General features: G+C 36.3%; 64 protein-coding genes, 2 pseudogenes, 1 riboswitch and 1 other annotated feature (1 of these 68 only partly in view). Of the genes and pseudogenes, 32 read left to right on the top strand and 34 right to left on the bottom strand.

Features of this window, described 5'->3' with window-relative positions:
* Positions 1-252, top strand: partial view of an S-ribosylhomocysteine lyase LuxS gene (gene luxS / locus AC0NJG_RS24355; RefSeq protein WP_074602366.1) — the 3' portion only. It extends 222 nt beyond the left edge of the window; the window shows 252 of its 474 coding nt (coding positions 223-474); the start codon falls outside the window, past its left edge; it ends in the stop codon at positions 250-252.
* A gap of 63 nt (positions 253-315) precedes the next feature.
* On the opposite strand, the gene AC0NJG_RS24350 is transcribed toward luxS, so the two are convergent.
* From AC0NJG_RS24350 to ytzI, 5 genes are all read right to left on the bottom strand, one after another.
* Entirely contained in the window at positions 316-546 is a 231-nt protein-coding gene (locus tag AC0NJG_RS24350; RefSeq protein ID WP_087954004.1) for a DUF3953 domain-containing protein, read from the bottom strand.
* Between the two features lie 9 nt (positions 547-555).
* Positions 556-795 carry a hypothetical protein gene (locus tag AC0NJG_RS24345; protein ID WP_071722154.1) on the bottom strand — a complete coding sequence of 80 codons (240 nt, stop codon included), beginning with the start codon at positions 793-795 and terminating at the stop codon, positions 556-558.
* 24 nt (positions 796-819) lie between these two features.
* On the bottom strand, positions 820-1,053 hold the full coding sequence (locus tag AC0NJG_RS24340; protein WP_071722156.1) for a DUF3953 domain-containing protein: 234 nt from the start codon (positions 1,051-1,053) through the stop codon (positions 820-822).
* A 348-nt stretch (positions 1,054-1,401) separates the two neighbouring features.
* Positions 1,402-1,632: a YczI family protein gene (locus AC0NJG_RS24335; protein ID WP_071722159.1), complete on the bottom strand. Its 231-nt coding sequence runs from the start codon at positions 1,630-1,632 to the stop codon at positions 1,402-1,404.
* A gap of 213 nt (positions 1,633-1,845) precedes the next feature.
* Positions 1,846-1,995: a YtzI protein gene (ytzI, locus tag AC0NJG_RS24330; protein WP_000472802.1), complete on the bottom strand. Its 150-nt coding sequence runs from the start codon at positions 1,993-1,995 to the stop codon at positions 1,846-1,848.
* Positions 1,996-2,078: 83 nt separating this feature from the next.
* Here ytzI and AC0NJG_RS24325 point away from each other — a divergent pair, with 83 nt between their 5' ends.
* The 4 genes from AC0NJG_RS24325 to AC0NJG_RS24310 all read left to right on the top strand — a co-directional run bounded on the left by AC0NJG_RS24325 (position 2,079) and on the right by AC0NJG_RS24310 (position 4,688).
* Entirely contained in the window at positions 2,079-2,396 is a 318-nt protein-coding gene (locus tag AC0NJG_RS24325; protein ID WP_000435820.1) for a hypothetical protein, read from the top strand.
* A gap of 84 nt (positions 2,397-2,480) precedes the next feature.
* Positions 2,481-2,960 carry an antimutator 8-oxo-(dGTP/GTP)ase gene (gene mutTA, locus AC0NJG_RS24320; protein ID WP_474063547.1) on the top strand — a complete coding sequence of 160 codons (480 nt, stop codon included), beginning with the start codon at positions 2,481-2,483 and terminating at the stop codon, positions 2,958-2,960.
* Positions 2,961-3,129: 169 nt separating this feature from the next.
* Positions 3,130-4,245 (top strand): hypothetical protein, encoded by a 1,116-nt coding sequence (locus tag AC0NJG_RS24315; protein ID WP_087954005.1) that lies wholly within the window; start codon positions 3,130-3,132, stop codon positions 4,243-4,245.
* Positions 4,246-4,460: 215 nt separating this feature from the next.
* Positions 4,461-4,688, top strand: a complete 228-nt coding sequence (locus AC0NJG_RS24310) for a hypothetical protein (RefSeq protein ID WP_000849109.1) — start codon at positions 4,461-4,463, stop codon at positions 4,686-4,688.
* A 21-nt stretch (positions 4,689-4,709) separates the two neighbouring features.
* On the opposite strand, the gene AC0NJG_RS24305 is transcribed toward AC0NJG_RS24310, so the two are convergent.
* Genes AC0NJG_RS24305 through AC0NJG_RS24295 form a run of 3 tightly spaced genes read right to left on the bottom strand, consistent with a single transcriptional unit; the run spans position 4,710 to position 7,304 of the window.
* Positions 4,710-5,528 (bottom strand): ABC transporter permease, encoded by an 819-nt coding sequence (locus AC0NJG_RS24305; RefSeq protein ID WP_087954006.1) that lies wholly within the window; start codon positions 5,526-5,528, stop codon positions 4,710-4,712.
* A complete protein-coding gene (locus AC0NJG_RS24300; protein ID WP_087954007.1) occupies positions 5,521-6,285 on the bottom strand; it encodes an ABC transporter ATP-binding protein in 765 nt (254 codons plus the stop codon). The genes AC0NJG_RS24305 and AC0NJG_RS24300 overlap by 8 nt, the downstream gene beginning before the upstream one ends.
* Before the next feature lie 11 nt (positions 6,286-6,296).
* The gene (locus AC0NJG_RS24295) at positions 6,297-7,304 is read right to left on the bottom strand and encodes an ABC transporter substrate-binding protein (RefSeq protein ID WP_142940722.1); all 1,008 of its coding nucleotides are present in this window, start codon (positions 7,302-7,304) and stop codon (positions 6,297-6,299) included.
* Between the two features lie 120 nt (positions 7,305-7,424).
* Between AC0NJG_RS24295 and AC0NJG_RS24290 the strand changes: the two genes are divergently transcribed.
* From AC0NJG_RS24290 to AC0NJG_RS24280, 3 genes and pseudogenes are all read left to right on the top strand, one after another.
* Positions 7,425-7,721, top strand: a complete 297-nt coding sequence (locus AC0NJG_RS24290) for a DUF3986 family protein (RefSeq protein WP_087954008.1) — start codon at positions 7,425-7,427, stop codon at positions 7,719-7,721.
* Positions 7,722-7,732: 11 nt separating this feature from the next.
* On the top strand, positions 7,733-7,963 hold the full coding sequence (locus AC0NJG_RS24285; RefSeq protein WP_087954009.1) for a hypothetical protein: 231 nt from the start codon (positions 7,733-7,735) through the stop codon (positions 7,961-7,963).
* A gap of 293 nt (positions 7,964-8,256) precedes the next feature.
* A pseudogene (locus AC0NJG_RS24280) lies at positions 8,257-8,331 on the top strand (DUF2196 domain-containing protein); the annotation flags it as partial.
* Positions 8,332-8,413: 82 nt separating this feature from the next.
* Here AC0NJG_RS24280 and AC0NJG_RS24275 read toward each other — a convergent pair.
* Positions 8,414-9,667, bottom strand: a complete 1,254-nt coding sequence (locus AC0NJG_RS24275; RefSeq protein WP_000956217.1) for a glycosyltransferase family 39 protein — start codon at positions 9,665-9,667, stop codon at positions 8,414-8,416.
* A 290-nt stretch (positions 9,668-9,957) separates the two neighbouring features.
* Here AC0NJG_RS24275 and AC0NJG_RS24270 point away from each other — a divergent pair, with 290 nt between their 5' ends.
* Positions 9,958-12,027, top strand: a complete 2,070-nt coding sequence (locus AC0NJG_RS24270) for an LTA synthase family protein (protein ID WP_087954010.1) — start codon at positions 9,958-9,960, stop codon at positions 12,025-12,027.
* A 206-nt stretch (positions 12,028-12,233) separates the two neighbouring features.
* Here AC0NJG_RS24270 and AC0NJG_RS24265 read toward each other — a convergent pair whose 3' ends face one another.
* Positions 12,234-13,043, bottom strand: a complete 810-nt coding sequence (locus AC0NJG_RS24265) for an alpha/beta fold hydrolase (protein WP_087954011.1) — start codon at positions 13,041-13,043, stop codon at positions 12,234-12,236.
* Positions 13,044-13,311: 268 nt separating this feature from the next.
* Here AC0NJG_RS24265 and AC0NJG_RS24260 point away from each other — a divergent pair, with 268 nt between their 5' ends.
* On the top strand, positions 13,312-14,565 hold the full coding sequence (locus tag AC0NJG_RS24260) for an ATP-binding protein (RefSeq protein WP_087954012.1): 1,254 nt from the start codon (positions 13,312-13,314) through the stop codon (positions 14,563-14,565).
* Complete coding sequence (locus AC0NJG_RS24255; RefSeq protein ID WP_143881612.1) at positions 14,562-15,782, top strand: ATP-binding protein; 1,221 nt, start codon at positions 14,562-14,564, stop codon at positions 15,780-15,782. The genes AC0NJG_RS24260 and AC0NJG_RS24255 overlap by 4 nt, the downstream gene beginning before the upstream one ends.
* A 243-nt stretch (positions 15,783-16,025) precedes the next feature.
* On the opposite strand, the gene AC0NJG_RS24250 is transcribed toward AC0NJG_RS24255, so the two are convergent.
* Positions 16,026-17,420 (bottom strand): collagen-like domain-containing protein, encoded by a 1,395-nt coding sequence (locus AC0NJG_RS24250; protein WP_474063546.1) that lies wholly within the window; start codon positions 17,418-17,420, stop codon positions 16,026-16,028.
* A 191-nt stretch (positions 17,421-17,611) separates the two neighbouring features.
* Here AC0NJG_RS24250 and AC0NJG_RS24245 point away from each other — a divergent pair.
* Positions 17,612-17,884: pseudogene (locus AC0NJG_RS24245) on the top strand (HAD family hydrolase); the annotation flags it as partial.
* A gap of 21 nt (positions 17,885-17,905) precedes the next feature.
* Here the strand turns inward: AC0NJG_RS24245 and AC0NJG_RS24240 are convergent.
* Both AC0NJG_RS24240 and AC0NJG_RS24235 read right to left on the bottom strand, forming a co-directional pair.
* The gene (locus tag AC0NJG_RS24240; protein WP_474063545.1) at positions 17,906-18,826 is read right to left on the bottom strand and encodes a Nif3-like dinuclear metal center hexameric protein; all 921 of its coding nucleotides are present in this window, start codon (positions 18,824-18,826) and stop codon (positions 17,906-17,908) included.
* A gap of 35 nt (positions 18,827-18,861) precedes the next feature.
* Entirely contained in the window at positions 18,862-19,029 is a 168-nt protein-coding gene (locus AC0NJG_RS24235; protein WP_199190968.1) for a hypothetical protein, read from the bottom strand.
* 123 nt (positions 19,030-19,152) lie between these two features.
* On the opposite strand from AC0NJG_RS24235, the gene AC0NJG_RS24230 reads away from it, so the two are divergent.
* Both AC0NJG_RS24230 and AC0NJG_RS24225 read left to right on the top strand, forming a co-directional pair.
* Positions 19,153-19,476: an iron-sulfur cluster biosynthesis family protein gene (locus AC0NJG_RS24230; protein WP_000289565.1), complete on the top strand. Its 324-nt coding sequence runs from the start codon at positions 19,153-19,155 to the stop codon at positions 19,474-19,476.
* Positions 19,477-19,703: 227 nt separating this feature from the next.
* Entirely contained in the window at positions 19,704-20,609 is a 906-nt protein-coding gene (locus tag AC0NJG_RS24225) for a DMT family transporter (protein WP_173601188.1), read from the top strand.
* A 28-nt stretch (positions 20,610-20,637) separates the two neighbouring features.
* Here the strand turns inward: AC0NJG_RS24225 and AC0NJG_RS24220 are convergent, their stop codons facing one another.
* Complete coding sequence (locus AC0NJG_RS24220; RefSeq protein WP_000639042.1) at positions 20,638-20,859, bottom strand: hypothetical protein; 222 nt, start codon at positions 20,857-20,859, stop codon at positions 20,638-20,640.
* Between the two features lie 279 nt (positions 20,860-21,138).
* Here AC0NJG_RS24220 and AC0NJG_RS24215 point away from each other — a divergent pair, with 279 nt between their 5' ends.
* Positions 21,139-21,522: an ATP synthase subunit I gene (locus AC0NJG_RS24215; protein WP_048551200.1), complete on the top strand. Its 384-nt coding sequence runs from the start codon at positions 21,139-21,141 to the stop codon at positions 21,520-21,522.
* A 257-nt stretch (positions 21,523-21,779) separates the two neighbouring features.
* On the opposite strand, the gene AC0NJG_RS24210 is transcribed toward AC0NJG_RS24215, so the two are convergent.
* Both AC0NJG_RS24210 and pckA read right to left on the bottom strand, forming a co-directional pair.
* Positions 21,780-21,977 (bottom strand): hypothetical protein, encoded by a 198-nt coding sequence (locus AC0NJG_RS24210; RefSeq protein ID WP_087954021.1) that lies wholly within the window; start codon positions 21,975-21,977, stop codon positions 21,780-21,782.
* 288 nt (positions 21,978-22,265) lie between these two features.
* Complete coding sequence (pckA, locus tag AC0NJG_RS24205; protein WP_000108805.1) at positions 22,266-23,852, bottom strand: phosphoenolpyruvate carboxykinase (ATP); 1,587 nt, start codon at positions 23,850-23,852, stop codon at positions 22,266-22,268.
* A gap of 228 nt (positions 23,853-24,080) precedes the next feature.
* Positions 24,081-24,202: riboswitch (SAM riboswitch) on the top strand.
* Positions 24,203-24,371: 169 nt separating this feature from the next.
* Between pckA and metK the strand changes: the two genes are divergently transcribed.
* Positions 24,372-25,571, top strand: coding sequence for a methionine adenosyltransferase (gene metK, locus AC0NJG_RS24200; protein WP_000163123.1), 1,200 nt, complete (start codon positions 24,372-24,374; stop codon positions 25,569-25,571).
* Positions 25,572-25,612: 41 nt separating this feature from the next.
* Here the strand turns inward: metK and AC0NJG_RS24195 are convergent, their stop codons facing one another.
* From AC0NJG_RS24195 to AC0NJG_RS24185, 3 genes are read right to left on the bottom strand one after another with little or no spacing between them, the layout of a single operon-like run.
* Entirely contained in the window at positions 25,613-26,137 is a 525-nt protein-coding gene (locus tag AC0NJG_RS24195; RefSeq protein ID WP_087954022.1) for a GNAT family N-acetyltransferase, read from the bottom strand.
* Between the two features lie 23 nt (positions 26,138-26,160).
* On the bottom strand, positions 26,161-26,337 hold the full coding sequence (locus AC0NJG_RS24190; protein ID WP_087954023.1) for a hypothetical protein: 177 nt from the start codon (positions 26,335-26,337) through the stop codon (positions 26,161-26,163).
* 6 nt (positions 26,338-26,343) lie between these two features.
* Positions 26,344-26,523, bottom strand: coding sequence for a hypothetical protein (locus AC0NJG_RS24185; RefSeq protein WP_087954024.1), 180 nt, complete (start codon positions 26,521-26,523; stop codon positions 26,344-26,346).
* 252 nt (positions 26,524-26,775) lie between these two features.
* Here AC0NJG_RS24185 and AC0NJG_RS24180 point away from each other — a divergent pair, with 252 nt between their 5' ends.
* Positions 26,776-27,285: a MogA/MoaB family molybdenum cofactor biosynthesis protein gene (locus AC0NJG_RS24180; protein WP_087954025.1), complete on the top strand. Its 510-nt coding sequence runs from the start codon at positions 26,776-26,778 to the stop codon at positions 27,283-27,285.
* Positions 27,282-27,884, top strand: coding sequence for a molybdenum cofactor guanylyltransferase (locus AC0NJG_RS24175; RefSeq protein WP_087995844.1), 603 nt, complete (start codon positions 27,282-27,284; stop codon positions 27,882-27,884). Before AC0NJG_RS24180 ends, AC0NJG_RS24175 begins: the two co-directional genes overlap by 4 nt.
* A gap of 373 nt (positions 27,885-28,257) precedes the next feature.
* Here the strand turns inward: AC0NJG_RS24175 and AC0NJG_RS24170 are convergent, their stop codons facing one another.
* From AC0NJG_RS24170 to AC0NJG_RS24160, 3 genes are all read right to left on the bottom strand, one after another.
* Positions 28,258-29,400 (bottom strand): glycosyltransferase family 4 protein, encoded by a 1,143-nt coding sequence (locus AC0NJG_RS24170; RefSeq protein ID WP_474063544.1) that lies wholly within the window; start codon positions 29,398-29,400, stop codon positions 28,258-28,260.
* 12 nt (positions 29,401-29,412) lie between these two features.
* On the bottom strand, positions 29,413-29,946 hold the full coding sequence (locus tag AC0NJG_RS24165) for a phosphatase PAP2 family protein (protein WP_088326668.1): 534 nt from the start codon (positions 29,944-29,946) through the stop codon (positions 29,413-29,415).
* Positions 29,947-30,090: 144 nt separating this feature from the next.
* Positions 30,091-30,603, bottom strand: a complete 513-nt coding sequence (locus tag AC0NJG_RS24160) for a gamma carbonic anhydrase (protein ID WP_000640209.1) — start codon at positions 30,601-30,603, stop codon at positions 30,091-30,093.
* 74 nt (positions 30,604-30,677) lie between these two features.
* On the opposite strand from AC0NJG_RS24160, the gene AC0NJG_RS24155 reads away from it, so the two are divergent.
* From AC0NJG_RS24155 to AC0NJG_RS24145, 3 genes are read left to right on the top strand one after another with little or no spacing between them, the layout of a single operon-like run.
* Positions 30,678-31,481: a lysophospholipase gene (locus AC0NJG_RS24155; protein WP_474063543.1), complete on the top strand. Its 804-nt coding sequence runs from the start codon at positions 30,678-30,680 to the stop codon at positions 31,479-31,481.
* Between the two features lie 37 nt (positions 31,482-31,518).
* Positions 31,519-32,583, top strand: a complete 1,065-nt coding sequence (locus AC0NJG_RS24150; RefSeq protein WP_001102455.1) for a tetraprenyl-beta-curcumene synthase family protein — start codon at positions 31,519-31,521, stop codon at positions 32,581-32,583.
* A gap of 40 nt (positions 32,584-32,623) precedes the next feature.
* A complete protein-coding gene (locus AC0NJG_RS24145; protein WP_140421175.1) occupies positions 32,624-32,857 on the top strand; it encodes a hypothetical protein in 234 nt (77 codons plus the stop codon).
* Positions 32,858-32,893: 36 nt separating this feature from the next.
* On the opposite strand, the gene AC0NJG_RS24140 is transcribed toward AC0NJG_RS24145, so the two are convergent.
* From AC0NJG_RS24140 to mnmL, 7 genes are all read right to left on the bottom strand, one after another.
* Complete coding sequence (locus AC0NJG_RS24140) at positions 32,894-34,195, bottom strand: PepSY-associated TM helix domain-containing protein (protein ID WP_308901975.1); 1,302 nt, start codon at positions 34,193-34,195, stop codon at positions 32,894-32,896.
* 112 nt (positions 34,196-34,307) lie between these two features.
* Positions 34,308-34,832, bottom strand: coding sequence for a tetratricopeptide repeat protein (locus AC0NJG_RS24135; protein WP_087954033.1), 525 nt, complete (start codon positions 34,830-34,832; stop codon positions 34,308-34,310).
* The gene (locus AC0NJG_RS24130) at positions 34,829-35,503 is read right to left on the bottom strand and encodes an aspartate/glutamate racemase family protein (protein ID WP_087954034.1); all 675 of its coding nucleotides are present in this window, start codon (positions 35,501-35,503) and stop codon (positions 34,829-34,831) included. The genes AC0NJG_RS24135 and AC0NJG_RS24130 overlap by 4 nt, the downstream gene beginning before the upstream one ends.
* Positions 35,504-35,527: 24 nt before the next feature.
* The gene (locus tag AC0NJG_RS24125; RefSeq protein WP_088326674.1) at positions 35,528-36,208 is read right to left on the bottom strand and encodes an ABC transporter permease; all 681 of its coding nucleotides are present in this window, start codon (positions 36,206-36,208) and stop codon (positions 35,528-35,530) included.
* Between the two features lie 18 nt (positions 36,209-36,226).
* On the bottom strand, positions 36,227-37,060 hold the full coding sequence (locus tag AC0NJG_RS24120) for an ABC transporter ATP-binding protein (protein WP_474063542.1): 834 nt from the start codon (positions 37,058-37,060) through the stop codon (positions 36,227-36,229).
* Positions 37,061-37,341: 281 nt separating this feature from the next.
* Entirely contained in the window at positions 37,342-37,914 is a 573-nt protein-coding gene (mnmM, locus tag AC0NJG_RS24115) for a tRNA 5-(aminomethyl)-2-thiouridylate-methyltransferase MnmM (RefSeq protein WP_474063541.1), read from the bottom strand.
* The gene (mnmL, locus tag AC0NJG_RS24110) at positions 37,911-38,870 is read right to left on the bottom strand and encodes a tRNA modification radical SAM protein MnmL/YtqA (protein WP_087954038.1); all 960 of its coding nucleotides are present in this window, start codon (positions 38,868-38,870) and stop codon (positions 37,911-37,913) included. The genes mnmM and mnmL overlap by 4 nt, the downstream gene beginning before the upstream one ends.
* A gap of 111 nt (positions 38,871-38,981) precedes the next feature.
* Between mnmL and AC0NJG_RS24105 the strand changes: the two genes are divergently transcribed.
* From AC0NJG_RS24105 to AC0NJG_RS24055, 11 genes are all read left to right on the top strand, one after another.
* Positions 38,982-39,245 (top strand): YtzC family protein, encoded by a 264-nt coding sequence (locus tag AC0NJG_RS24105; protein WP_000840869.1) that lies wholly within the window; start codon positions 38,982-38,984, stop codon positions 39,243-39,245.
* A gap of 15 nt (positions 39,246-39,260) precedes the next feature.
* A complete protein-coding gene (locus AC0NJG_RS24100) occupies positions 39,261-39,410 on the top strand; it encodes a hypothetical protein (RefSeq protein ID WP_001129344.1) in 150 nt (49 codons plus the stop codon).
* A gap of 136 nt (positions 39,411-39,546) precedes the next feature.
* Positions 39,547-40,569: a DUF418 domain-containing protein gene (locus tag AC0NJG_RS24095; protein WP_087954039.1), complete on the top strand. Its 1,023-nt coding sequence runs from the start codon at positions 39,547-39,549 to the stop codon at positions 40,567-40,569.
* Between the two features lie 346 nt (positions 40,570-40,915).
* Complete coding sequence (locus AC0NJG_RS24090) at positions 40,916-41,677, top strand: ABC transporter ATP-binding protein (RefSeq protein ID WP_029440190.1); 762 nt, start codon at positions 40,916-40,918, stop codon at positions 41,675-41,677.
* Between the two features lie 16 nt (positions 41,678-41,693).
* Complete coding sequence (locus AC0NJG_RS24085) at positions 41,694-43,553, top strand: FtsX-like permease family protein (RefSeq protein ID WP_087995859.1); 1,860 nt, start codon at positions 41,694-41,696, stop codon at positions 43,551-43,553.
* 331 nt (positions 43,554-43,884) lie between these two features.
* Positions 43,885-44,451 (top strand): tyrosine-type recombinase/integrase, encoded by a 567-nt coding sequence (locus tag AC0NJG_RS24080; RefSeq protein ID WP_000454216.1) that lies wholly within the window; start codon positions 43,885-43,887, stop codon positions 44,449-44,451.
* A gap of 35 nt (positions 44,452-44,486) precedes the next feature.
* Positions 44,487-44,984, top strand: a complete 498-nt coding sequence (locus tag AC0NJG_RS24075; RefSeq protein ID WP_074620071.1) for a cation:proton antiporter regulatory subunit — start codon at positions 44,487-44,489, stop codon at positions 44,982-44,984.
* Between the two features lie 3 nt (positions 44,985-44,987).
* Positions 44,988-46,211: a cation:proton antiporter gene (locus tag AC0NJG_RS24070; RefSeq protein ID WP_143881606.1), complete on the top strand. Its 1,224-nt coding sequence runs from the start codon at positions 44,988-44,990 to the stop codon at positions 46,209-46,211.
* Between the two features lie 277 nt (positions 46,212-46,488).
* Complete coding sequence (locus tag AC0NJG_RS24065) at positions 46,489-47,682, top strand: MDR family MFS transporter (protein WP_087954041.1); 1,194 nt, start codon at positions 46,489-46,491, stop codon at positions 47,680-47,682.
* 187 nt (positions 47,683-47,869) lie between these two features.
* Positions 47,870-48,089 (top strand) — a binding site (T-box leader).
* A 65-nt stretch (positions 48,090-48,154) separates the two neighbouring features.
* Entirely contained in the window at positions 48,155-50,563 is a 2,409-nt protein-coding gene (leuS, locus tag AC0NJG_RS24060; RefSeq protein WP_087995861.1) for a leucine--tRNA ligase, read from the top strand.
* Between the two features lie 203 nt (positions 50,564-50,766).
* Complete coding sequence (locus tag AC0NJG_RS24055; RefSeq protein WP_143881605.1) at positions 50,767-51,696, top strand: hypothetical protein; 930 nt, start codon at positions 50,767-50,769, stop codon at positions 51,694-51,696.
* A 44-nt stretch (positions 51,697-51,740) separates the two neighbouring features.
* Here AC0NJG_RS24055 and AC0NJG_RS24050 read toward each other — a convergent pair whose 3' ends face one another.
* From AC0NJG_RS24050 to AC0NJG_RS24030, 5 genes are all read right to left on the bottom strand, one after another.
* Positions 51,741-52,163: a pyrophosphohydrolase domain-containing protein gene (locus AC0NJG_RS24050; RefSeq protein WP_000180552.1), complete on the bottom strand. Its 423-nt coding sequence runs from the start codon at positions 52,161-52,163 to the stop codon at positions 51,741-51,743.
* A gap of 98 nt (positions 52,164-52,261) precedes the next feature.
* Positions 52,262-52,447 (bottom strand): hypothetical protein, encoded by a 186-nt coding sequence (locus AC0NJG_RS24045; RefSeq protein WP_000038779.1) that lies wholly within the window; start codon positions 52,445-52,447, stop codon positions 52,262-52,264.
* A gap of 90 nt (positions 52,448-52,537) precedes the next feature.
* Positions 52,538-53,623, bottom strand: coding sequence for a spore germination protein GerHC (gene gerHC, locus AC0NJG_RS24040; RefSeq protein ID WP_087995863.1), 1,086 nt, complete (start codon positions 53,621-53,623; stop codon positions 52,538-52,540).
* The gene (locus tag AC0NJG_RS24035) at positions 53,593-54,693 is read right to left on the bottom strand and encodes a spore germination protein (protein ID WP_087954045.1); all 1,101 of its coding nucleotides are present in this window, start codon (positions 54,691-54,693) and stop codon (positions 53,593-53,595) included. The genes gerHC and AC0NJG_RS24035 overlap by 31 nt, the downstream gene beginning before the upstream one ends.
* A 17-nt stretch (positions 54,694-54,710) precedes the next feature.
* Positions 54,711-56,385: spore germination protein (locus AC0NJG_RS24030; protein ID WP_474063540.1), on the bottom strand; the 1,675-nt coding region annotated here is incomplete at its 5' end.

Below are 56,385 nucleotides of genomic sequence, written 5' to 3'. Positions count from 1 at the left end.
GATATTATCGATATTTCACCAATGGGCTGCCAAACAGGATACTACCTTGTAGTAAGCGGAACACCGACAGTTCGAGAAATTATTGATTTATTAGAACTAACATTAAAAGATGCGGTTCAAATTACAGAAATTCCAGCTGCAAATGAAACGCAATGTGGTCAAGCGAAGCTTCACGATTTAGAAGGAGCAAAACGCTTAATGAACTTCTGGTTAAGCCAAGATAAAGAGGAACTTGAGAAAGTATTTGGATAAAGAAAAACTGCCTGTGAAAGGGCAGTTTTTTTATTTTGTTAAGAGTCACCATATTCTTCTTTTTTATAAAAATAAACTAGACACTCCAACATATAAAACAAAAGCAGAACCGAGAAAATAAACAAATGTTTTTGCTTTTTGCTGCTCTTTTATTTCATCGATTCCAAAAAGGAGAAACATAATACTTAAAAGGATAAATACGAATGACAAAAGTATAGAGATATTTGCAAAGAGGCTAAATATAGCGAGGATGAGGGCAATTGTTGCGAGTATAATTCGAGTGTTTTTAAACATAATCCTCCTTTAGTAGAACAGTATAAATGGAATAACAAAAATAATTGTAAACATGCTTAAACCGATGCTAATGACTCCAATTTGCTTTTGTTGTTTTTGAATTGTCTCAATGCCTACTAAAATGCCATATAAACTAAAAAGGAACAAAATGATAGGTGAAAGGATTTGAAAGTTCATTGTAAATGTGCTGTATAAACATAAGATCAAAGTAGTAAAAACGATGGTTAGCTGTAATTTTCTTATATGCATTTGAACCTCCTAGTAGAAAGATAGTTATTGAGAGACAAAAATTATAATAGCAACGATTAAAATGAATACGCTAGAAAAGAAGGCGAGTGTACTATATACTTTCTTTTGTTTCTGTTTTTCTTCTGCGCTCATGATGAAGGTCATAATGGATAAAGCGATGAGGGTATAGGGCATTATAATAAGTGCGTTAGTAAACATTTCAAATAGAGCGAGAGCGATGACGATAAGGGTGGATATAATTCGTAATGTTTTTAGCATATAAATCTCCCCTTTTTAAAAAATCATCCTCTATTTTATTACGTGTTTGTAAATGCTAAATTGCTCAAGATTTTATTCTATACGTAGCGAAGTTAGTTTGATATGAGAACGAAGAGCGTAAGAATAGAGACGAAAAAAAACGGAATGCTCATGGATTTTCGTCCGGATATAATTTCGTTAATTCCGACAAGAATAAAGAAACAACTGAGAATAAATTGTACGTATGGGAGAAGTGAGAAACGATCGGTAATCTGGATATAAGTGCAAAGAGAGAGTATGAGAAGCGTGAAAAGTCCTAAAACAATCCGTAAACCAGTTAGCATGTAATTCCCCCCTTAAATAGATTATTTACCGGAATATTTCTGAGAAGCTAAGAAATAAAGCGCCAGATCCAGCGAGAAAAGCAAGTATACCACTAGATTTTCTGTCTTGTTTTATTTCTCCTAGTCCTATAGTGAAAGCCATTAATCCTAAGAAAATGAACATATAAGGCATCATTTCTCTATTACCAGTAAAATATCCGTAGATTACTATACATAATGCAATGAGTGCAAAAGTAATCTGTAATCCTTTTAGCATATATATCCCCCCTGTTATTTTATATAGCTAATGATAAGGAAAATCTAAATAAATTCGGTTCCTGAATCTTTTTTCTTTATTTGTTCAAAGGTAATGAGGAGTATGAAAGTTCCTAATAGAAATTGTGAAAGTGATAGAAAGTTATGTTGACCTGCTAGTAAACGAATACTGAATATGATGTGGGCTAAAATAAGTAGTAGTATACGAAGCGTATTATGAATTCTTCTTGCTATTTTTTGTATACGGGTTATCTTCTGGTTTATCGACGGAATGTTTATAAGCGTAGCCTTTATTAATCGTCATGACGGAGAGTACTAATATGACTAGGACGATGATAATACCGATAATTAATATTTTAAACATGGAATCCCTCCTTTTCTTTATTTTACATAATTTTGTAATTGATGAAAACAATAGAAATAAAAAGGATGAAAGAAGGGTGTTACATGGAGCAGAAAAAAACATATTATATATCAATAGGAAACGGTCAAATTTCACAAGTGAAGACAGCGGATACGTATAATTTTGAGATTTCCGCAAATGATGAGGAAATTACGGAGTTAAGAGAGTACTTCGATCAAGCATATGTAGAGGATTTAGGGTCATTTGTACGCTCCCACGTTCCATTTGTTGAGTATCATCACGATTCTAATAATGACCGATATGATGAACAACTACAAAAAGCATATAAAATGATTTACGATTTAGGAAATCATGAGACGAAAGAATTAGTCGCGCAAATGGGAATAATCAATGGATTATAATTGGATAATATTATGCAGAAAAGCGAGAATATGCTACAATTTGTGGTAGGAAAAACTTGTAACCATCAATAGGGGAGTAATGGCATGTACAAATTTAAAGATTATTACCACAACACTGTACAATTATCGTTTGAACGTTACCCATTTTCTCCTGAGCCAAAGCATGTTTGGGTTGTATGCCGGTACGGGAATCAATGGTTATTAACGCATCATTTACGTCGCGGTCTTGAATTTCCAGGTGGAAAAGTAGAACTAGGGGAAACACCGGAAGAAGCGGCAGTTCGAGAGGTTCATGAAGAAACCGGCGGCATAGTTTCTGATTTAACTTACTTAGGACAATATAAAGTATCTGGAAAAGACAAAATAATCATTAAAAACATTTATTTTGCAACAATTAGTGCGGTAGAAGAACATACGCATTACGAAGAAACGAAAGGATCTGTTTTATTAACAGACATTCCTGAAAACATTAAAACGGATAGAAAATTTAGCTTTATAATGCGCGACGATGTATTGGCGCGTACGATGAAACATATAGAAGAAATCGGCTGTTTTACGAAGTAAAGTAGCCGGTTTCTTTTTTTGTTTGTCAATTTTTGTCGGTAAGTCGATATATTTCAAAAATCGCTGATAAACTTTCTGGAAACCTCCTTACAGTTTTTATAATTCATTATCGCATATTTGTTAAAAAATGATTATTATATGTTTGTAGAATGTATTGATGGAGGAATGTATGAAGAGACTGTATGGCAAGTTAGTAGGGGTTATCGTTGCAATCGGCTTACTAGCAGGATGCGAAAGTTCTATGAAGAGTGTGAAAGAAAAAGAAGTGTGTAAAACAGACGAAGAATGTGTGGAAATAGGAGATAAGAAACTTCAAAAAGCATATGAAAAAATAGATGGATTATCTGAGCTTGAAGCAGTAGAAGATTATGAAATAGAAGAGCATGAAAGTGCAGATATGAAAAAGGCAGAGCAGAAAAAAGAAGATGATGATGAAAATTACTTCTTTTTAGCTTCTTATTATATTGATGGTGATGAAATTGTAGATCCTTATTTTGAAAAAATAGAACGGAAACGTTTAAATAAAGTATTTGCTGATGATAAAGAAGCGAAAGAAGAGGTGCTACAACAACGTCAAGATAGAGGGTATCATGAAGATTTATGGGATATGTATCGCACGCTCATTCCAGCAAAATATCGCGGGAATATAACAGAATTTGATCTAATAACGGATGGTTATGACGGTGTTGTTGCTCACGTTATGCCTAGTATAGAGAATCCGAAAGAATGGACTCTTAGCTTAGATACACTTGATTCTGCGGTGAATATCGATGAAGTGATGAAAACATTAATTCATGAGACGGCTCACGTATTGACGCTCGGGCATAAGCAAATACCAGTAGATGAAAACTATGTAAAGGATTTTGAAGAGGATAAAGATATTTCAATGTACCGAAATAAATGTGGAAATCTTTTCTTACAAGAGGGATGTGCAAAGAAAACCTCTTATATTAATCAATTTTATAATTCTTTCTGGAAGCCTATTGAGCAGGAGTGGGCAGAAAAGAAAGTAGAAGAAAATGAAGAAACGCAAATTGCATTTTTTAAAGAAAAACATGATGAGTTTGTATCACAGTATGGAACGACAAATGTAGCGGAAGATATTGCAGATACGTTTACAGCATTTATTTTACAAGATTCAAAAAAGGTGAAAGAAGGATCGGAGTTAAAGTATAAAAAAATCGCCTTTTTCTATCAATTCCCTGAGCTTGTAAAAATGAGAGCGGAAGTGTTGTCGGGATTATATGATGTTTCGAAAACGATAGAACAATACAGTGGAAACTAATGAGAGTTATATATGTTAGCTAACAAAACGTAAAGAATTTTAGTTCTTTACGTTTTTTATGTTTATAAAATTGAAAATTCTGTATTTTTACCAAAAAAGAAGAAGGAACTATCATTATAAAATAGAATTAGTATAAAAATGTCACAATTTAGACACAATTATAATGCGCGTGTTATAGGGACTATAAGTTTACTCTCGAGGAGGTAATGAAACGTATGAAAACGATTCTTGCTGTCGCTGGTCTCATTTGGGTAATGTCTCACGGTTTTCCGATTTTTGAAGGGGAGCAAATTCGTAGTGCATTGGATAAAAAGTTTAATGATTATCATGTGATAGATCGAAAAGATAATGTCGTTACAGTACGTGTGAAAGATTGTTTCCATACAGTTACGGTTGCGGATGGAAACGTTAAAAATGAAACAAAGATGTGTGATAAAAAGTAAAAGAAAGAAGCTGACTATAGTCTATTGCCCTAAGTCAGCTTTTTTTCGTTTTCCAATTAGAAGTTTTTCAAATGCCTCAACAAACACATACATAAGTGTTGCGAGGACGCACGTGAGTAGTACGCTCAGTAAGACAAGTGTGAAATTAAATACTTGGAATCCATAGCTAATTAAGTAGCCAAGGCCTTGTTTAGAGACGAGAAGTTCGCCGAATATAACACCGACCCACGATAATCCAACGTTCACTTTTAACGTTGAAATAATAGCTGGGAAAGATGCAGGGAGAACGACTTGTTTATAACATTGCCATTTATTTGCACCAAATGTGTCCATCACTTTTATATAGTTAGAATCGACTTCTTGAAATGCGCTGTAAATAACGAGAATGGTAATGATGATGGAAATGATTACTCCCATTGCAATCGACGAAGAAATATTTGGACCGAAGATTACAATGATAATCGGACCAAGTGCTACTTTTGGCATGGCGTTTAGGACGACGAGATATGGATCGAGTACGCGGGCGAGAAGTGGTAGCCACCAAAGGAAAGTAGCGATAATAGCTCCGAGCACTGTTCCAAGAATGAAGCCTACTCCCGTTTCAAGTAATGTCGTCCATATGTGAACCCAAAGCGAACCATCCATCCATTTACTAAGGAAGAGCTCCCAAATGCTTGAAGGAGAGCTAAAGAGTAAAGGATCAATCCATTCTTTTTTGCTAGCGATTTCCCATAGTGCAAAGAAAAGAATGAGTAGTAAAAGCTGCAAAGAGCGTGCTAACCATGCGCGCCTGCGTTCTTTCTTCCGAAACCGTTCATGTAGTTGTTTTATATTATCCAAGACGCTCCAGCTCCTTCCATATATTTTGGAAGAGGGATGGGAAGTCATGGTGGTGGCGTGATTCTAACGGTGATAGGGAACGTATGCTTTCTGGGACGATAAATGTTTTTGCAATTTTTCCAGGATTCGCTTGCAGTAAATAAATACGATCACTCATCGCAATGGCTTCTTCAATATCATGTGTCACGAGTAGTGAAGTTTTCTTATATTTGTGTAGTAAGCTGAAAACGAGATCTTCTAGTTTCAATTTCGTTTGATAATCGAGCGCCGAAAAAGGTTCATCTAGCAATAAAATTTTTGGGTCGGTCGCTAACGTTCGAACGAGGGCGGCACGTTGACGCATACCACCGGATAGTTCACGAGGATATTGCTGCTCTACATCATGTAGACCGACTTGCTTTAAAAGCTGTAAAGTATGTTCTTTCGTCTGTTCATCGTAAATGTTTCGGATATGAAGTCCGAGCATAATATTTTCTTCAATTGTCTTCCAAGGAAACAAGTAGTCTTGCTGCAACATATACCCCATAGATGAAGTTTTCGTTGTAATGGGCTCGCCATCTAAAAAGACGATACCCTCAATTGGATCAAGCAGCCCGGCAATAATGGAGAGGAGTGTCGTTTTGCCGCAACCACTTGGACCGAGTATCGAAATGAATTCGCCTTCTTCCGCTTGTAAACTCATATCTTCGAGAATTAATTTGGCATTCTCTTTTGCGAAAAAGCAGTGAGAAACGTTACGTATTTGTAAAAAGCTCATACACTTCGCCTCTATTTCTTAATAACGCTCTCGGCAATTTTTGTATTGACGAGCGCTTCATGTGGAACTTCTTTTTGTAATTCGCCAGCGTCTTTCATAATCGTTTGGAGCTGTTTCCATTCTTCAGCATCTAATAGCGGATTTGTCGCATAAGAATGTTGCTTTTTATACCGTTCAATTACTTTTACTGTAATGTCTTTTGAAGTGTCTTTAAATAACGGAGAAACGGCATCAGCAATCTCTTCTGGACTATGAGTATCAACCCATTGTTGCGCTTTATAGAGCGCCCGTGTGAATTTTTCAGCAGCAGCTTTATCTTTCTTTAAGAAACTTTCCTTTGCCATGAACGATGTATACGGAACAGTACCAGATTCATTTCCGAACGAAGCGACGATATAACCTTTTCCTTCTTTTTCGAATATACTTGCAGTCGGTTCAAAGAGCTGGACAAATTCTCCCGTACCAGATGCGTAGGCATTTGCAATGTTAGCAAATTCGATGTTTTGAATTAAGTTTGTATCTTTGTGAGGATCAATGCCATTTTTCTTTAAAACGTATTCTCCAACCATTTGTGGCATGCCGCCTTTACGCTGTCCTAAAAATGTAACACCTTTTACGTCATTCCAATTAAAAGAGTCTAATTTTTTACGCGAAACTAAAAATGTTCCATCTGTTTGTGTAAGTTGTGCGAAGTTAATGACAGGGTCTTTTGCGCCTTGTTGATGAACGTAAATGGACGTTTCAGAACCGACGAGAGCAATATCAATCCCGCCAGATAATAAGGCGGTCATCGTTTTATCTCCGCCAGCTGTCGTTTGAAGGTCAATATTTAATCCTTCCTCTTTAAAAAATCCTTTTTCAATCCCGACATATAACGGGGCATAGAAGAGAGAATGGGTAACTTCGCCGACGCGAACGTTTTGAGTTTGTTTTTTCGTATCTTCTTTTTTACTACTGCAAGCAATAAATGTGAAGACAGCTAGTAACATGATACAAAAAACAGCTATTAATTTTTTCACTATATAACACCTCCTAGAAGTCACTCTACAAGCATGATATGTAGGTAAGTGCCCATATGTGAGTGTAGATAGCAGGAATTTTTTTGGGGATAAAGAAGTACAAATATAAGGGGTGATAAAATGGAGTACGAATATGATGATAGCGTACATTTACATCTTGATTATTTCGGAACAGAATGTGATATGGAATCGATTGCTTATAAGCGGAAGAATGAAGACGTGTGGGATGTGTATTTTAATTTTGGAGCATATGGTCTTCAGAAAGATGGGATCGAGACGGGGAGATTTATGGACGAATACGCTGGCTATTACGTTTTTTCTGTACATGCTCGTGATCTTAGCTGGGAATTGGGAAGTGCCCAATTTGAAGAGTGGGTTTTGAAAAATCATATCGTAGAAAAATCGCTGCAAAAATAAGGAGGAATTTTGTGGTCGATTTTCTCATTTTCTTGTTTATTTTTGTAGTCGGATTTTTTATTATGCAAGTGCTCATTTACCGATTTGCAAAGAAAAACATCCAAAAATACACAAAAATAAAATGGCTTCATTTGTGGCTAGAGATGAATATGAAAAAAGGACCGAGATTAGATCTTTTTGATTTTGTAGTTATTGTACTCGTATGTATCGTATGGAAAATATGGCTGTTTCCTTTTATATAATACACATGCTAATGATTTTCTCTTTTATCCCACTTTAACGGGCAGTAAGACCCCCACCTCAAAATGCAGCGAAAACAAAGAAGTTAGATGGGGGATCAACTGCCCATAAAAGTCCGATTGGTTCAACTAATAATCAGTGGGGGATGAAGAAAACCCCCACTGATTAAAGTTTCACTTTATCCCACTTTAACGGGCAGCCCGCCCCCCACCTCAAAATGCAGCGAAAGCAAAGAAGTTAGGTGGGGGCGGGTTCTTTTCGTTATAGTAATAGTTGTAAAAAACTTGCAGTTATAAGTAAAATAGTGAGTAGTGTTGTGAAAGATATTTTGACAAATACAGAAACACATACATACGGAATTAAAGTGTGATTACAGAATGGACAAATTGGCTGTGTGCAAAGTGTGGGGTAATAAGAAAGAGGTCGTCCATTTTTGGACGACCTCTTTCTTATTATGCTTGGTTAGTGCGGAAGAATGGAAGCTTCTGCACAATGTGAATTAATCCGTATGCAAGAATTAAGCACATAAGGGGATTAATGAAAAATCCATAGCGATTAATTGCTAAGAATAAGTTTGAGAAGATAATGTAAATAATAGAACTTGCTACTAGCATCATAACGCGTTTATGTTTAAATGAATTTAGCATGAAGCAGAAGCTGCTCAAGAATGTACCGATAATAAACACTCTATGACATAGTTGCATAAAGTTGTGAATACGGTATTGATCTACAGCAGGAGCTGTTTTGAATAATTCAATTGTTTTACCGACAGTGAACCAAGAGAACCAATAAGTGAAGTCCGTCTTAAAGCCGTTCTTGATTAATTCTTTTGCGTATGCCCCTTTGTCATCTAAGCCTTTGGCTCTCATTTCGTTTACTATATTTTCATATCCAATTTTATTAAATGGATCAGCACCGGCAATTAGTGGATCAGCACCTTGGGTTGAGAATAAAATAAATTGGTTGAGTGCTAAATAGTTACGAACAACCCATGCACCAATAATAAAGAAAGGTCCGATAAACCATAACAATCCGATTCGAATGGAGTCTTTAAATCCATATGTAAATAACACAACAAGAACAGGAATGAGCATCATTGGAGCTGGATTTGGACGGAACATAAGTAAAATTGAAACGACAATTCCAAACCATATATGGAATTTCACTTTATTGTATTTCCATGCGAGAACAAATACATATACACATAACGCCAATAAGAATATGGATGGAACTTCTGTTAGCAATGTACGGAAGTATGTATAGTTACTTGGATAAATAGCATATAAAATACTTGCAACAATTCCATAAATGTTTTTTTCGAACAATTCTTTTCCTATTAAGAATACTAATAGCACTGTGCAAAGGTTCATGATCATGTTAATAACAGTTGCTACGTAATAGTAAGGAATTGATGTAATATCAGAAATAATCATAGCGCCAGCTAATAGTAATGGCTGACCTGGTGTAATATATGCATTTTTCCCTGGAACTTCACTAGGTTCTAAATACACATAACCAAATACACCATGTTTTAATAGTTGTTCAGCTGTTAACGAATAGTTAAAGGCATCATTTGCACCATATGTTACTTTGACTAACTCTCCATCTAATCCTGGCTGTTTTACTAAACAAAAAACGTGCAACAGGAAAGAAAGCGCCAAAATTGCATATACCGCTTTAGGCAAACTCTTAAACTTAGTAAGCAAAAATGAGCAACTCCTTTTTTATTAATTCTTTCGTATTTTCATGTGAAATCGTTAATAGTATTAAGGATTTCCAAAACATAGTTATTATATCATAAAGTGGAATGCTGAAATTAAGTTTTTCAAGAATGAGTAATTTGTATGCTACAATTTAACTGGTGATTAAGGGAATATTAAGACAATACATTTATGATAGAAGCAAGTATGCAGACGAAATATGTCATATATGTTATTTTAATAGAAATAGTTCTTTCGATGCGGGGGAAATTAAGACATAGAAACGAGGGAATGAATTGAAGTATGGTTCTACACTTTTTGATCTTCCAAAAAGAAATATATTAATTTCTAGTATTATAAGTAGTATGGTGACTTTATTAGTAATAACTATGCTGTTTATGATTTTAAAGGTTTTTAATTTAGACATAATGAAAGCTCATTTAAATCAAAATCTTGTTTTAATTGTTATGATGATTTTCATATGGGGCATAACATTTTATATTTCACATTTTAATAAAAAAGAGATGTCTATACTTAGGGCATCCCTACGAGTGCATTTTATATTATTTTTACTAGCTCATACAGTAGCGTTATTTTATATTGTCATGCAAGTTAATATGAGTTTCATAGAGGCAATGAATTGGATTTACTTTTATAACATGCAGTTTATATTAAGTTTTGTAGCAATTTATGCAATATACATTCTTGTTTATAATTTAATAGGCAAGGTTTTTCTAAGTATGATTTTAACGAGCTGTACGTTAGTCATTTTAGGCATTGTGAATTATTTAAAGCTTATTTTTAGAGGTGATCCGCTGTATCCTTCTGATTTCACACAAATTATGCATATGCAATCTGTTATACCGATGGTGATGGACTATTTTAGCTGGGGTTATATTTTTGTCATTATCTTAAGTATCGTGGCTTGTATTGTAGCAGGGATATATATGAGAAGGTATATTCAAAATGTAAAGATTCATCTAGGAATAAGAGCCTTATTAGTAGTAGGATCTATTTTTGTTCTATATGCGTACGGTAATTTTGCGAACACATTTATGAATAAAGTATTTCAAAAATCAGGTGTAGATTTTGTTTTGTGGGATCAAAATGAGAACTATGCTTCAAATGGTTTTGTACTTGGGTTTATTAGCAATTTAGATACAACAGTTATGGAAAAACCAAAAAATTATTCTAAAGAAAATATGCTTCAAATTGCAAACGATATAAAACAACAATATAGTGGAAATATAGGGAATCAAAAGAAAAAAGAGAAACCGAATATTATTTTTGTAATGAGTGAATCGTTTTGGGATCCGACGAAAGTAACAAATCTTTCTTTTAGTGAAGATCCTGTACCAAATTTGCATCATTATATAGAAAATTTTCCTGGTGGACAAACTATTTCTCCTACATTTGGAGGTAATACGGCGAATGTCGAATTTGAAGCGTTAACGAGTTATTCAATGAGTTTGTTAAAGCCAGGTTCTATACCATATCAACAGGTCGTTATAAATAAAAAAGAAATTCCATCAATTCCTACGGCGTTGAAAAAAGAAGGTTATTACACAAGTGCAATTCATTCATTTGGTCGCTCATTTTTCAAACGCGATGACGTATACAGAGTGTTAGGGTTTGATAAGTTTAATGCAGAGGATACGATGGAAAATGTAGATATTGATGGAGATTATATTAGTGATTTAGCGATGAGTAAAGAGATAATTGCTGAGTTAGAGAAACAAAAACAACCTACATTTATTCATGCAGTTACGATGCAAAATCATTTTCCATTTACAGAGGGACGATTTGGTGAAAACCTAATAGAAATTAGCGGGCTAGAAAATGAAGAATCAAAGGGAGAATTAGAGACGTATGCAGAAGGGTTAAGACGTTCAGATGAGGCCCTTCAATATTTAATAGAACAACTAGATAATTTAGATAGACCTACATTATTAGTATTTTTTGGAGATCATCTTCCATCATTAGGAACAAATAAATCTTTTTATAAAGAAAATGGGTATATAACGAATGAAAAAACACCGAATGAACGTTTAGCGATGGCGCAAACGCCGCTATTAATGTACGCAAACTTTGATATGCCAAATGATAATTTAGGTGTAGTAAGTCCAATTTATTTTTCTAATCTTATTTTTGATTATGCAGGATTAAATAAATCCTTATTTTATCAATTTTTATCCGAATTTTACAAGGAAATACCGGTGCTTAGAGATGAATTAAAAGTTGATAAAAATGGAGAAGTAATCAATGATTTAACAAAGAAACAAAAAGAAATGTTAGAGCAATATAAAATGCTCCAATATGATTTACTCGTCGGAAATCAATATAGTAAAGATATCCTTTTTAAATAAAAGAAACAAAAAGAACTTGTATAAAGATACAAGTTCTTTTTTATAGTATTTAACGGGGTAACCAGACAAGCTGGGTTTAGGGAGTATTACTTGTACATTTAGTATAAATGAAAATGTAATCGTTGTATTAGTTGATTTGTGAGAAATGTGTGAATTTTAACGTTTTTGAAAACTACGTTCCTATCGATACGATTTGGCATAGGTTTTTATGAATGCAAAAACTTTATAAGTTCTTCGTTTAGTTCATCCGCTTGATCGATTGGGGAGCCGTGACCACTGTTGGTGAGAGGATGTAACTGAGAATTTTTAATCCGTTTTTGTGTAAGTTCAGCGCTTTTGTATGAGATAAGTTGATCGTGAATACCGTGGAATATTTTTGTTGGCACGTTAATTTTACTTAAATCTTTTGTTACATCTTCATTTGCAGCTGCTTGCAATATTTTGATGAGGGCATAGGAAGCAGACTGCATACCGAGATAAGAAAACCATTCTAACGTAGCAGATCCTAAGTTTCTATTAAAAAATGATAAAGATACATCATTTAAAAATTTAGGGAGATTGGCATACATTTGATTAATGAGAGTATCTGCTTGTTCTTTTGGGACACCATAGGGAGATTCTTGATTTTTAACGAAAGAGGGGGAAACGGCATCGACTAATACAAGTTTAGAAATACGCTGACCATTATAGCGAGACATGTACCGAATAGAAAGGGCACCGCCTACTGAGAAACCGACTAATGTAGCATTTTCGACTTGAAGTGCTTCTAAAACGATGGCGATATCGTCTGCTAAACGATCGTATGTGTAACCAGTCCATGGTTTATCAGACTGCCCATTTCCGCGTATATCTATAGCGATGCAGCGGAAACCGTGCTGTGGTAACACGTTGAGCTGATATTGGTACATTTGATGATTTAAAGGCCAACCATGGACGAAGAACACAGTTTTGCTACCAGGACTGGGATTAACATCTTGCACAAAAATATGCACATCTTTCTCGACGGTAACAAACATGAATGAGCCTCCTATTCATACGCCAGGAGCGTAGGATTTCGTTCTATTAAGACACCAAGCTTTCCTTCATTTTTTACCATTTATATAAAATCTCTCCCACATAATATACGTATTATTGTTTATAATTTTTATGATTACATATCGTCTGAAAATATCAAAATGTTGGGATGATTTTCCTCAAATGTTCGATTTATCTTTGTTTGTATAAGAAAATCATTTATTATAATAAATGGTATTCTTCGCGATATTATGTTGAAGGGGTGTTGAAGTGAAAGAAAGTTTTCTATCATATAAAGAAGAAGAAAGGAATGCCAAAATCTTTTTGTGGGTGCTATACGTCATTGTTGTTTCATATCAAATTCTCTATGCAATCGTATTAGAAGATAAATCACTAACGGACAAGGGACATAGCATACTATGGCAAATTATTTGCGGAACTGCAATACTCGGTGTGAATGTATATTTAATAAAAAAAGAGAAAGTGAATTTTGTTAAATATGCATGTGTATTTGCATACATAGGAATAGAAATTGCTAACATACTTTCGTATATGCTTTATAATAAGGCGGCATTTGATGGGGTAAATATAATAGAAATTATTTTCATCTTCTTTGTACCTATATTTTTAAATAAAAAATATTTTGTGTTTGTACTTTCGACTATTGTAGGGAAATATGTAATTTACTTATTTGTATTAAAGGAAGTAAAAGGATTTATGTACCTCATTATGTATACACTCATATTAATAGCGGCATACATCATTTTAAATCGATTTATACAATACCTTTCAGCGGTAAAGGAAAGTATTAAGATTGCTAGTGAATCACAAAAATTAGCAGTAATCGGAAAGATGGCAGCGACAGTGGGACATGAAATTAAAAATCCACTTGCTTCATTAAAAGGGTTTACGCAATTACAACGAGAGAAGCATGAAGAGGACCCTATTTATAAACAGATGATTTTTGAAATAGAAAATATGAATAATATGATAAGTGAATTGATGGAAGTTGCTACATGTAAACCCTCTATTTATAAAAAACATAATATAGGTGAAATTGCATTACAAGCAGTAGCAATTCTTCGAGAAAAAATGAATGAGTCTAGTGTTCCGCTTATTTCTAATATCGAAGAAAAGATAATAGAAGTTGAATGTGATGAGCGGAAAATAAGAGGAGTCTTTCTATATGTCATAAAAAATGCTCTGGAGGCAATGGAGCAAGGTGGCACATTAGAGTTACGATTAGAAAATAAAGGACAAGATTATGTAATATTAAGTGTAATCGATAATGGTTACGGTATTAAGAAAGAAAATTTGGCTCGTGTTACAGAAGCTTTTTATACAACAAAACAAGATAAAATTGGTTTGGGACTTACGGTAGCAGATCGAATTGTCAACGAACACCTTGGTACGTTACATATTTCAAGTGAAAGAGATAAGGGAACGAGAATAGATATTATTCTTCCAAAAAAGTGTGGAAATAATGAAATACAAGTGGGAGAAAAGCTAGGGGTTACCATATGAATAAAGACGATATATTTAAAAATGAAGAAATGAAGGCGCTGAAAATATATTTAAGTTTATTTTTCATTATATTTTTTGTATACGATCTTGCCTACGAATTTATTGTACCTTTAATAGGAGGAGAGCAAGAAGGAGTAGGACAATTTGAAGATGGTTTAGGTTTATGGCTTTATTTTCTGATGGTGGTTCTATTTTGTACTGGAATATACTTTATGAAATGGAAAAATCCATTTGCAGTAAAGTATATTATTCTAATTGGATATAATCTATTAGATTTTATACATAATTTTATGATTTACTACGGTAGTGATACTGAGTTTGATGGTGGGAATATAGTAGAAGGATTTTTTATTTTATTTGCCCCACTCTTTGTGAATAAAAGATATTTTTGGTTAGTTCCGAGCATACTTGTTGGAAAATATGCTCTTATAGGAATCATTATTCATTCATCAATCGTTTTAATTCCGATGGCATTATATAGCGTATTTACTATCATATGTTGGATTATGTTTTTAAGGTTCCAATCTTACGTTCGTACGCTTGAGATGATGAATAAAGAAATACAACAAACAGAAAAGCTAGCAACTGTTGGGAAAATGGCTACAGTTATTGGTTACAAAATTAAAAGACCTTTAGCCAATTTAGATAAATTTGTGAATAAGCAAGCGATTAAATATCCAGAGGATAAAATATATAGTGATATTATGAAACAAGAAGTAGAACGAATTCATACAATCGCTACAGAACTTAGTGGATTTGAGAAATCTAAATCAATAGAATCAGAAGTTCATAATATAGAAGAAATTATCGCTTATGTTATTCGAGTTATGGGGAAGCCTGCTTTAAATCAAGGTGTGCACATACAAGGTATTTATAGTAAAGACATACCATCGATTACATGCGATGAAAAACGATTAAAACAAGTATTTTTTAATTTAATTAAAAATGCGATTGAAGCAATGTCAGTTGGCGGAACGATTACGATTAAAGTGACTGTAGAAGATGCAATCATTGTTCAAGTTAAGGATGAAGGTTGCGGTATTCCAAAAGACAAAATTCCGAAGCTAAATGAAGCCTTTTACACAACGAAAGAAACGGGAACAGGTTTAGGCTTAGTAGTTACAGAAAAAATTATTAAAGATCACAACGGTAAAATGAGTTTTGAAAGTGAAGTTGGGGTTGGAACGACGGTGAAGGTTATGTTGCCGATACAATAAAAAATATTTTAAAAAGGGAAATTACTTACGTGAAAGTGATTTCCCTTTTTTGTGAATAGAGATTCGAAAGTGTTTGCATTATTAGTACAGTATATATAATATAAATTACAAAATATGGATATTTATAAAATGATAGTATATAATGAGCTTGTCTGTTATTTGTTTTAATTCATTTGTATTTCTATTTGTTGGCCTCAATTATTGGGGCCTTTTTTTGTTAAATAAATTACTTTTAAGAGGGAACTAAATATTAGTGATTAGAAAAACAGAATATACTGCACTTTCAGTAATGCCAGGATTAATATAAAGTGATATCGCATCCCCTCTCGAAACTGGGTTTCCTGTTGTAGTACTAGTCCAAGTTACAGTAGCGGGACCTACCGCTGGGGTAGGATTATACACTTGAATTTGTCCAGAGCCAGTATCCGTAGGCTTAATCGAAAATGTTATAGTTCCTGTAATTTTGTCAGTAGTAGTGAAGGCGATAGTAGATAGGATGTAACTAGAGGTAGGAGCAGTGAGGTTTGTAGGGATATTTCTGCAAATATCAATCGTATAAACAGCAGCAGGTAAGTTATTTACATTTATAGATGCAGCAAAGCCAACTATACTACCGTCTCCAGCAGTGACATATGGAATAACATTAGAGTCAATTCCTGGAGAACCCGCTATACGCTGAAACCCACCATTCTTTCCTTGGAACACAATACTTTTCGCTGATGCACTACCTGCAGTGCCAGTAGGCCCGGTACTGCCAGAAGGTCCAGTATTGCCAGTCGGTCCAGTGCTGCCAGTGGGTCCGGTGTTGCCAGTAGATCCAGTGTTTCCGGTAGGCCCAGTGTTTCCGGTAGACCCAGTGTTACCAGAAGGTCCGGCGTTTCCGGTAGGCCCAGTATTTCCGGTAGGCCCAGTGTTACCAGAAGGTCCGGTGTTTCCGGTAGGCCCAGTGATGCCAGAAGGTCCGGTGTTTCCGGTAGATCCAGTATTTCCGGTAGGCCCAGTGATGCCAGAAGGTCCAGTATTTCCGGTAGGCCCAGTGATGCCAGAAGGTCCAGTGATGCCAGAAGGTCCAGTGATGCCGGAAGGTCCGGTGCTTCCGGTAGGCCCAGTATTTCCGGTAGGCCCAGTGTTACCAGAAGGTCCGGTGTTTCCGGTAGGCCCAGTGATGCCAGAAGGTCCGGTGTTTCCGGTAGATCCAGTATTTCCGGTAGGCCCAGTGATGCCAGAAGGTCCAGTACTACCAGTAGGTCCACTTTCTACTAATACAATATAATCTGGAGATACATGGGGAAACCCTTGAGGTGCATCTTTTTTTACAACATAGCCGCTGCTCGTATAAGTGACAACTTGTCCTGCTTTATAGTTAGGGGCTGCTGCTAGGCTAAATGCGGTAGTACTTTGTAAACCAGCTCCGGAAGGTCCAGTACTACCAGTAGGCCCAGTAGCCCCGGAAGGTCCAGTACTGCCAGTAGGCCCAGTAGCCCCGGAAGGTCCAGTACTGCCAGTAGGCCCAGTAGCTCCGGAAGGCCCAGTAGCTCCGGAAGGCCCAGTACTGCCGGTAGCCCCAGAAGGTCCCGTGTTCCCGTTAGAACCACTATTGCGTCTACCATCGCAACTAAAACAATTACGTGGGTACATGTATGTTCTCCTTTCTATATTTTGAAAATCTAGTTTTTAAAATAGAACTACTATATGTATATTACGGATTCTATATTTTTGTGTGGTCGATTGTATTGTAAATCTAGATTCCAAAAATAGGATGATTGTGTATTGTATATCGAATTTTTTTCAATAAATACAGAATAATAAGTAGTTATAAAATATCCATTACTTATTTTGAACACTCTATTTGTGTGGAAGATACAATGAAACATAAACCACATCCAGAGCCACTTGTGACATGCCTAAAAAGATTGAATATAGATGCACAAGAAGCGATATACATAGGTGACTCAGTATATGACTTACAATGCGCAAAACAAGCGGGAGCAAAGTTTGGTTTAGCACTGTGGGGAGCGAAGGCAAAGAAAGGATTCGAAGAGGCTGATTATATTTTTCAAACGCCTCATGAAATTTTAAGTTTAGTAAAAAGAGATAGCTAAATTAGCTATCTCTTTAAAAATTTATACCCACCATTTCTCTTGTGGAACCAAAGTAACATCCACATCAAAATTTTCTGTAAACCAATCATACATCACTGTCTCTTTCACTAAATATTCAGAGGCAGAGTGTGACACTCCGATGAGTGACATATTCGTTTCTTTTACGTAATCCATAATGAGTGAGTATTTATGCCTGCCGTAATCATTGTCGATATGGCAATGGATTTCTCCAGTAATATATGCTTCAGCGCCTTTTGCTTCTGCTTCTTTCATGAGAGATACGACATCTCCACATCCCGCGATAATTGCAATCTTTTTGAGGGAATCATGTTGGTTACCTTCGAAGTCTGTATAAGGAATATGGAAGGTATTTTTTAGACGCTTTTGGAGTGCTTCTGTGGATGTTTCATCTATTTCACAAATAAGGCCAACTGGCTCTTGTTCTGGACCTTCATATGCAAAACCTTCAACTACATGAGCATGTAAGGACTTTGCAATTGAAATGCTCGTTCCATGCGTTTGATGAACATCCATTGGTCCGTGACATGTATATATAGAAAGTTGTTTTTCTTTAATCGCTTGTAAATATTTTTCAGGTATTGGAATAAAGCCACGCCCTGATTTTCCAAGCGGATCACCGCATTCCATTACAAGTGGGTGGTGCATAAAAAGTAAATCACCAGATGTAGATTGTGAAATGAATGTTTCAAGAACGTCATCTGTAGGAAAAACAGCTAAAAATACTTTATTTACATTTTCGGCTCCTCGTATCATAAGACCGTTAAATAGCTCTACAAAATTGGTTTCGAAAAATTGTTGCCACGGAAATTGGATAGGATCATATACAGCTGGGATAAATCGGCTAAAGGCACTATCTTTTCCATATTTTTCGATTTGGAATAAATGATTGAGTGATTGTTCTATGTCTTTTAAAGCTCGCATGTTGTATTATCCTCCTTGAACTGGTTCTTGTTCTATTAGTTGTTTTTCATAGCAAAATAGGAAGCGGATAGGAAACAAATAAAGCCTAGAATCCAACCAATAGAAGGAGAATAGGGAAGTATATGTTGTAATACCATTCCGCTAGAAATAAAAAAGCTACCGAGTAGACCTAAAAAGATGGGGTATCGTAGTAATTTGAGCATGAGTAATACAACCTCCTTTATCACATACATTGTATATTAGTCTTAATTTTCTGTATATATTTTTCGAGAAAAATAGTGGTACAATATATGAAGGATACGAGAAGAGAGGATGAAGATTAACGTATGTACGTTACTGTAACAGAAGCAGCATATAAAAAGATTATGGATACGATTCCAAATGAAGCGAAATATATAAAGTTATTTTACGATAATGAAGGTTGCGGTTGTGTAATGAGCGGAATTATCGATTTAGTAGCTGTAGCAGAAAAAGATGAGCGCGATGTGGATATCGAATCCAGCACAATGAACTTTATCGCTGATCGTACAAAACTTGTATTTATGGACGACAAGTTAACAGTTGATTGGCATGAAGGTGGAGGAACTTTTCAGCTGAAGAGTCCGAGCCAATTTTATAATCCAAACATGAAGTTACACGTTCGAGTGTAGTAAAGAAAGGTGGTTCCAAAATGTATTTTGGAACCACCTTTTCTATTGTATAAGTCGCTATATTTAAAAAATCGTTGATATAATTCGAGTTGCGCTGATATATTCGAAAAATCACCGATATAATTTCATGTACCAAAACGTTGCATATAATACAAAGATTTTTTCACATAATGAAATGTACATATGATTGAATTTTCTGTATAATCGTATTTGCGGAGGGGATACGCATGAGAAGATGGGGAATTGAATTATTAATTTTAGCAGTCGTTATTATTTGGGGGATTAATTTTACGATTGCGAAATATGGACTTTTAGAATTTACAGCAATTGAGTTTACTGCACTTCGGATGATATCGGCGGCACCGCTTATGTTACTCCTTACATTTTTTATTGAAAAGTCGGTTTATATGGAGCGAAAGGATATACCTAGATTATTCATCGTTAGCGTTGTAGGTATTATACTGTATCAAACATTATTTATGGAAACTGTCAAATATACATCCGCTACAAATGCCTCTTTACTCATTTCTATTTCACCTATTTTTACAACGTTATTTGCGATTTTCTTGAAACAAGAAAAATTTTCTTCTCGAAAGTTAATCGGTTCTATGATTGCTTTTGGTGGGGCAGCATTAGTTTTAGTAGCAGGGCATTCACTTGCTAGTTCTTTTTATGGAAATGGGATTGGACTCATTACATCAATATGCTGGGGGCTTTATCCTGTTTTAGCTGGTCCATTAATTCAAAAATATTCAGCACTACGTGTTACCGCATGGTCAGCATTAGTTGGTGCGATTCCGCTCTTATTGTTAAGTGGACCACACGTATTTATAATGCCATTTCACATTACACACGGAATGACACTATTCGCTTTACTATATTCTATTTTCTTTGTAACAGTGTTTGGTTTAGTAATGTGGTATGTTGGAGTTCAAAAAATTGGGGCGTCACATACGATGGTATATATGTATATAACGCCGCTTGTAGCTGTTTTATTTGCAGCTGTATGGGCAAATGAATATGTATCATTTCAACAAATAATTGGTGGAATTATTATTTTCTTCGGTTTATGGTTTGTGAAATCGGAGAAAGTAAAAGTGCATTCTACTGCGGGGGAACCTATATCAAAATAGGAAAACAGATCACCTATGATCTGCTTTCCTATTTTTTTATTTTTGGTAAGAAGATGAGAAATAAGATAGCAGTAATAAGTGGAATTAAGTTTAAAAATGGAATACGGAAGAGTGTAATAAGAATAATACCTGGGAGAAGAACACCGAGGACAGCGTAAAAAATGCTATGATTTTTCGTGTACCAATACAATGAAAGTCCAATAAGTGCAGGGATAATAAGGTGGATGAGAGCCATTAAAAAATAAATCATTAGACGCCCCCTTTATTTGTGTATTTATTACATCATATCCGTATGTTCATAGATTGATATCATTTTTTTCATAAATGGACGAAAAAAGTTTGAAAAACCGTCACAAAATATGAGAATATGATGTTTGAAATCTTGTATAATATTATTTTCTAAAAACATTTAAACAACATAAACATACTGTTTATGTTGTTTTTAATTTGAGTGAAATGAATTTAAGGAATATGCATTTAAAAGAAATTTTTTGTTGGATAGATAAGAACGAATGAAGAGAGGTACAGCATGATTAGTATGTCATTAAGGTCATTTAAAATTCAATCGTATTATATACTAGGTATTTTGTTAATAGGATGGATGCTAACACCTTTTTCAGCACATTTTTTAGGCGCTGGAATTGGGCTTATTGTAAGTATGTATTGCGTTTGGCTTTTAGGGAGAAGAATTGAGAAGCTTGGAGATAGTATTGTAAAGAAAACGAAAGCACCGACGCTCGGTATGTTTAATCGTTTTGCCGCTGCTATTTTAGGTGCTATTATTATGTACGAAATTGAGCACCACATGGTTATGTGGGCATTTGCAGTAGGGATTATGGGTGGTTATTTCTTAATCGTTGTGAATTTAGGATACTATAGTATGAAAGATGAGAAAGAATTAACGAAGAGATAAAAAGATAAAAAGCCTCTTTTTAGATGGAATAGAGGATCCAGCGGGGGATAGAAGCGGTTAGGGACTGTTTTAGCCCCACGCGGAGTAAAACCAGAAGGATGTAGGGAGTAGGGATATAATTTATATGTTAGAAGCCGTGATTTGTCTGTGTGGAAATGAGGTTATTCTGGGATAGGGGATTCTGCGAGGGGGAGTACAACAGGAAGTGAAACTTTGAATAAAATGTAGGTATCTGCTTCCAATAAGTTAACATGAAATCAAGTATGAGTATGACTTTTAGGTTCTTTAAAAAAGTTGGATATAATACAAAAAACTATTCCGATAATTAGAATAATATATTTTATCGTTTCACTTGTATGCTCAAATAAATGAACGTTAAGCATTACAAGTCCCCAAAACATTTGGATCGCTCCATAACTGAATAAAATTTTTCCTGTACGAGAAAAGTTTTTCATAGGTTTCACCCCTTCCTATATATGTAAATTATATCATAGAAAACTAAAAGTAAATAACTATAAAGAGAAAATTCTGTAAATTAACGAACTAAGTCACAGATGAGAGATTAACGTTTCACTTTATATAAGATAAAGTAAGAAGCTTACGCAAAAACGTAAGCTTCTTTTTTATGTAAGTGTGTGTAACCGTTAAGCCGCATTGGGTTTTGTCGGTGAGTACGCGAAACTTTACGGTTACACGACACTTATTCATATGAGTAAAGGGTGATTCCAACAGAAAGTTTGCACTTAAGCGATTGGGCCGCCTAAGTTAATAATGTCTTCAGATACGCTGTCGAACTTTTTGAAGTTAGCTTTGAATTCATTTGCAAGTTCGATTGCTTTTGCTTTGTAAGCAGCTTTATCAGCCCAAGTTTGTTCAGGCATTAACACTTCGTCAGGTACACCTGGTACGTGAAGTGGAACTTCAAGACCGAAGATGTCATGTTTAGCTGTTTCAGTTTTCGCAAGTTCACCGCTTAATGCCGATTGAATCATTGCGCGAGTGTAACCTAAGTTCATACGTTTACCAACGCCGTATTCGCCACCAGTCCAGCCAGTGTTTACTAAGAATACTTTCGCATCGTGTTTCTCGATCTTTTCACCAAGCATTTCAGCATAGCGAGATGCATCAAGTGGTAAGAATGGTGAACCGAAGCAAGTTGAGAATGTTGCTTGCGGAGATGTAACGCCGCGCTCTGTTCCTGCTAGTTTACTAGTATAACCACTTAAGAAATGGTACATAGCTTGTTCTTTTGATAACTTACTGATTGGAGGCAATACGCCTGATGCATCAGCAGTTAAGAAGATGATTGTATTTGGGTGTCCTGCAACACTTGGCAGTACGATATTGTCGATCGCATGCATAGGGTATGCAGCACGAGTATTTTCTGTTAAAGTAGTATCGTTATAGTCTGCGATACGCGTTTGGTCATTAATGATAACGTTTTCTAAAACAGATCCAAATGTGATTGCATCGAAAATTTGTGGTTCTTTCTCGTGAGAAAGGTTTACACATTTTGCGTAGCAACCGCCTTCAATATTGAATACACCGTTATCAGACCAACCGTGCTCATCATCACCGATTAATTTACGGTTTGGATCAGCAGATAATGTTGTTTTACCTGTTCCAGATAAACCGAAGAATAGTGCTACGTCGCCTTCTTCACCTACGTTTGCAGAGCAATGCATAGAAAGGATATCTTGTTCAGGTAATAAGAAGTTCATAATAGAGAAGATTGATTTTTTCATTTCTCCAGCGTATTCTGTACCACCAATTAGTACGATACGTTTTTCGAATGAAACCATAATGAATGCTTCAGAGTTTGTACCGTCAACAGCTGGATCAGCTTTGAAATTCGGTGCAGAAACAATTGTAAACTCTGATTCATGAGTTGTTAATTCTTCTTCAGTTGGACGAATGAATAATTGATGTACAAATAAATTGTGCCATGCATATTCATTAATAACTTGAATTGGTAGGCGGTAATTGCGGTCAGCGCCTGCAAATCCTTTGAAGACGAATAACTCTTCTTTCTCTTTTAAGTATTCTAAAACTTTCGTATATAATTTATTAAAATGTTCTTCAGAAATCGGTTGGTTCACTGCTCCCCAAGCAATTTTGTCAGCAACCGATGCTTCTTTCACAATAAATTTATCTTTAGGAGAACGTCCTGTATATTTTCCAGTTGAAGCAGAAACGGCACCAGTCGAAGTTAATTTCCCTTCATTTCGCATTAATACTTTTTCCACTAATTGCGGAACACTTAGTTGAATCTGTGCATTGCTTCCGTTCAATAATTCGTGTAAACCAATTTGGACATTCACAGTACTCATATTTATATACCATCCTTTTCATTTAATGAAATATTTCTCGTAATCCCCAACAAGAGTATAACACAATTATATAAATAATGTATACTATTTATTTCTTTTTGTTTGTGTGAATGAATTATTTCCTTATTAATATTTCATTTCAGGCGCACTGAGAAAAACTTTCAGGAAAATGTGAATATTAATTGACAAATGAATATCATTTCTTTAGTATAGGTTGGGACGGATACTCTCTTATCCCGAGCTGGCGGAGGGACAGGCCCGATGAAGCCCAGCAACCTCACTTGTATTGGTAAACACAAGTGAATAGGTGCTAAAACCTGTGCGAGGCTACAGGTCTCGAACGATAAGAGCGAAGGGCAAAAAGCAGTATGCAAGTAGCAAATTAAACCTTTCCTCTCTATTATGTAGGAAAGGTTTTTCTGTATGCTTGTGTGGGAGAATAAATGTATGTCGCAATCTGTGGCAAATTAAGGATGAGTTCCGTACAATATATACAATTACTGTAGGGAGGTTTACCACATGACAAAAAAACGTCATCTGTTCACATCTGAGTCTGTAACTGAAGGACATCCAGATAAAATTTGTGACCAAATTTCTGATTCAATTTTAGATGCGATCTTATCAAAAGACGCAAATGCACGTGTAGCTTGTGAAACAACTGTAACAACTGGTTTAGTATTGGTAGCGGGGGAAATTACGACTTCTACTTACGTAGATATTCCAAAAATCGTTCGTGAAACAATTCAAGGCATTGGTTACACACGCGCAAAATACGGATTCGATGCAGAAACTTGTGCAGTTTTAACATCTATCGATGAGCAATCTGCTGACATCGCTATGGGTGTTGACCAAGCGCTAGAAGCACGCGAAGGTCAAATGACTGACGCTGAGATTGAGGCAATTGGTGCAGGAGACCAAGGTTTAATGTTTGGTTTCGCATGTAATGAAACACAAGAGTTAATGCCACTTCCAATCTCGCTTGCTCACAAATTAGCTCGCCGTTTAACTGAAGTACGTAAAGATGATACATTATCATACCTACGTCCGGATGGAAAAACGCAAGTTACAGTTGAGTATGATGAAAATGGTAAACCGGTACGTGTTGATACTATCGTAATTTCTACACAACATCACCCAGATGTTACATGGGAAGAAATCGATCGCGACTTAAAAGAGCACGTAATTAAAGCTGTAGTACCAGCAGAATTAATGGATGGAGAAACAAAATTCTTCATTAACCCAACTGGCCGCTTCGTAATTGGTGGACCACAAGGTGATGCTGGTTTAACAGGACGTAAAATCATCGTTGATACTTACGGTGGATACGCTCGCCACGGTGGCGGTGCATTCTCTGGTAAAGATGCAACAAAAGTTGACCGTTCTGCAGCATATGCAGCTCGTTATGTTGCGAAAAACATCGTAGCAGCTGGTCTTGCTGAAAAAGCAGAAGTACAACTTGCATACGCAATCGGTGTAGCACAACCAGTATCAATTTCAGTTGATACATTCGGCACTGGTAAAGTATCTGAAGACGTACTAGTAGAACTAGTTCGTAACAACTTCGATCTTCGCCCAGCTGGTATTATTAAAATGCTAGACTTACGTCGCCCAATTTACAAACAAACAGCAGCTTACGGCCACTTCGGACGTACTGATGTAGATCTATCATGGGAACGTACAGACAAAGCTGCAGCTTTAAAAGAGCAAGCTGGTCTATAATATATGAAAAAAAGCTTTGCGCGGTGAGCGCAAAGCTTTTTTTATTTATAATTACGTTGGAATAAAGCGAAGAGTTCAATGTCATGCCAAGTGCCGTTGCGGAATATAGCTTCTTTACAAGTTCCTTCATGTTGAAAACCGAGTGATTTATATAATTTAATTGCTCTATCGTTAAAAGAAAATACTCGTAAAGAAAGGCGATGTAAATTTAATTCTAAAAATGCATAATTCAATAATAAGGTGAAAGCTTCCTTCCCATAACCTTGCCCCCAGTAATCCTTTTTACCAATATCAATAATGCATTCAGCGTTTCGATTATATGAATCAATATGAATTAAAGACGTAATACCAATTGGAAGGTTCGTAGCTTTTTCTTCAATGATATAGCTCTTAGAGTTTGGAGAATGAATAAATTGCTGGCAAAGTTTTTCTGTATCTTGTAAGGAATATTTATCAAGGTTAAGTGTAGTTGAACTCATAACGTCTATATCATTATGCCATTTATAATACGTTAGAATATCATCTTCGGAAAACTTTCGTAACTGGATACGGTTTGATTCAAACAATATAAGCCCACCTTTTGTATTTACTAGTTTTTGTTCATTATTTCAATACACGAGCTACAATAAATGTGTCCTTCTAGTTCAATATACTTTCTTATATTAGTCATACCACTTGACGGAAATGGCATATGAATCCACGCTTTTTCATACGTTTGTATTTCTTTCCCGCATGATTTACAAAGGATTGGTTTCTTCTTGAACATATGTAATTACCCTTTCATTTGACGTGCTTTGCCTGCGCAAAAAGCACTGCTTAGTAAAAATAGTGTTGCGCATATAATACTTACTGATGTAGCGTATGGAATTGCGCCTTTTAGAGAAAAGCCAACAGTGATGGAAGCGACGAATAAGAGGATGAATGTTGTTGTTAATTTTTTGTATAGTTCCATAATATGTAGACCTCCGATTTATTTGGTAGTGCAATTTTAAAAACTGAATTTTAATCTGTAGAAAATACCAAAAAGTTAAAGGTTAGCTAACGATGTGAAGTCTAGGGGGATAAGAAAGGATGTTTTCATTTTCCTTTTTGTGGGTTAGTATACTTATATTGTATCATGGCCCATTGTTGGCTTCATACATAATTGTGTAAAGATATGTATGATAAAATGAAGAAAAGTCTTTAAGAAAGGAAAGATGAAAAAATGAGCGTAACCGAACATAAAAAACAAGCGCCAAAAGAAGTACGTTGTAAGATCGTGACGATTTCCGATACACGTACAGAAGAGACAGATAAGAGCGGACAACTATTACATGCATTGCTAAAAGAAGCAGGACATACAGTGACTTCTTATGAAATTGTAAAAGATGATAAAGAAAGTATTCAGCAGGCAGTATTAGCTGGTTATCATAGGGAAGATGTAGACGTTGTATTAACAAATGGCGGAACTGGTATTACGAAACGCGATGTGACGATTGAAGCAGTATCAGCGTTATTACATAAAGAAATTGTTGGATTTGGTGAGTTGTTCCGCATGATTAGTTATTTAGAAGATATCGGAAGCAGCGCAATGTTAAGCAGAGCGATTGGTGGCACAATTGGGCGCAAAGTAGTTTTCTCGATGCCAGGATCGAGCGGAGCGGTTCACCTTGCGATGAATAAATTAATTTTACCAGAACTAGGTCATATTACATTTGAGTTGCATCGCCAATGAGTAAGTGGGCTGGAATTGTATTAGCGGGTGGTATGTCGAGTAGATTCGGTGAGCCGAAAGCATTAGCAAGCTGGCAAGGGAGTACTTTTATTGAGCATATTTTGAAAGTGATGACAAGTGCGCTCCAAGAAGTTGTAGTCATTAGTCATTCTCATATAAAAGAGAGAGTAGAGAAATTCGTACAAGTGCCTGTTATCGAAGATATTCCGCATTATAAAGGGGACGGGCCACTTGCTGGAATTGTATCAGGAATGGAATATATAGAAGCAGATTGGTACGCTATTATGCCATGCGATGCGCCAAATGTTTCGCAAGAATGGTTTACCATTTTGCTAGAGCAAACGAGCAATGAATACGATGCGGTTGTACCTATTATTAATGGAAGGAAACAACCGTTACTTGCAGCGTATCATAACCGCGTGAAAGAAAAGATTTATGCTTTGCTTCAGAAAGAAAAAAGAAGTATGGGCCAGCTTTTATCACAATGTAATGTGAAATATATTGCTGGTGAAGATGTACAAGCGAATGCGGATTGGTTTATAAATGTGAATACGAAAGAAGAATATGTGCAGGCTCAAAAAGACCTTTCAAATGAATGAAAGGTTTTTTGGTATACAGAAATTGGGGAACAATTACTGTATAAAGGTATGTGAGTAAGTTGATTTTAAGGGGAATTTCTTAAAATCACTATACAGTTAAAATAATGTATAACCATATATTAATTTTTATGGGTTTTTATTACAAGTCTATTTAGTTATGTTTATTTTTGTTATAATGAATATAGGAATAAGGTGATATTTCACCTTGTGTATCATTTATCCCGCATTAACGGGCAGTAAGACCCACACCTCAAAATTCAGCGAAAGCAAAGAAGTTAAGTGGGGGTCGGGCTGATTAAAGTTTCACTTTATTTAAGTAAAGTTTACAACTGTGTAATAAACTCCCTTCTTTTTTTGAAGGGAGTTTTTCTATTTAAGCAAGCAGCTCTGATGCGTTATGCTGAAGGACTTCTTCATATTCGTTAAGCAAGTCACGAAAAATCTCATCCCAGCTCTTTGATTTCGCATAAGATGAAGCTGCTATTCCCATCTGCTCCAGTTTTTCTTCATTTTGTAATAAAGAATAAATGGATGATAGAAATGCGTCCTCATTTTTGGGCGGACAAAGAACTCCCGTTTTTCCATCTGTAATAATATTTTTAACCCCGCCACCATTTGCACCGATGACAGGTGTACCGCATGCAAGCGATTCAAGTACAACATTTCCGAATGTTTCAGTAGCTGATGGAAATACCATGATGTTAGAACAAGCATATGCTTCAGCTAAATCTACGCCTTGTAAATAGCCAGTAAACGTGACATTTGTTTGCGGAACAGTTTCACGCAAATTTGTTGCTAGAGGACCGTCTCCTGCTATAAGCCAATGAATATCGTTTCGAGTATGCGTTGATTTAACGATAAGATTTTGCAACGTATCAATATCTTTTTCAGGAGCAATCCGTCCAACATAGGAAAGGACATACTTCGCTGTAATATTATATTTTTTTCGGAATAGGTCTGTATTGTAAGATGGATGAAAGAGTGTGCAATCTACACCACGTCCCCATATAGAGAGAGCTTGAAAGCCTTTATGTTTTAATTGATGTAATGTTTCAGGGGAGGGAACGAAATTTTTTTGCATATGACTATGAAACCACTTTAAATAGTTCCAAAGTATATTGGAGAGAAATTCAATTTTGTAATAGCGTAAATAAGCATCGAAATCAGTATGATAAGAACCGACAACTGGGATGTTTAACTTTTTTGCGTAATACAGTCCACAAAGTCCCATGTTGAAAGGTGTGGCAATGTGAATCATGTCAGGTTTAAAGGCAAGAAGTTCTCGTTTAATGCGCGGAGTAGGAAAAGAAAACCGACATTCTGGATATAATATTGTTAACGGGATACTTCTCATCTTATTCACATTCGCTACGAAATTATCTTCAGCTGTATGCTGAGGAGCGAAAACAGAATAGGCGATTTTTTCTCTCTGAAAATATCGTGTTAACCGCGCTAACGTTTTCGCAACCCCGTTCACTTGTGGCGTAAAAGTATCGGTAAAAATGGCGACTCTCATCATATCACTCCTTTATGTGAAAAGTGGGATGAATTGATAAAAAGAGATGATGCCAGAGCAAGTGCCGAGGCACATACCGACGAATACATCAGACGGATAGTGAAGCCCTAAATAAATGCGCGAAATACCAACGCATAATGCTAACGGTAATAGAAAGACAAGTAAGCTTGGATTATAGCAAATAAATGGAATAAAGACAGAGAAAACGGCTGTTGTGTGACCAGACGGGAAAGAGTGGTCTTGTAATGGATGGACTGGATATTTTGCATCCTGAATTGTTAAATAAGGACGTTTTCGCGGATACCATCTTTTTAATATTTGCACAGGAATATGGCTAATTGCTAACGAAATAGCAGTTGCAATTGCAGCTTGGTGCAAAGTTCCATCTGCGAAGATTAAAAAGAATAGTGTGAGTGCGATGGAGAAAGTCGCGCCACCGATATGAGTAATATTGCTGAAAAAGACATTTAACGTTTTTTGATCAAAGTATTGGTTAATTCCTTTGAAAATGTAACATTCTATTTTATACAGTCCACTGACCTTCATGAAAATTCTCCTCCCTCGTTTACATATATATGGAGATATTAGCTTTTATTTTAATAAGATTTTGTTGAGGGAGTAATAATGTTTTGTAAAGAAAAAGTTAGATTTTATATAAAAAAAGCTGCCAGTGTTATGGCAGCGGTAAAATTATTTTTGTAGTGATTTATAATATTGACCTTTTTCAACATATTGCGTGCGAATTCGCTCCATGTCTTTACGGTCTTCCTCTGTTAATTCACGAACGACTTTCGCTGGACGACCGAAAGCTAACGTGTTTGGCGGGATTTTCTTTCCTTGTGAAACGAGGCTTCCAGCACCGATAAAGGCTCCTTCGCCAATTTCAGCGCCATCTAATATAATAGATCCCATTCCAATTAAAGCATCTTTTTTAATATGACAGCTATGTAAAATAACTTGATGCCCAACTGTAACGTCATCTTCTAAAATAAGAGGATACTGTGGACTTTGATGAAGTGTACATTGATCTTGTACATTTACCCGGTCTCCGATGATTGTTGGTGAAACATCGCCGCGTATAACTGTATTAAACCAAATACTTGATTCCTCGCCAACGGAAACATCACCTGTAATGGTAACGTAGTCAGCGATAAAAGCACTACTCGCAATTTTCGGATTTTTTTCTTTATAAGGATATATCATGTAAAGCCTTCCTTTCCTAGAGACTAGTTTCAGTGTATCAAATTATGAAAAAGAGTGAAATGGAGGAGGTTCGTATGTGGAATTACGAAGCGGAGGAAGCAAAGGCTGTAATCGTTATTGTGCACGGAGCGATGGAATATCACGGACGTTATGAAGCCGTGGCGGAAATGTGGAATTATAACGGCTACCACGTTGTGATGGGAGACCTTCCGTCACATGGAACGACTTCAAGAAATAGAGGACATATTGATTCATTTGATGAATACATAGAGGAAGTTAAATTATGGGTGAAAGAGGCAAGAAGGTATAGGTTGCCTATCTTTTTATTTGGTCATAGTATGGGTGGTCTTATCGTCATTCGTATGATGCAAGAAACGAAGAGAGAAGATGTAGATGGCATTATTTTAAGTTCGCCATGTTTAGGCGTATTAGCTGAACCTTCTGCACCGCTGCAAGCTGCCTCAAAAATATTAAATATTATCGCACCAAAATTGCAATTCGCAACGAATCTTACAGTGGAAATGTCAACTCGTAATCATGAAGTGAGAGATGCAATGGAGAATGATTCATTGTTCTTGCGCAAAGTATCAGTACGTTGGTATAGTGAATTGATTAAGTCTATTGAAATTGCCCATAAGAAAATAGATGATTTTCCAGATGTTCCGCTCTTGCTAATGCAAGCATGTGAGGATAAACTTGTAGATAAAACACGTGTCCGTACTTGGTTTGATAATGTTAAAATAAGTGATAAGGCTTTTAAAGAATGGCCGAATTGTTATCATGAGTTATTAAATGAGTATGAGCGTGATGAAATTTTGAATTATATTCAGTCATTTACTGAAATACGCATCAATAACATAATAGAAACAAATAAGTAAATTATTTGTACATTGAATAGAGGAGATGAAGGAAGAAGTGAACGTACCGAGTAATCCCATAACGCTCATGGCGAAAGTATACCGTGATGTGTTTCCGGTTGTACACCATGAGCTAGCGATGTGGAAAGAGCGTGCCTACCATATTCCGAATGATGAGCTTCATAGTCAGGCAATCGCAAGTATTGAGCATAAAACGTTTCATTGCGAAGGCGGTGGCATTTTAGCGCTATTAGCAAATGAACACCGAGAGGAATGTATTCGTTTTATCGTCGCATATCAAACGATTAGTGACTACTTAGATAATTTATGTGATCGCAGTACATCACTTGATCCAAATGATTTTGCCGCACTGCATGAATCGATGTTAATGGCATTATCACCTGAAGTAGAAGGTGGCGGTAATTATTATCGTTATCGTGATGATCAAGATGATGGTGGTTATTTAGATGAACTTGTTGAAACATGCCAAGATGTTTTAAAGAAAACGAAGCACTATGACAAAATTGCTCCTATTCTTCATGAACTTGCTTGTTATTATTGTGATTTGCAAATTCATAAACATGTGAAATTAGAAGAAAGAGAACCACGATTACAAACGTGGTTTGAAGCGCATAAAGAAAACTTACCAGAGATGAGTTGGTTTGAATTTTCAGCATGTGCTGGTTCTACACTTGGAATCTTCTGCCTTGTGGCATATGCCTTTCATGATGAATTACATGATGAAGATATTGCGAAAATTAGACAAGGGTACTTCCCTTACGTACAAGGACTTCATATTTTACTTGATTATTTCATTGATCAAGAAGAAGACCGTATAGGCGGAGATTTAAATTTCTGTAGTTATTACGAAAACGAGCAAGCTATATTAGATCGTATGAAACACTTTGTAGAAGAAGCAGAGAAGAGCATTGGTGATTTGCCTCATGCAAAGTTTCATCGTCTCATAAGCCGAGGGTTACTTGGTATTTATTTATCAGACCAAAAAGTATCAGCACAAAAGAATATGCACAAAATGGCACGGCGCATTGTAAAATACGGTGGTCTCACTTCACGATTCTTCTATTGGAACGGGAAGATGTACCGAAAGAAAACGGCGCAGTGATGAAGAAAACCACTCATGTAGAGTGGTTTTTTGTTATAATATGGTAAAGGTGGTGGCGGAAATGAAGAGATTGTTTCAAAAGCTATATGACCATATTGAGGTTATATTACTCGTGCTACTTTCCATTTCATTTGTAACAGGAACGTATATGATGATGAATAAAGCCGGTGGTCCTACAATGATGGATTACGTAGCCCAAGTTATTATTGCATTGATTATTATAGTAGATATTGTCTTTTTAATAAGTGGTAGAAAAAAAGAAAATAGTAAATAAAAAAGCATTTGTACACGAGAGTACAAATGCTTTTTATTATGATCGTATTTTTGAAAATACATATATAAGAAGTTCAATCACAAAAATAGCTAAAACAGATAGTCCGAATAAAGGCATGATAGCGCCTAGTATAACCATCATGATAAAGAAAACGGCTATGCTTTTCTTATCTCTTTGCTTTGGCGGTGCTGCTAATTTTCCTTTCGGCTTTCTTGCTAACCACATTTTTATTCCGTAATAAATGAGAAGTAATAAAGATAATGTCGTTAGTAAGCATAATATTTTATTTGGCCATCCGAATAAATGACCTTCATGAAGCGGGATACCGTAAGTGAACCATTGTGCAAATAAGCCATAATCACGATAGTCCGTTTTTGAAATGAGTTCCCCGCTATATTGATCAAAGTAAGCTGTTATTTCCTCATTTGGTGCAACATGCATACCTGTAATACCAGAACCGCTTGATTTCGAAACGGTGAATACACCTTTCGGATCAGCTGGTAGTGAAATAACATATGGCTTCTTTATTTCAATTCCTTTTTGTAATTCATCGACAGAAATTGCTTTCGGTTCATTCGAATTCGATTCAGGAGGAGCTTCTTTTCTAGTTGCCCACGGCAATTCTTTTACCTTTGATTCAGGCGGTGCCATATACAACTTTGGATATCCGATTGATTCATTCGACGCTGCGATTTTATAAATTTGGTTGCCCATAAATCCTGACCACGGCAATCCAGATGCGACTAGCAGAACGAGAGGAATTGTAAATATAATACCGATAAAAGAATGACGTCGTTTTGCTTTTTCTCGCTTATTGGATGCCGGTGTGTTTTTGAACTGGCGAATACTCATATACAACCCAGTCACAATTAAGAAGATTGTCCAACATGCCGCAAGTTCTACAATATAGTTAACGACAGTGCCACCAACTAAAAGAGAACTATGTAATTCCCTCATGATATTGGCAAATGTTTCACTTGCATTTTGATCCCCAACAATTTGATTATTGCTATCTAAATACACATACTTTTGTTGTCCAGTATACTCATTTGCAATCGTAAGTCTCGTATTATAATCCCCATTAAACTCACTAATTTTCGCCACACTATAATGTGGATATTTTTTCTCTGTTAAGGAAATAGAATCAGCCATTGAGATAGATTCTGTTTGAGCACTCTTCCCAAAATATAAATCTTTATAGATGAAATCTTCAACTTCCTCTCGAAATAAATACCCAATTCCGCTTAGTGATAACGTAATAAGAAGCGGCGTAATAAAAAGCCCAGCATAAAAATGCCAACGCCAAAAAATGTAATGAAGCGAACGATTTACTTTCATACTTTCAGTTCCCCTAACCTTCCCTATATGAATAACTACTTATTTAATATAGCGAGATTAAGTGTGATTACTTTGAAAGAATTGTGAAGAAAGTTAAAAGTTTTGGGGATTTTTATGGGTGAGACATACAATACGCAATGCAAAGCTTAGTTGAATGAATTAGCTCTTCATTTCCTTTTTGTAGCCTAATTTGAAGTGCCTTTTGAAAATAAGTAAGGGCGGTTTGGAAGTCACCCTCATCTAATTTGCTTTTTCCATAATGTTGGTAGAAAAAATCTTCATAAGCGGGTAAGTCTGGTAGTGTTTGTAGAAGTTCGGCAAAGATTGTATTTGCAGCAGAAAAATTTCTTTCCCAATGATATGTATGTGCGAGACGAAGTTTGTTAATAAAAAGCCCTTGGATGTTGTCTGTTTGTGTGTAATATTCAATGGCCTTCTGTAAGTAATACTTACTGTCAGAAAGGTTGCCAGTGATTCGTTCATAAACACCGATTAATCCGCAGTTTTTCCCATATAATGGTCCTTCATGTAAATCCTCTTTCAAAAATACAATCCCTTGCTTCATTTCAGCAAGGGATAAAGGTTTTTCTCTAAGGTTTTCATCAAACGTGTATCCCATTTCAAAAGGTATATTCATTTGGCCCCCCGTATATTTTCTACATACATCTTAACAATCGCTTTCGCAAGACATTGAGAGGAATCAACAAAATCCTCACTCGCCACCACATTCAAATCGGTACATGCGATAATGGCAGTATCTACTTCATCTCTCAATTGTAAAACGAGCGCATTCCACAATTCGCGAGCTTCTTCAACCTCTCCAGATTTAATACAAGAAATGATTTGACTAATCATTTCTTGCCATTTTTCATGATGAATGTATTCTATATTACGCTTTGCAATCCCATCTTGGTAAATACCAGCTTGAACAGTTGCTTCTGTTGCGAGAAGAGCGACTCTTTTTACGTTTTTAGGAATTGCTTGTAACGTTTCATCGGCTATATTTAAAATCGGGATAGAAAGAGATTGCTGTAATTCTTCAAAATAAAGATGCGCTGTATTACACGGCATAGCGATAAATTCTACGCCAGTACTTTCGAGTTTTTGTGCCCCTTCAATAATCGCTTTTTTCATCGCTTCGTGATCAATAGGGCGATCCATATAAAATGGTGTTGGGCACGAATAAATCATCATATTAGGAAAGTCCATATCATGCTTTGCTCCGTATATTGTTTGGCACTTTGCTACAACTGTATCGACGAATGGACCAGTTGATTTTGGTCCCATTCCTGCTAGTATTCCGATCATTGTTTCGTCTCCTTTAATATGTAATTAAAAACGTTTTTTGCGAACGATAAACAGAAATAAGGTAAATAATAAAAATGAATATACGATAGCCCAAGCTGTGAGCCATAGCGTGTGAGTCAGTATATTATATTTGTATTGTCCAAGCATTAGAAAGCTTTCGACAGGTGGTAAAAACCATAGTAACTCTTTTTTAAACCGGATAGATGCAATCGTTATAAGCAATATAAATGTAAGGCTAAGCCAAGCAGTGCCTGCTTTTTGAATCGTATTTCTAGTAAATAATGTTGCGATTGAAATTCCTAGTATAGAGAAAGACATGTGAGAGAGAAATCCGACTAGAAATAAAGAAACTGTCATTTTCTCATTAAACATTTGCAAAATAATGGGATAGATTACGGATATAAAAGATAATACAGTACAAATGAGAAGAGCCGTAATATATTTACCAACGTATAATGCGGAAATATTATTTGTATGTGAAATAGTGATTTGCTCTTGTACAGGATCTTCGGTATGAAAAATTGTGATTGTAATCCAGGCGGATAATAAATAAAGTGCGAGTGCTGTTTCTAAATATGTCGGTACAATAGGAGTCGGTTTATATGCATATACAAAAAGTAAGCTCATGAAGTACATCGCAATAGGAGGGACGTACTTATACGATTTTGTATAGTCGAGAAAGTGATAACGAATAAGAGCAAACATAATAAACCTTCTTTCGATTTAAAAGTTAGGTTGTAGCAGTGTGATAGATGCTTTTTTATGTAATAAAAACTGAAGTATGTCATTTGTATATTCTTTTTCGATGTGCAATTGAATAAGGTTTTGATTTGAATTGTGTGCAACGTGTATAAAACCGGATTGTTTTTGTAGTTCTATCGCTGAAAATGTTTCGTGAACGATTGCTTCAATATAGACTTGTTCTGCCCCTTTTTGTACAGGGATATTTTCCACAATTGTATGATTTGCTAACGTCACAATTCTATCGGCGAAGTTTTCTAATAGTTGTTTTTCGTGACATGTGAAGAGTATAGATATGCCTTGTTGTTTTAATGAGAGTAAAATATGTTCTAATTCTTGCTGAGAGTTAGGATCGAGCCCAGAAAGCGGTTCGTCTAAAATTAATAAATGGACGTCCGTAAGTAATGCTTGCATAATACCTGTTTTTTGTCTCATGCCTTTTGAAAAGTTTCGTACAACGGAATGCCTTGCATAATGTAAATGGAAAGACTCAAGGAGCATCGGAATTTTATCTTTTACATATTTTGTTGATAAACCGTGAATGCGGCCGAGATGATATAGATAATCCTCTAATGTAAAACGAATTCCTTCAGGAAAATGTTCAGGTACATAGCCGATTTGTATATGTTCTTTTCTTTGAAGTGTCCCTGCTGTAGGTAAAATAAATCCTGCAATTATTTTGAGCAGAGTACTTTTTCCAGTCCCGTTCCCGCCAATAATAGCGAGTGCTTCTCCTTCTGGAATGGATAAATCAATGTTGTCTAGTATAAGTGATTTGCCATACTTCTTTTGAATTCCTCTTAGTTCTACTAACAAACTTCTATCCTTCTTTCTTCAAATAGTGTATATATCCATTATATAGGAGAATAACAAAAAGACGTGCAATGAGTGCACGTCTTTTTTTGTTATGTTTTGTCGAACAATCGATATATCCGAGAAATCGTTGATATATTACCCCGCATTAACGGGCAGTAAAACTCCCATCTTAAAATTCGGGTGGAGCAAAGAAGTTAGGTGGGAGATAAACTGCCCATAAATGCCCGATTGGTTCAACTAATAATCAGTGGGGGATTCCCCCCACTGATTAAAGTTTCACTTTATCGTTTCTCAATCGCCACAATAAATGGCGGGTTATTTTGCTGGTTAATGAAGCCATATCGCAGTACGTGAGCTTGTTTTTGGTCTAGTTCTTCGGCAAATTTGAGAACAGCGTCGCGTTCTACTTGTCCTTCTGGATGTCCGTGGTAAATAACAAGGACGATGATACCTTCAGGTGCCATTATTTCTAATAATTGTTCGATTGCTGAAATTGTTGAGTTCGGTTTTGTAACGATATGCTTGTCTCCGCCTGGAAGGTAACCTAAGTTGAAGATAGCGCCTGTTACTTTTCCTTTTGCATCTTGTGGTAGTACGGATAGAAGTGTATCGTGACTATCGTGAACTAAAACAGTGCGTTCGAAAAGTTCTTTTTCTTTTAGACGAGTTGTAGAGCTTTCAATTGCCTCTTTTTGAATATCAAATCCAAATACTTTTCCGTTATCGCCAACGATTTCAGCTAGGAAGCAAGTGTCATGACCGTTTCCTAAAGTTGCATCTACAGCGTAATCGCCTTCTTTTACTGCCGTTTGCAAGAGAGTGCGAGCAAACGGTAATACACGTTCTAATTTCATTTTTGTTTCTCCTCATTTGCATATTTTCCTTGCCAGCTTCCGCGGCGTACAAATTCTGCATCGATGGAATTTAATACTTCCCATTTATTTAAGCTCCACATTGGACCAATCATTAAATCCGGTGGACCGTCACCTGTGATACGGTGCACAATTATGTCTTCTGGAATCATTTCAAGCTGGTCAACAACGAGACTTACGTAATCTTCAAGAGAAAGGAATTCTAGTTGTCCTTTTTCATATTGCTTCACCATTGGCGTTCCTTTTAATAAATGAAGTAAATGAATTTTAATTCCTTGTACATCAAGCTTCGCTACTTCACGAGCTGTTTCCATCATCATGTCGTAATCTTCCAGAGGAAGACCGTTAATAATATGAGAACAAACTCGAATGCCGTGCTTACGTAATTTATTTACGCCTTCCACATAAGACGGATAATCGTGAGCGCGATTAATAAGGTTTGCAGTACGTTCATGAACAGTTTGTAGTCCGAGTTCAACCCAAAGATACGTACGTTTATTTAAGTCCGCTAAATATGCAACGACATCGTCCGGTAAACAATCTGGACGAGTTGCGATAGAAAGACCGACAACGTCTTTTTCAGCTAGAAGCGGTTCGAATTTTTCTTTTAACACGTCAAGTGGTGCATGTGTATTTGTGTACGCCTGGAAATAAGCGATACATTTTCCGTCTTTCCACTTTGAGCGCATTTTTTCTTTCATTTCATGATATTGCGTTATAACATCATCGCGGCGATCACCAGCGAAGTCACCAGATCCAGCAGCACTGCAAAATGTACAACCGCCATAAGCAACTGTACCGTCACGGTTCGGACAATCGAAGCCAGCATCTAATGATACTTTAAAGATTTTTTCACCAAATTCATTTCGTAAATGGTAATTCCATGTATGATAACGTTTATTGTCGTTTGTATATGGAAAAGGGTTTTGAACCTTCATTACTTTCCCTCCTAAGCCGAGTCAAAATGAAACAAAATCCATTATAACATACTCATAAGGTTCATATGGAAGGGACACACTAAAGGGGAATTGAAGCAAGGAGGGACAATTATGGCAGAGCGTCAATCACTTGAATCGTATATTACACAAGCGGAACAAGCGGTGGAATATGCGAAAGAACAATTAGACCAAGGTATGAGACAAGAGCATTACAATACGATGGAGTATTCAGATGCGCAGTTGCAATTGGAACAAGCATATAACGATTTACAAACGATGCAACAACATGCGAATGATGAGCAACGTGAGCAGTTAAATAGAGCACGTATGGCAATTCGCCAATTGCAACATCAAATGATTATTACACCGCACTAATAAGGAGTGAATGTAATGGCGAAACGTTCAGATCAAAATAATCCAGAGCAAAAAACGCAAAATGGACATAACGCTGAGTTTTCAAATGAACTTGATCCAGTTGTGCAAGTAAAACAGCGTAACAGTAAAAAAGGACAACCTCAAAAATCGAAGCAATCAGAGTAGACCAGGTCGCAATATGACCTGGTTTTATTTTGCTATATGACAATAATGTAAGATTTCTGTAAGGTTTGTCGATAGTTGTAAGCTTACTTTTCCAGTAGAGTAAGGGAGGATTAAATTTTGGACAAGGAGTTGCTTTATGGGGAACAATATTACAAACAAACGAATTGATGAGTTAGATTATATTCGTGGCTTCGCACTACTGGGGATTATTTTAGTAAATATTCTTGCACTACTTAACATTAAAATTCCAGATCCTAATACAGTGGATGCTAGCTATCAAAGGTTTTTATACTTGTTTGTAGAAGGTCGTTTTTTCTCAATCTTCTCATTCTTATTTGGAGTGGGATTCTATATCTTTATCTCTAGAGCAATTGCAAAGGGCAAAAATGGATATGTTTTATTTTTACGCCGCTTAGTTGCACTATTCATTTTCGGTTTGATTCATCAAATGTTTCAACCCGGAGAGGCATTAGCGTTATATGCAATTTGCGGATTAATCGTTTTACCGTTTTATAAAGCGAAAAAAGAAGTGAACCTAGTACTAGGGCTTATTTTGACAATTACCTTCAGTATAATGGGAGCGAAAGAATTTTTACCGCTAGGTCTAATTTTATTAGGGCTTGCTGCAGGACAATATCGTGTATTTGAAAATCTTGCGCAAAATATAAAGAAAGTCGCTATTTTTACAGGTATTATGTTTGTTTTAAGTGTCATAGCTGTATGGTATCAATATGGGCACGTTCCTGCTGAACCATTTATAAATGGGATAATGGAAACTGAAGATGGAACAATGGATGCTGCAAGCCAATTTTTAAAAATAGGTATTACTGTTGGACCAATTATTTCAGCTTTCTATGTTGGAGCATTAATTTTATTACTTCAATTAAAACCAGTTCAAACATTGTTAGCGCCACTGAAATATTATGGACGTATGGCTTTAACAAATTATATCGGTCAAACTGCAATGATTTTAATCGCAGGAAGTGTATTTAATTTTGCAGGAAATTTAACTTACATGCAGACGTTATACGTATGCATTGCAATTTATGCAATTCAAATTGTGTTTAGTGTGATTTGGATGAAAATCTTTAAAATGGGTCCATTAGAATGGATTTGGCGTGTTATTACGTACTGGACGGTAACGCCTTTAAAGAAATAAAGTGAAACTTTAATCAGTGGGGGTCTTACTGCCCATTAAAGTGGGATAAAGTGAGAAGTGAGCTGTTCCTTTTGTGGAACAGCTCATTTTTATTGTCAGCTTTTGTCGATAAGTCGATATATTTTGAAAATCGCCGATATATTTGGAGTTACGGTCGATATATTTGAAAAATCGCCAATATAATTTCATTTACCGATTCAATATGTCACTAGTAGTAAAAGCCAAGCTTACAAGCAAACCTTTTTTATATTACAAAAGTGTAAGGTAATTGTAATGTTAACAAATAGCAGTTCATCTCCAAAAGGCGCAAAATAGGTAATGGAAAAACAAGCGTAGGAGGATATATATGACGAAACCAGTTGTAGACGTGAAAAACGTTCAAAAAGTGTACGGTAAAAAAGGTGAGAACCAATCACATGCATTAAAAGGTGTATCATTCTCAATTCAAGAGGGTGAGTTTGTTGGGATTATGGGACCATCTGGTTCGGGTAAAACAACATTATTAAATGTAATTTCAACGCTAGATAAAGCAACAGGCGGCGTTGTTGAAATCGCAGGAACGGATATTACAAAAATGAAGCAAGGTGAGCTGTCAGATTTCCGTTCACAAAAGTTAGGATTCATCTTCCAAGACTTTAACTTATTAGAGAACTTATCTATTTATGAAAACATCGCACTTCCATTATCTCTGCAAGGTGTCTCATCACGTAATATTGGACCGAAAGTAGAAAAGGTAGCTGATATGTTAGGCATTTCGGCAATACTTCAAAAATATCCATCTGAAGTATCTGGTGGACAGAAACAACGTTCAGCAGCAGCACGTGCTTTAGTGCATGAGCCAGCAATTATTTTAGGGGACGAGCCAACAGGAGCGCTTGATTCTAAAAATGCAGCGAGCTTACTTGATGCGATGACAAACTTAAATCAAGAGCAAGGTGTATCTATTATGATGGTTACACATGATCCGTATAGTGCAAGTTACTGTCAACGTATTTTATTCATTCAAGATGGTGAGCTATATAAAGAAATTCACCGTGGCGGTACGCGTGAAGAGTTCTATAAAGAAATTTTAGATGTACTTGCAGATTTAGGTACACAAAAAGCATAAGGAAGGAGGTTCAGGCATGTTATTTAAGCTTTCTATGTCAGGATTAAAAAGTAAGCTGAAGGACTATATTGTCTTACTTGTTGGTCTTGTCATGTCCATTTCAATTTTTTATATGTTCCAAACATTAGCGTTAAACGAAGCTTTCCTTAAAGAAAATTCTACTATTGGCCAAATTGGATTTGTATTCCAAGCAGGTTCATTTTTACTAGCCATTATAACGTTCTTCTATATTTTATATGCGAACTCTTTCTTATTATCTCTTCGTCAAAAAGAGTTTGGTATGTATATGATGTTAGGAGCAAAAAAGCATAAAGTTACATTACTTATGTTTATCGAAACAATCGTATTAGGTGCTGCGTCTCTTGCGATTGGTCTTATAGTTGGTGTAGGACTTGCAGAGGGTATCGGACAGTTGTTAATGAATCAATTAGAATTTACTGGTAAAGGATATAAAGCATTTTATTTACCATCAATGACTGTTACTTGCATCTTCTTCTTTGCACTATTTGTATTATCAGCAATTATGAACAGTATTAAGTTATCACGTATTTCTGTACTGCAACTTGTACATGCAGACGCACAAACAGAACGTGTTGCAGTAAAAGGAAAAATGACAGGTTTAGTTGCCTTCCTTGCGGTTATTTTGTTAGGAATGGGCTATGCATCAATGATTTACATGGAAAAACTAAGAGAAATGGGAATCATTATTGCATTAATTACCACAACAGCTGGTACTTACATGCTATTTGGATCACTTCTCCCGGTTATTATTAAAAAGTTAAAAAGTAATAAAAAGCGTAGTGAAAAAGGACTTAACGCTTTTACATTTGCGCAATTAAATTTCCGTATTAATAGTTTAACGAAGGTGCTTGCGACGGTAGCAATGTTAGTTGCGCTCGGAGCTGGTGCAATTTCAGGCGGTATGGCGTTTAAAAATAACGTTATAAAAATGGTTGATGGATTTGAAATTTATGATTCAGTAGTTCATAATCCAACGGCTGAAGAAAAGAAAATTTTAAATGGTATTACATTTAAAGAGAAAAATGAATATCGTTACAAAATCGATGATAAATACGTTTACTATGTAAAAGAGGATTTAGAGAAAAATCGTCCTGTAATAAGAGATATGGAAAATATGAAGTCGATGAAGGATGGCGTGAAAACGAAAAAAGTCTCAGAGGAACTACCAGTAGGTGCAGTTGCTAGAGAAATGAATGAAAAAGATGCGAATGCGAAAGAACTTCCACAAGAATGGGACGAGGCTTTCAGAACAATCCAACCATTCTATGTACATCAGGATCATGCAATTAAAATTGTAAATCAAAAAATGTACGATGAGATAAATGGTAAAGAAGGTATAGCATTTATCGGAAAAGTAGATGATTTCTTAACATATGAAAAAGAATGGAAAAAAATTGACGAGTTGCAACTAGATAAATATAAAAATGTAAAAGCTGAACAAATGAATAGTAAACATCAAATGTATGACATGTTCTACGGCTTTGCGAGCGGAACAGTATTTATGGGATTCTTCCTTGGAATTGCTTTCTTAGCGATGATGGCAAGTTGTCTCATGTTTAAAATTCTTTCAGGTGCATCAAAAGATATTACGCGTTATCAAATGCTTCGTAAAATCGGTGTGCGCCGTGAATTATTAACGAAATCGATTTATAAAGAGTTATTCTTAGTATTCTTATTCCCAGCAATTGTAGGTATTGCTCACGTATTAGTCGGTATGAATATTTTCGGATTTATTTTAATCGATCCGTACTTCCGTATTTGGGTACCAATCGTAATTTTCGTAGTTATTTACACGATTTATTACGTCATTACCGTTCAATTGTATAAAGGAATTGTTCTTCCGAAAGAAGATTAGTAAAAAACCGAGCGAAACTGCTCGGTTTTTATTATTTTCAGAAAAAAACACTTTAATGTTACTGAAATATATAATATAATATAAGTAAGTAACATAATATAAAAGTAGAAGCAGCTGGAAAATGAAAGGAGGAATCCGATCTGTAGAAAGAGGCTGAACTTGTATCCCCCTATTATTCCTACCCCTACTGTATTTGCACAATTATAAATTTCCAAACCTAAAAGTATATTGTAAAAATAATGGATAATACATGGAAATCTCATAGCGTGATAAGGTAAAATGGACAACATGATGAGAAAATTACCGTTCATAAGATGAGGAGAATACATGTATGGAAGTTGTAGAGGCATTAAAAGATATAAGCCAAATTGAGGCTATGAAAAAGTATTTAAAAGAGCACTCACAGCGAGATTATCTTTTATTTGTTATTGGAATTAACACAGGATTAAAGATTACTGAGCTACTTAGTATGAAATTTGAAGAGGTATTACATGAAGATGGAACTGTTAAAGAGTTTTATTCTCTTCCTGTGAAAGATGAAAAGTTTAAACAAGATATTTATTTAAATACAAAAGTAAAAGAAGCACTTTTAGAGTATGTACAATCTATTGATGTGAAAAGAGAAAACTACGTATTTCAATCGAATAAAACGAAAAATTCAATTACGCGTCAACAAGCGTATCGTGTAATTCATAATGCTGCTGAAGCGGTTGGGATTGTTGGAAAGATTGGAACGAACTCAATGAGAAAAACATTTGGATTTCACGCGTATAAAAGGGGAATAGCAATTGCGCTATTGCAAAAGCATTTCCATCACGCGACACCTTCAGAGACATTAAAGTATTTGGGAATCTCAAAAGATGAAGAATTTAAAACAGAGATTGATGTAGATTTGTAAAAGCCGTAACTAAAAAACTTTAGGAGGCGGGAATTATGAATATTAGAGAGAGTGAACTACCGGGCATTGGATGTAAGTTTGAAGTAATTACAAAAGGCAATGAAAAGCTGGTTATTGTAATTCATGATGATGGCCGAAGAGAAATGTATCATTTTGATGCGGATCATGATGAGAGTATTTCAAGCATTTCTCTTCGTGATTCTGAAGCGAGACAAATTGCGGCTATATTAGGCGGAATGGTATATAGACCACAAGCGTTAGACACGATTGAGATGGCTTTTGAAGGATTATCAATTGAATGGTTTAAGGTGGAAAATCATGCACCAGTCGTACAAAAAACAATTGGTAGCTTACATGTCAGAAAAACATATAACGTAACGATTATTGCTATTTTAAAAAAGAATATGAAGAAATTCTTTAATCCAGGTCCAGACTCTATTATTGAAGCTGGCGATATGCTCGTGTTATCGGGTGAAAGACATGAAGTGAAAAGAATTATTAATGAATTGCTTTCATCAGGAGGTGATTCATAATCGATGGATACTTTAATCTTTGAAGTTGGAACTGCGTTAGTATTAGTAGCTTTTGCAGCTATCCTCGCTGCGAAGTTAAAGTTCTCGATTATTCCGTTTCTCATTATACTCGGTATGTTAGTGGGGCCTCATGCCCCCGATTTAGGACTTATCGATTTAAGGTTTATTGAAAGCGGAGAAGTTATTTCCTTCCTCGGCCGTGTTGGCGTCATATTCCTCCTATTCTATTTAGGCTTAGAATTCTCAATAAAAAAATTAATTAAATCAGGAAAATCAATTGCTTTTGGGGGGACTGTCCACATATCACTTAATTTCATATTAGGTTTGCTTTATGGCTATGTGATGGGCTTCCCCCTATTAGAGACGTTAATTATTGCTGGAATCATTACAATTTCATCGAGTGCAATTGTTGCAAAAGTAATTGTTGATTTAAGAAGATCTGGTAATAAAGAGACTGAATTAATATTAGGAATCATCATGTTTGATGATATTTTTTTAGCTGTATATTTATCAGTCGTTTCAGGGTTAGTACTCGGTGGTGCCACATCATTTGTAGGTGCTCTTACATCGGTGTTAATCGCAGTAGGGTATATGCTACTATTCTTTGTAATCGCTAGAAAAGCTACGCCGTTCTTAAATAAAATATTAGATATTTCCTCAAATGAAATTTTTATTATCGTAATATTCGCTATTTTATTCTTCGTAGCAGGATTTTCCGAAACGATTCATGTCGCTGAGGCAATTGGAGCGTTATTGTTAGGACTCGTCTTTTCTGAAACAGAGCATAGCGATCGAATTGAGAAGCTCGTCGTCCCATTCCGTGATTTCTTTGGAGCCATATTCTTTTTCAGCTTCGGTTTAAGCATAGACCCGTTTTCGCTTGGAGGAGCAGTCTGGTTGGCATTAGGAGCAGTTTTCATTACTCTAATCTGCAATTTTACTGCTGGAATGATTGCAGGACGTAAAGCCGGGTTATCCCATAAGGCTTCTACGAATATAGGTTTAACACTCGTATCACGCGGGGAATTTTCTATTATTGTAGCGAATATCGGCATTGCCGGTGGCTTAATGGCAGCGATTAAACCGTTCTCTGCTTTATATGTTTTAATATTGGCATCGTTAGGACCGTTATTAACGAAGGAGTCTGGGAGAATATACTCTCTATTAGATAAGGTGTTTAAATGGAGTGCGAAAGAACGTGCAAAGCGAGAAAAGGAAGTTGGATAGTATAAATAAGGGGAGGCTGCATGAACTTCATGTAATCTCCTCTTTTTTTTATTGTTACTGCTGTCGTTTTTTGTCGGTAAGTCAATATATCTTAATAGTCGCTGATATATTTCGAGAATCGCCGATATATTTTCAAACAGCAATCATATAATTTCATTTACCGACAAACCATTATCTGAATTTCATCAACTATTAATCAGTTGCCTTCCTATTTAAAAACGACTACAATTTTACTGTTATATATATGAACGAAAAAAATAGAATAGGAGGGGAGACTATGCCAAGGAAAGTATGGCTATTAGTAGCTGGGATGATTATTAATGTCACGGGTGCTTCTTTTTTATGGCCTTTTAATACAATTTATTTGCATGATCACCTAGGAAAATCTTTATCTGTGGCCGGAATGGTATTAATGATCAACTCGCTTACTGGTGTAATCGGAAACTTGCTCGGCGGTGTTTTATTTGATAAATGGGGCGGTTATAAATCAACTTTAGTAGGAATTGTGATTACACTCGTATCGATTTTAGGTCTTGTGTTCTTCCACGGTTGGCCTTTATACGTTGTGTGGCTAGCGTTAATCGGTTTTGGTTCTGGAATGGTCTTCCCATCGATGTACGCGATGGTTGGTACGGTTTGGCCAGAGGGCGGAAGACGAGCATTTAATGCGATGTATGTTGGACAAAATGTTGGGATTGCAATCGGAACAGCATGTGGTGGATTAGTTGCATCGTATCGTTTTGACTATATTTTCTTAGCAAACTTTATTTTATACTTTGTTTTCTTTCTGATTGCTTTTATTGGATTCCGTGGTATGGAAGACAAAAAAGAGCCAGGAGTGCAAAAAGAAACCGAAATGAAAAAAGGTTGGTCGCTTACACCTGGATTCAAAGCACTTCTTATCGTATGTGTAGCATATGCTTTATGCTGGGTTACATACGTACAGTGGCAAGGGGCGATCGCAACACATATGCAAGAATTAAACATTAGCCTTCGTCACTATAGTTTATTATGGACGATAAACGGAGCGATGATCGTTTGTGCACAGCCACTAGTTAGTATGCTAATTCGCTGGATGAAACGTTCTTTAAAACAACAAATTATAATCGGAATCATCATTTTTGCGGCGTCATTCATTGTATTAAGTCAAGCGCAGCAATTTACGATGTTCCTTGTTGCGATGGTAACACTAACAATTGGTGAGTTATTCGTATGGCCAGCAGTTCCAACGATTGCAAATATACTTGCGCCAAAAGATAAGTTAGGGTTTTATCAAGGTGTTGTAAATAGTGCAGCGACTGTAGGGAAAATGTTCGGGCCAGTCGTTGGCGGAGCAATTGTTGATTTATATAATATGGAAGTATTGTTTATAGCAATCATGGTAATGCTTGTAGTAGCGCTTATCGCAACGAGTATGTATGATAAACGAGTAAAAGTAGAAGAAACAGTTGAAGAAAAAATTGCAGTTTAGTTTGACGGAACATGTTCACATGTTTTAGAATATATTTAAATAAAACAACCTTTAGAACAAGGGAGATAGCTCGGCTGTCTTAAGACGAATTCGTTAGTTATTAAAAGTAACGATTAACCGAGAAGCCCCGCTTTAAGTAAGCTCTTTAGAGATACTAAGCGAAGGGTAGTTCACTTAACTCATATTTGTAATAACAGTGAGAAGGAGTAGTAGTAATAGAAGCTGGTTTAGAGAGTTGACGGTCGGTGCAAGTCAATCCACGTTTCGTTATGAACTCGCCTTTGAGTTGCAGTTGTGAAACTAATAGTAGCAATTGCCGTTAATCCACGTTACGGATCTAAGCGAATGTATATTTTTACATTAATTTAGGGTGGTACCGCGGGAATCTATAACCTCTCGTCCCTTTCTAGGGATGAGAGGTTTTTTGTATTTTGGGCGGTGAAAATAAATAGAATTTCAAGGAGGGTATCTCATGAGCTTTAATCATCAAGAAATTGAGAAGAAGTGGCAAGGGTACTGGGAAGAGAATAAAACATTCCGTACGCCAGATGAGACAGAAAAACCAAAATTTTATGCACTAGATATGTTCCCATATCCATCAGGTGCAGGCTTACACGTAGGACATCCGGAAGGTTATACAGCGACAGATATTTTATCTCGTATGAAGCGTATGCAAGGATATAACGTTCTTCATCCAATGGGATGGGATGCATTCGGTCTTCCAGCAGAGCAATATGCACTTGATACTGGAAACAGCCCAGCTGAATTTACAGAGCATAATATTAATACATTCCGTAACCAAATTAAATCATTAGGTTTCTCTTACGATTGGGACCGTGAAGTAAATACAACAGATCCAAACTACTACAAGTGGACACAATGGATCTTCCTAAAACTATTTGAAAAAGGCTTAGCTTACGTTGATGAAGTACCTGTAAACTGGTGCCCAGCACTTGGTACAGTACTTGCAAACGAAGAAATCATTGACGGTAAGAGTGAGCGCGGTGGACATCCAGTTGAGCGTCGTCCGATGAGACAGTGGATGTTAAAAATTACAGCTTACGGAGATCGTCTATTAGAAGATCTAGATGAGCTTGATTGGCCAGAAAGCTTAAAAGATATGCAACGTAACTGGATTGGTCGTTCTGAAGGTGCCGAAGTACACTTCAACATCGATGGTACAGACGAGAAGTTCACAGTTTTCACAACGCGTCCTGATACATTATTCGGTGCAAGCTACTGCGTACTTGCTCCGGAACATGCACTTGTTGCTGATATTACAACTGCTGAACAAAAAGAAGCTGTAGAAGCTTACATTAATTCTGTAAAAATGAAGAGTGATTTAGAGCGTACAGAACTTGCGAAAGAGAAAACTGGTGTATTCACTGGTGCTTACGCAGTTAACCCAGTAAATGGTGAGAAGTTACCAATCTGGATCGCTGATTACGTTCTTGCAACTTACGGAACAGGTGCTGTAATGGCAGTTCCAGCTCATGATGAGCGTGACTATGAATTCGCATCAACGTTCAATCTTCCAATGAAGGAAGTTGTAAAAGGCGGAGACATTACGAAAGAAGCATACACAGGTGATGGTGCACACGTAAACTCAGCATTCCTTGATGGTTTAAATAAAGAAGAAGCAATCGCAAAAATGATTGAATGGCTTGAAGTAACGAGCGCAGGAAATCAAAAAGTAACGTACCGTCTACGTGACTGGTTATTCAGCCGTCAACGTTACTGGGGCGAGCCAATTCCAGTAATCCACTGGGAAGATGGCACAATGACAGCTGTGAAAGAAGAAGAATTACCATTAGTTCTTCCGAAAACAGAAAACATCCGTCCTTCAGGTACAGGTGAATCACCACTTGCTAACATTGACGAGTGGGTAAATGTTGTTGATCCTGAAACTGGTAAAAAAGGTCGTCGTGAAACAAACACAATGCCACAATGGGCTGGTAGCTGCTGGTACTACCTACGTTACATCGATCCAAACAATAGCGAAGCACTTGTAGATCCTGAAAAAGTAAAACAATGGCTTCCAGTTGATATTTATATCGGCGGAGCAGAACACGCTGTACTTCACTTACTATATGCTCGTTTCTGGCATAAAGTATTATACGATATTGGTGTAGTTCCAACGAAAGAGCCGTTCCAACAATTATTCAACCAAGGTATGATTCTAGGTGAAAACAACGAGAAAATGAGTAAATCAAAAGGTAACGTTGTAAACCCTGATGATATCGTAGCAAGCCACGGGGCAGATACACTTCGTCTATACGAAATGTTCATGGGACCATTAGATGCTTCAATTGCTTGGTCTGAAAATGGTCTTGACGGAGCTCGTCGTTTCCTAGACCGCGTATGGCGTCTATTCGTTCAAGATAACGGTGAATTAAGTGAGAAAATTACTGATGCACCAAATAAAGAGCTTGAAAAAGCTTACCATCAAACAGTGAAGAAAGTAACAGAAGACTATGCAGAGCTTCGCTTTAACACAGCGATTTCTCAAATGATGGTATTCATCAACGATGCATACAAAGCTGAAACACTTCCGAAAGAATATGTAGAAGGATTCGTAAAAATGATTGCACCAGTTGCACCTCACATTGGGGAAGAGCTATGGAGCAAACTTGGATACAATGAAACAATCACATATGCAAGCTGGCCAACATTTGATGAGTCTAAACTTGTAGAAGATGAAGTTGAAATCGTTGTTCAAGTTATGGGTAAAGTTCGCGCAAAACTAACAATGAGTAAAGACGCATCAAAAGAAGAAATGGAACAACTTGCACTTGAAGCAATTAAGGACCAAATTGAAGGTAAAACAGTTCGTAAAGTAATTGTAGTTCCTGGAAAACTTGTTAATGTTGTTGCAAACTAATTCATTCTAAATAAAAGCTCAGAGTATGTATACTCTGAGCTTTTTTGTGTAGAAAATAATCTCTGGATCACCTTAGTGTAAGTTTTCAATTATTCCATTACGTACAAATAAAAGAGCGGAATTCCCATACAGACAAACACCTATTTTTCTATAGGAAATATGATAGAAAAGGTAGGCTAAATTGAGTAGAAGAGGTGAAAGGAATGAAAGGGATGGACAATAATGCACCACATGGTTTTTTCGGAGGTGGTTCGGATAGTTATGAACAAATGATGTTAATGGGAGGAGCTGGCCAACAAGGATACGGTAGTATTCCGAGCTGGATGGGCGGAGCAGCAGGAGGTTTTCCGACATCGGTAGCTGGTATGCAAACTGGAATGCCTACATTAATGGGAGGCTTTTCGACATCAGGGGCTGGAATGCCTACAGTAACAGGAGGATTTCCAACATCGGTAGCTGGCGTACAGACAGGAATTCCAGTAGGGGTACCAACTACATTCCCATCTTTCGTTGGAGGAGTACAAACAGGATTTCCGGTACCGGGAGTAGGTGTTGTGGCAGGCGGAGTAGGTGGTTATCCGCAAGCTGTTCATGGTCATCATGTACATCACCATCACCAAGGCCAACACGGCCACCATGTACATCATCATCACCAAGGTCAGCACGGTCATCAAGGTCATCACCATCACCAAGGTCAGCACGGTCATCAAGGTCATCACCATCACCAAGGTCAGCACGGTCATCAAGGTCATCACCATCACCAAGGCCAACACGGCCACCATGTACATCATCACCAACAACAAGTACATCACCACGGTCAACACCACATTCATCCGCAAGCTGTTCTTTATCAAACACATCAAGGCCACCAGCACGGTCACCATAGTCAGCATCACCATCAAGGTCAGCACGGTCACCATGGCCAGCATCACCATCAAGGTCAGCACGGTCAGCACGGTCATCATGGCCAACATGGTCATCAAGGTCAACAACACCAACAACACCAACAGTATCAACAGTATCAACAACAACAATCTTCTCCTTGGACAGGTGGAATGGGGGCAGGAGGGGCAGCGGCAGGAGCAGCTAGCATTGGTGGAGCAGCAGGGCATGCTGGACACGTGGGTCATTAATGAGCCAAAAGAAAAAAGACATAATAAAAAACTGCTAGGAAATCCTAGCAGTTTTTTTCAGCTTCTTGGCGTTGACGTTCGATTTCAGCACGAAGTTGTGGCTCTGGTGCTTGCCAGCCTTCAGGTTTTAGAATTTTGCCGTCGCCTTCGCGGAATCTTGGTTTCCCATCAGGGAATAGTTTTGCCATGTTTGCATTATTTACAATTTCGAATCCTTTATCAGGACGTACGCCCATTTCGGCAAACGTGCCGAATGCAAAGTAAATAAGGTCAATCAGTGCATCGTATTGATCTTCAACAGTCGTTGCTTCTAGAAATTCTTCTAGCTCTTCTTGCATAAAACTCGCACGGATTTTTGCGCGCTCTTCTGCTAATTTTGTTGGAGTATTTGTCACAGGATGTCCGAATACTTCGTGCATTTTCGCAACAAGTTCGTACCCTTTATCTAAACCTTTTTCGTTTGTCATGTTGTTTCATCCTTTCTCGCTTTGTGCCGAATCCCATTGTAACATAAGGTGATTATGAAATGAAAAGAACATCTTATAGAAAATAAGATGCTCGCCTGTTATTCTTCTTTCTTAATTAAAATGGATAAAATAAGATCGATGCCAAATATACCAACGAGTAACATAGGGATAACGACAAGTAAATAACGTGTGAAGGAAACATTTTTTAAATATGTATGAGCAAATAAAAAGACGCCGAGAAATAAAATACCATTTAAAATAGGCTTTACTAATTTTTTAGACATAAGCTCCCCCATAAATATCTTCTCTCTCTATCTAAAATAAAAACTCCTCTTTCCGTTGTATCATGCTGGAGAGAGGAGTTCAATCATTTCTCATTCAATTACACCAGAATTTGTAATATTTACGGTGTATTTTATAGTAACTGGAACATCTTTGTACATTTGTCTCCACTCTTCTAATTTGAATGGGCGATAATGTTGCTTATATTTAGCACCTAGCCCGAGAGGATCGACGCCTAAAGACTTAAGTTGCTTAATTAACTTAGCAGCTTGTTTATCTAATTGTTTTTGAACATTTTTTTCAATGTTTTTTGTGTTCTTGTTATTTTCTAAGTTAATTTGCTTTGATAGTTCTTGAATACGTGCATCAAGATGAACGTGAATGAAAAAAGAAGGCTTCCCGTTTTTAATTTTTATATCGTAAGTTGGAACAGAACGAATATTATTAATCATTACATACGCAGAATCTGTTTTAAATTCATGTGAATCTAATTTATGTTTCTCTAATAGTCCTTTAAATATGAACATATCTTTTTCCGCAATTTTACCGATATATTTATCCTTTTTAAAAAGGCCAATTCCGGTAATTTTTATTTTATCACCATGCTTCTTTAGAATGGGAATATAGTAGTCTTGCCCTTCTTGATAATAACGGAATGCTCCTACATGGAGATTATCAGTTGGTAAAGGACCGGTCTCCATATTATGTTCTAGCAACTTTTTTATATAAATTGCAACGTTGTATGAAGTCGAATATTTGCCTTTTAAAAGTTCAGTACCATTCCCCTCTAATAAACCAACATATAAAGCGTTCCCTATGTTTACATCTCGAAGTAATGTATCGAATGAAGTAGACATTCCTTTTTTTGCAAGTCTGATCGTATATAGAGCGACACGCATTTGCCCGCTAGCAAAAGGTTGAGAAGACTCTAAAGATGTGTTTGCTTTTACTTGTTTTACCGCATTTGCAGTTCCTTCAAAAACTTGAACTTTATTTCCCTTTTTTTGAACCGGACAAACGAATGTTACTTTTACTTTATTATCTTTTGCTGCATCAAAAACTGTTCCTTGAATCAGCTGTACATCGTCGATAATATTTTTTTGTAAACATCCAGTTAGACTGAATAATGTTATACAAGAAATAAGTATTAATTTGCTTGTGCTTTTGATTTTTTCCATTTTCTTTTCACCCACACAATAATAAATAGGATTGGGATGTATACATAAATGAGCCAAAAACTAACCTTTGATACATTACTAATAAAGTTATTAATATCTTGTCTGTTTGTTAAAAGTTGTGAAACAATGAGAGTGATAAAGATAAAAGCGATTAAAACACCCCTTTGTTTTACACGGAATATTTCGTGAGTTGCTCTCATTGACGCCCATAAAGGGAGGATAAAACTTGAAATAATAACGAGTGCATAGCCTGAAATTGCAATATATTCGAGTCTTTCTATAAATGGTAATTGAATGACTTGGGTCATAGAAAGTTGTGCCCATATCGTTTTTAACAATTGTTTTTCACTAAAAAATGCAAAGGCTAAAAGGGTGCTAAATAAATATAGAAGATTTGAAAATAGTGCTCCAAGCTGAGCGTATTTATGAGATTGCATAGGCTTTTTCACAAATGGATATACCATGAGGTAAATCTCAAAACCGGTCATACTGTAGATTGACAGTTGAGCGGATTTTAAAATGTCTGAAAAAGAATGTGTGAATATAGGTAGTAAATTATCCCAATGTGAATATTTCAAAACGAATAAGCTTAGAAATAAATATCCTAATGTACCACCAACAGAGATGACGCAAATACCGGTAATTACACGAAATCCAGAAGAGATAATGTAATAGCTAACTAAGCACAAAAAGAGTGTTAACATAAAGGTGGAAGCGGTAGGAAACATCCATACTTGAATAATTTCGACATACGTTCGAATAACCGAAATACTGACGATTAAAAAATAAGCTGCAAAGATGATATTAAAGACATTCCCTATCCACTTTCCAAACGTTTGCCTTTGTAAATCAATTAAATTTCCATTTGTTTCTTTTAATAAAAAATACATCATCCATATAAGGAGATGGATACAGAGTCCTGTGATTAGAACGCCCATCCATCCGTCGTATCCAGCGGCCTTTGCGATGATTCGAGCGAAGCCGAGAACGCCAGCACCGAACTGTGCACCGTGAATTAAGAAGAAAACGAAGATAGGAGATATTTGATATTTTTCTTGAACTTTACTCATCGAATGCACCTCATTTCTTAATCATCAAAGTCCGATCTATGTTTTGTTGAAATTCCTTTCGCTGCTTTTTTTACATGTTGTGGTCTTGCTTGTACATCTCTTGTATCAATCATTGTTAAAGGGAAACGAATCCAAGAATCTTTAACAGATTGTTGTCTTGTTGGGTAGAACAAAGCGTATGGCTTGCGTAAAGAAGTAAGTCTAAATAGATGCGTAAATAAGAAGATAAATCCAAGAGAAATCCCGAAAAGTCCTCCTATTTCTGCAAATATGAGAAATGGGAAGCGTAGTAATCGAACCGCATTACCCATTTTATAAATAGGTGTAATAAAGGAAGCGAGTGCTGATAAGGCAACGATAATTAATAAAATATTACTCGTTAAACCAGCTTGTACAGATGCTTGCCCGATTACGATACCGCCTACAATACCGAGCGTTTGACCAACTTTCATCGGTAACCTCGCGCCAGCTTCCCTCAGTAAGTCGATTGCAAGTTCTAAAAAGAGTGCTTCAATTAAAGGCGGGAATGGTACTTGTGCTCTTGATAAAATTAAAGTTTCAAGTAAATCACTTGGAATGAGTTCATAATGATAATTTAAAACTGCAACGTATAACGGTGTAGCACAAATTGAAAATAGAACGGCAATTAATCTTAAAATCCTTGAAAATGTAGCGTACATCCAGGAGACGTTGTAGTCTTCTGGTGAAATAAAAAAATCGAAATAGGATACAGGTGTTAGTAAAACACTTGGAGAACCGTCCACAAAAATAGCGATTTTACCATCGATTAGTGCTTTTGTAACTCTATCAGTGCGTTCTGTATTGATATAGAGAGGGAAAATCGATTTTTCTCCCATCAATTCTTGTATATAAGCGCTATCATTAATTTGATCATATTCAAGAGCACGTAAAGACTCCTCTAGAAAATCAACATTATCTTTTTCAGCGAGGTTGTCTAAATACATCATGACAACTTTTGTTTTGGAAAACTCACCGATAATCATCTCTTTTGTTTGTAAATCTAAAACAGGAAGACGTTTTCGTACTAAATTTATGTTTGTATCAATATCCTCTACAAAACCTTCTTGCGGACCAATAACAGTCGATTCGTTTAAAGGAGGAGTTGGCGCACGATAATTATCAATTGCAATATTTGCGAGCATACATTTTTGATCTTGTTGATTTACTTGAACAATCGCATGCCCTTTTAAAACCATGTCTTCAATTTTTTGTAAATCGTTCGTAATTGTAATGCCGCTCATCGGAATATGTTCCTTCAGCTCTTCTAGTGATGCATTAGGTCGTTCTAAAAGAGTGGGCATTAAATATTTTTGTAATTTCTCTCCATCAAGCGAAGGACGATAGTAAGAAATCCAATAAGGCATCGTTTCGTCGTCGGATGTATGATAATTCACAAAATCACTAGACTTTTTCAGCTTCTCTATTAAATTTTGTAGAGAATGGATACGGTCTTTTTCTGGTTTCGTAAAATCATAAATACTATTACCTTTAGAGTTTTGCTGCTGTTGCCCTTGATCTGAGTTGTTTTGTTTAGAGTGTTGTTGTTGATTCTGCTCCGAGTTGTCTTGCTTAGAGTGTTGCTGTTGCCCTTGCTCCGAGCTGTTTTGTTTAGAGTTTTGCTGTTGTCCTTGCTCTGATTTGTGTTGATTCGAGTGTTGATCCTGATCCGAG

The organism is Bacillus sp. SSR7, from assembly GCF_055902415.1.
This window is presented reverse-complemented; position numbering and strand designations above follow the sequence as displayed.

What these genes read in the sequence shown, in the direction of transcription:
- AC0NJG_RS24350 (WP_087954004.1), bottom strand. Translation starts at nt 546, where the DNA reads ATGTTTAAAAACACTCGAATTATACTCGCAACAATTGCCCTCATCCTC.
- AC0NJG_RS24345 (WP_071722154.1), bottom strand. Translation starts at nt 795, where the DNA reads ATGCATATAAGAAAATTACAGCTAACCATCGTTTTTACTACTTTGATC.
- AC0NJG_RS24340 (WP_071722156.1), bottom strand. Translation starts at nt 1,053, where the DNA reads ATGCTAAAAACATTACGAATTATATCCACCCTTATCGTCATCGCTCTC.
- AC0NJG_RS24335 (WP_071722159.1), bottom strand. Translation starts at nt 1,632, where the DNA reads ATGCTAAAAGGATTACAGATTACTTTTGCACTCATTGCATTATGTATA.
- ytzI (WP_000472802.1), bottom strand. Translation starts at nt 1,995, where the DNA reads ATGTTTAAAATATTAATTATCGGTATTATCATCGTCCTAGTCATATTA.
- AC0NJG_RS24325 (WP_000435820.1), top strand. Translation starts at nt 2,079, where the DNA reads ATGGAGCAGAAAAAAACATATTATATATCAATAGGAAACGGTCAAATT.
- mutTA (WP_474063547.1), top strand. Translation starts at nt 2,481, where the DNA reads ATGTACAAATTTAAAGATTATTACCACAACACTGTACAATTATCGTTT.
- AC0NJG_RS24315 (WP_087954005.1), top strand. Translation starts at nt 3,130, where the DNA reads ATGAAGAGACTGTATGGCAAGTTAGTAGGGGTTATCGTTGCAATCGGC.
- AC0NJG_RS24310 (WP_000849109.1), top strand. Translation starts at nt 4,461, where the DNA reads ATGAAAACGATTCTTGCTGTCGCTGGTCTCATTTGGGTAATGTCTCAC.
- AC0NJG_RS24300 (WP_087954007.1), bottom strand. Translation starts at nt 6,285, where the DNA reads ATGAGCTTTTTACAAATACGTAACGTTTCTCACTGCTTTTTCGCAAAA.
- AC0NJG_RS24290 (WP_087954008.1), top strand. Translation starts at nt 7,425, where the DNA reads ATGGAGTACGAATATGATGATAGCGTACATTTACATCTTGATTATTTC.
- AC0NJG_RS24265 (WP_087954011.1), bottom strand. Translation starts at nt 13,043, where the DNA reads ATGTTTGTTACCGTCGAGAAAGATGTGCATATTTTTGTGCAAGATGTT.
- AC0NJG_RS24255 (WP_143881612.1), top strand. Translation starts at nt 14,562, where the DNA reads ATGAATAAAGACGATATATTTAAAAATGAAGAAATGAAGGCGCTGAAA.
- AC0NJG_RS24250 (WP_474063546.1), bottom strand. Translation starts at nt 17,420, where the DNA reads ATGTACCCACGTAATTGTTTTAGTTGCGATGGTAGACGCAATAGTGGT.
- AC0NJG_RS24240 (WP_474063545.1), bottom strand. Translation starts at nt 18,826, where the DNA reads ATGCGAGCTTTAAAAGACATAGAACAATCACTCAATCATTTATTCCAA.
- AC0NJG_RS24235 (WP_199190968.1), bottom strand. Translation starts at nt 19,029, where the DNA reads ATGCTCAAATTACTACGATACCCCATCTTTTTAGGTCTACTCGGTAGC.
- AC0NJG_RS24230 (WP_000289565.1), top strand. Translation starts at nt 19,153, where the DNA reads ATGTACGTTACTGTAACAGAAGCAGCATATAAAAAGATTATGGATACG.
- AC0NJG_RS24225 (WP_173601188.1), top strand. Translation starts at nt 19,704, where the DNA reads ATGAGAAGATGGGGAATTGAATTATTAATTTTAGCAGTCGTTATTATT.
- AC0NJG_RS24220 (WP_000639042.1), bottom strand. Translation starts at nt 20,859, where the DNA reads ATGATTTATTTTTTAATGGCTCTCATCCACCTTATTATCCCTGCACTT.
- AC0NJG_RS24215 (WP_048551200.1), top strand. Translation starts at nt 21,139, where the DNA reads ATGATTAGTATGTCATTAAGGTCATTTAAAATTCAATCGTATTATATA.
- AC0NJG_RS24210 (WP_087954021.1), bottom strand. Translation starts at nt 21,977, where the DNA reads ATGAAAAACTTTTCTCGTACAGGAAAAATTTTATTCAGTTATGGAGCG.
- pckA (WP_000108805.1), bottom strand. Translation starts at nt 23,852, where the DNA reads ATGAGTACTGTGAATGTCCAAATTGGTTTACACGAATTATTGAACGGA.
- metK (WP_000163123.1), top strand. Translation starts at nt 24,372, where the DNA reads ATGACAAAAAAACGTCATCTGTTCACATCTGAGTCTGTAACTGAAGGA.
- AC0NJG_RS24190 (WP_087954023.1), bottom strand. Translation starts at nt 26,337, where the DNA reads ATGTTCAAGAAGAAACCAATCCTTTGTAAATCATGCGGGAAAGAAATA.
- AC0NJG_RS24185 (WP_087954024.1), bottom strand. Translation starts at nt 26,523, where the DNA reads ATGGAACTATACAAAAAATTAACAACAACATTCATCCTCTTATTCGTC.
- AC0NJG_RS24180 (WP_087954025.1), top strand. Translation starts at nt 26,776, where the DNA reads ATGAGCGTAACCGAACATAAAAAACAAGCGCCAAAAGAAGTACGTTGT.
- AC0NJG_RS24175 (WP_087995844.1), top strand. Translation starts at nt 27,282, where the DNA reads ATGAGTAAGTGGGCTGGAATTGTATTAGCGGGTGGTATGTCGAGTAGA.
- AC0NJG_RS24170 (WP_474063544.1), bottom strand. Translation starts at nt 29,400, where the DNA reads ATGAGAGTCGCCATTTTTACCGATACTTTTACGCCACAAGTGAACGGG.
- AC0NJG_RS24165 (WP_088326668.1), bottom strand. Translation starts at nt 29,946, where the DNA reads ATGAAGGTCAGTGGACTGTATAAAATAGAATGTTACATTTTCAAAGGA.
- AC0NJG_RS24160 (WP_000640209.1), bottom strand. Translation starts at nt 30,603, where the DNA reads ATGATATATCCTTATAAAGAAAAAAATCCGAAAATTGCGAGTAGTGCT.
- AC0NJG_RS24155 (WP_474063543.1), top strand. Translation starts at nt 30,678, where the DNA reads ATGTGGAATTACGAAGCGGAGGAAGCAAAGGCTGTAATCGTTATTGTG.
- AC0NJG_RS24145 (WP_140421175.1), top strand. Translation starts at nt 32,624, where the DNA reads ATGGTAAAGGTGGTGGCGGAAATGAAGAGATTGTTTCAAAAGCTATAT.
- AC0NJG_RS24140 (WP_308901975.1), bottom strand. Translation starts at nt 34,195, where the DNA reads ATGAAAGTAAATCGTTCGCTTCATTACATTTTTTGGCGTTGGCATTTT.
- AC0NJG_RS24135 (WP_087954033.1), bottom strand. Translation starts at nt 34,832, where the DNA reads ATGAATATACCTTTTGAAATGGGATACACGTTTGATGAAAACCTTAGA.
- AC0NJG_RS24130 (WP_087954034.1), bottom strand. Translation starts at nt 35,503, where the DNA reads ATGATCGGAATACTAGCAGGAATGGGACCAAAATCAACTGGTCCATTC.
- AC0NJG_RS24125 (WP_088326674.1), bottom strand. Translation starts at nt 36,208, where the DNA reads ATGTTTGCTCTTATTCGTTATCACTTTCTCGACTATACAAAATCGTAT.
- mnmM (WP_474063541.1), bottom strand. Translation starts at nt 37,914, where the DNA reads ATGAAATTAGAACGTGTATTACCGTTTGCTCGCACTCTCTTGCAAACG.
- mnmL (WP_087954038.1), bottom strand. Translation starts at nt 38,870, where the DNA reads ATGAAGGTTCAAAACCCTTTTCCATATACAAACGACAATAAACGTTAT.
- AC0NJG_RS24105 (WP_000840869.1), top strand. Translation starts at nt 38,982, where the DNA reads ATGGCAGAGCGTCAATCACTTGAATCGTATATTACACAAGCGGAACAA.
- AC0NJG_RS24100 (WP_001129344.1), top strand. Translation starts at nt 39,261, where the DNA reads ATGGCGAAACGTTCAGATCAAAATAATCCAGAGCAAAAAACGCAAAAT.
- AC0NJG_RS24095 (WP_087954039.1), top strand. Translation starts at nt 39,547, where the DNA reads ATGGGGAACAATATTACAAACAAACGAATTGATGAGTTAGATTATATT.
- AC0NJG_RS24090 (WP_029440190.1), top strand. Translation starts at nt 40,916, where the DNA reads ATGACGAAACCAGTTGTAGACGTGAAAAACGTTCAAAAAGTGTACGGT.
- AC0NJG_RS24085 (WP_087995859.1), top strand. Translation starts at nt 41,694, where the DNA reads ATGTTATTTAAGCTTTCTATGTCAGGATTAAAAAGTAAGCTGAAGGAC.
- AC0NJG_RS24080 (WP_000454216.1), top strand. Translation starts at nt 43,885, where the DNA reads ATGGAAGTTGTAGAGGCATTAAAAGATATAAGCCAAATTGAGGCTATG.
- AC0NJG_RS24075 (WP_074620071.1), top strand. Translation starts at nt 44,487, where the DNA reads ATGAATATTAGAGAGAGTGAACTACCGGGCATTGGATGTAAGTTTGAA.
- AC0NJG_RS24070 (WP_143881606.1), top strand. Translation starts at nt 44,988, where the DNA reads ATGGATACTTTAATCTTTGAAGTTGGAACTGCGTTAGTATTAGTAGCT.
- AC0NJG_RS24065 (WP_087954041.1), top strand. Translation starts at nt 46,489, where the DNA reads ATGCCAAGGAAAGTATGGCTATTAGTAGCTGGGATGATTATTAATGTC.
- leuS (WP_087995861.1), top strand. Translation starts at nt 48,155, where the DNA reads ATGAGCTTTAATCATCAAGAAATTGAGAAGAAGTGGCAAGGGTACTGG.
- AC0NJG_RS24055 (WP_143881605.1), top strand. Translation starts at nt 50,767, where the DNA reads ATGAAAGGGATGGACAATAATGCACCACATGGTTTTTTCGGAGGTGGT.
- AC0NJG_RS24050 (WP_000180552.1), bottom strand. Translation starts at nt 52,163, where the DNA reads ATGACAAACGAAAAAGGTTTAGATAAAGGGTACGAACTTGTTGCGAAA.
- AC0NJG_RS24045 (WP_000038779.1), bottom strand. Translation starts at nt 52,447, where the DNA reads ATGTCTAAAAAATTAGTAAAGCCTATTTTAAATGGTATTTTATTTCTC.
- gerHC (WP_087995863.1), bottom strand. Translation starts at nt 53,623, where the DNA reads ATGGAAAAAATCAAAAGCACAAGCAAATTAATACTTATTTCTTGTATA.
- AC0NJG_RS24035 (WP_087954045.1), bottom strand. Translation starts at nt 54,693, where the DNA reads ATGAGTAAAGTTCAAGAAAAATATCAAATATCTCCTATCTTCGTTTTC.